The sequence below is a fragment of the Kocuria oceani genome (assembly GCF_029524215.1).
GTDB classification, from domain to species: Bacteria; Actinomycetota; Actinomycetes; order Actinomycetales; family Micrococcaceae; genus Kocuria; species Kocuria oceani.
Window position 1 is genome coordinate 57,672 of sequence record NZ_JARAMH010000016.1, and the last position, 41,452, is coordinate 99,123.

Consider the following 41,452-nt stretch of genomic DNA (forward strand, 5'->3'; position numbering starts at 1 on the left):
GGGGCGGTCGCCCTGATCGCCGCGTGCCACCTCGCGGCACTCGTGCTGCTGCTGCGCCTGCACGTGCCCGAGCGGGAGGCGCTGCCCGTGACGGGCCCGGCGGCCCGGGCGCCGCTCGCGGACCCGGCCGTGGCCTCGGCGGCGGAGCCGGTCGTGGCCTCGGCGGCGGAGCCGGTCGTGGCATCGGGTGCGGAGTCGGCGGCGGAGCCGGTCGTCGGCTCGGCGCCGGACGCGCAGGCCTCCGCAGGGGCGGCGGAGCCGTCCGGGGGCGTGTTCGCGTCCGTGCGGCGCGACCTCATGGAGGGCGTGCGCTACACCGTGCACACGCCGTGGCTGCTGTGGACCCTGCTGTGGGCGGTGTGCGCGGTCTTCCTGCTGCTGGGGCCCCTGGAGGTGCTCGTCCCCTTCCTCGTGCGGGACCGGCTGGGCGGGGACGCCGCCACCTTCGGCTACCTCCTGGCGTGCTACGGCGGGGCCAGCGCGCTGGCCTCGCTGGTGGTGGCCTCGTTGCCCCTGCCCCGGCGCTACCTCAGCTGGATGATCGGGCTCTGGGGGCTCGGGACGCTGCCGTTCGGCCTGGTGGCTACCACGGAGTCGTTCTGGGTCATGGCGCTGTGCCTCGCGTGCGTCGGCGCCGGGGACGGCGCGGGCATGGTGCTGTGGGGGACGCTCCTGCAGCGCCGGGTTCCGCGGCACATGCTCGGGCGGGTCTCGAGCCTCGACTTCTTCGTCTCCATCGCCCTCATGCCGGTGTCGATGGCGATCGCGGGGCCCGTCGCGCAGGTCGTGCCGCTGCCGGTGATCTTCTGGACCGTGGCCGTGCTGACCCCCGTGCTGGGGTTCGTGGCACTGTGGGCCGGCCGGATGCGCCAGGACGAGCTGGCGCATCCCCTGGCGGGCTGAGACGCCCGGGCCGCTGTGGCCGCCGTCGTCGGACCGACCCTCCGCCGCCGGACCGGCTCCGCCCGGGGCGCGGGCGCACCCGCCGGCGCCCCGGGACGACCCGGGCGGGACCGACCCCGCCGGGGCCGGGTCAGTAGGCCTTCACGCGCTGCTCGACGAGCAGGTGGATCAGGGCGAAGGTGCCGTCCTCGTCGATCGCCGTCAGGGCGGACTCGAGCGCGCCGGGGATCTCGGCCTCGTGCTCGACGCGCACCCCGTAGCCGCCGAAGGCCTTGGCCATGAGCGCGAAGTCCGGGTTCTTGAGCTGGGTGCCCGAGACCCGGTGCGGGTAGTCGCGCTCCTGGTGGGTGCGGATCGTGCCGTACTCCTGGTTGTCCATCACGATCACCAGCGGGGTGGCCCCGTACTGGGCGGCGGTGGCCAGTTCCTGGCCGTTCATCAGGAACTCCCCGTCCCCGGCGATGGTCACCACCCGCCGGCCGGGGTAGCGCAGCGAGGCGGCCACCGCCGAGGGCACCGAGTAGCCCATCGAGCCGTTGCGCGCGGAGATCATCGAGGCGTACCCGCGGGTGGGGAAGTACCGGTGGGCGAAGTTGGTGTGCTCCCCGGCCCCGAAGGTCACCATCGCATCGGCCGGCAGACCGGTCACCAGGTGGGCCATCAGCGTGTCCATCCGCGCCGGTGCCTGGCCCGGGGTCCGGTCGGTGACCATCGGGGCGGGGGCGGAGAACTCCACCTGCTTGGCCCGCAGCCGGGCCGTCCACTCCTTCCAGACCGGTTTGGCCGGCAGGTCGATGCGCACCAGGTCGCGCACGAACACGTCCGGTTTCGCCACGATCTGGTAGGACACCGGCCCGGAGCGCCCGCGCAGGGACGGGTCGATGGTGACCAGGAAGTTCTTCTTCGCCCAGTCCTGGCGGACCAGGAACCCGTTGGTGATCACATCGCCCGGGACGGTGCCGACGAAGACCAGCAGGTCGGTCTCCTCCAGCATCTCGAAGGTGGCCTGCGGGCGGCCGTAGCCGATCGGGCCCACGTAGGAGGGGGAGTCGAAGCCCACGGTGCCCTCGGTGCGCCACTCGGCCGCGGCCGGCAGGTGGTGCTCCTCCAGCCAGGTGGTCAGGCCCGCCGCGCCGGCGTGGGTCCAGTCGTTGCCGCCGGTGACGAACAGCGGCTTCTCGGCCGCCGAGAGCGCATCACGCAGCGCCTTCCAGTCGTTGACCGTCATCCCGCCGTGGGCCACCGGGATCGGCGGGTGCAGGGTGGGGTCGATCTGCGTGCGGATGATGTCCTCGGGCAGGCCCACCACCACCGGCCCGGGACGGCCCGAGGCGGCGGCGAACATCGCCTCGGCCACGATCTCGGAGGCCCGCTCGGCGTGGTCCAGGACCATCACCCGCTTGGCCCCGGAGTCGAACCAGGCGTGCGGGTCGAACTCCTGGAAGGCCTCCTTGTCCCGGTGCTCGAAGGGGATCAGCCCCACGAACAGCACCATCGGGGTGGAGTCCTGCCAGGAGGTGTGCAGTCCCACGTGGGCGTTGGCCGCCCCGGGCCCGCGGGTCACCATCGCCACCCCCGGCACCGGGTTCATCTTCCCGTCGGCCTCGGCCATGTACGCCGCCCCGCCCTCGTGGCGGCACACCACCGTGGCGATCGGGGAGTCGTGCAGCCCGTCGAGCACGTCGAGATAGGACTCCCCCGGGACCACGTAGGTGCGTTCCACCCCGTGCGCCACGAGCGTGTCCACGATCACGTGGCCCGCCGACTTCCGGGCAGTGGTCTCAGCAGGGGATGCGGGATCCGCAGTGGTCTGGGTCAACGTGGTTCCTTTTCGCCGTTGAAAATGGAGCGGTGCGACTGGGCGGAGCGGGGCCCATTCCGGGGGCCCGGGCCGCACACAGCTGTCCCGAAAATACCCGAAGTCGGCGGCGATTCGTGTCCTGACAGTCACCGAGGGGTAACGAAGAGCGCACGGCCCCGGTCCGGCGCCGTGCGGCGGAAAGCCTCGAGAGGGGCCACGGTCGCCGGGAACGACGGCGGTCCGCCTCCCCGGAAGGGGAGGCGGACCGCCGTCGTCCGCGGAGCTGCGGGGCCGGCTCAGTCCTGCATGTCCTCCAGCTCGATGCCGGTGGTCTCCCGGACCATCTTGAGCGTGAAGAGCAGGGAGACCAGCGCGAAGAACGTGTAGAGCCCGTAGGCGACGCCCAGCGAGAAGGCGGCCAGCGCCGGGAAGGTCACGGTGACCAGCCAGTTGGCGATCCACTGCACGAAGCCGGCCACCGCCAGCGCGGCGCCGCGGATGCGGTTCGGGAACATCTCGCCGAGCAGCACCCACATCATGGGACCCCAGGAGACGCCGAAGAAGATCACGAACAGGTTGGCGGCCACGAGCGCCACCGGGCCCGCGGTGGGGCCGAGCACGGGCGAGCCGTCCACGACGTCGGCGGTGGCGAAGAGCACGGAGAGGGTGCCGAGGGACAGGGCCATTCCGGTCGAGCCGATGAGCAGCAGCCGGCGGCGGCCCACCCGCTCCACGAGGGCGATCGCCACGATGGTGACGGCCACGTTGGTGACCGACGTGATCACCGTGATGGTGAAGGAGTCCGCCTCGGTGAAGCCCACGGACTGCCACAGCACGTTGGAGTAGTAGAAGATCACGTTGATGCCCACGAACTGCTGCAGCGCGGCCAGGCCGATGCCGACCCACACGATGGGCTTCAGACCGGCCATGCGGCCCTTGAGGTCGGACAGCCGCGGCTTGTGCTCGCTGCGGAGGGACTCCTTGATCAGGCGGACGCGCTCGGTCGCCGACGCGGATCCCTGCAGATTGGCCAGCACGGCCTGGGCCTCGTCGGAACGGCCGTCCTCCACCAGGTAGCGGGGGGACTCGGGGATCGTGAACGCGCCGATCAGGTAGGCGAGCGCCGGGACGGCCTCGGCCATGAACATCCAGCGCCAGGCCTCGAGCCCCCACCACAGTTCCTGGGTGGAGCCGCCGGCCAGGGCGGCGAGCCAGGCGTCCACGGCGAGGGAGACGAAGATGCCGAGCACGATGCCCATCTGCTGCAGCGAGCCCAGGCGTCCGCGCACGGCGGCCGGGGCGATCTCGGCGATGTAGGCCGGGGCGATGATGGAGGCCACGCCCACGCCGACACCACCGACGATGCGCCAGAAGATCAGCCAGCCGAAGCTGTCGACCACGCCACAGCCGATCGCGCTGACGAGGAAGAGCACCGCGGCGATCTTCATGACCGGAACACGGCCCAGCTGGTCGGCGATCCGTCCGCCGAAGAAGGCGCCGGCGGCCGCGCCGAGCAGCGCCGAGGCCACGGCGAACCCGAGCGGGCCGGGGCTGACCCCGAACTCCTCCTGGATGGCGGAGACCGCGCCGTTGATGACGGCGGAGTCGTAGCCGAAGAGGAAGCCGCCGAAGGCGGCGATGATGCTGATCCTGAGGACGGCCGAGGTGTTGGGATGCTCCGCCACCGTCGGGGTCGTTGCGTCTTGACTCATCGAACAGCTCCCTTGCTGGTGTGAGATCGGCGGGGTCCGGCGTGCCGGCCGGCCTCCGCGCCCCGGGACGGACGCACCGGCCGACGTCGAGGGGATCTTGTGGTCCGGTCCACAGTAGAACTCGGCGCACTGGATGTCCATTAGTTGAACACGATGGACGCGCCGCCCTCCTCAGCGGGTCGGCCCGGCCCCGGCCGGCAGCTCCGCGTGCTGCAGGGCCAGGATGACGGCGCCCGCCACATGGGCCTGGATGCCGAGCCGGGCGGCCTCGATCCGCAGGTCCTGCACGCTGCCGCGGACCCCGTAGCGGGAGACGATCTCGCGCAGCGGGTCGAGCAGCAGGTCCCCGGCGCGGGAGATCTCCCCGCCGATGACCACCAGCTCCGGGTTGATGATGTTGCACAGGTTGGCCACGCTGGTGCCCAGCATCCGTCCCGTGTCGCCGATGAACCGGGCGCAGCCGACGTCCCCGGCGGCCGCGGCGGCCACGAGGTCGGGGATCGTGAGGTCCGGGCCGTGCGTGTCGGTCAGCAGCCGCGTGGTCTCCTCCGAGGAGACGTAGGTCTCGAGACAGCCACGGTTGCCGCACCGGCACACCCGGCCCCGCTCGTCGACGGTCGAGTGGCCGATCTCGCCCGCCGACCCCGTGGCGCCGCGGAAGAGGGTGCCGTTGAGGATGAGGCCGGAACCCACCCCGTGGCCGATCTTGATGTAGGCCATGTTGCGCGCCCCGCGCCCCGCGCCCCACGCGTGCTCGCCCAGCGCACCCGCGTTCGCGTCGTTCTCGACCACCACGGGCAGGCCGAGCCGCCGGCCGGCCTCCTCGCGCACGTCGATCCCGCTCCAGGCGGGCAGGATCGCGCTCGCGCTGATCAGCCGGCCGTCCAGGTCGACGGGCGCCGGCAGGGTGAGGCCCGCGGCGAGCAGCTCCGGGCGGGCGGTGCCGAGGCCGTCCAGCAGATCGTCGAGGGCTCGCCCCGCGAGCTCCAGGTCGTCGGCGAAGCGGTGCCCTGCGGGCAGGTCGTGGCGCCGCTGGGCGAGGATCCGCTGGTTGAGGTCGGCGACCGCGACGGTGAGGTGCCGGTTCCCCACGTCGATGCCCACCACGTGGCCGGCCGAGCCGCTGAAGCTGATCAGCTGACCGCGGCGGCCCGCGTTGTCGGCCTCCATGACCAGCAGTCCGGCGCCGATCAGCTCGTGCACGATGTTGGAGACCGTCGACGGCGCCAGGGCGGTGCGCCGGGAGATCTGAGCCTGCGTCAGGTGGCCGTTGCGGCGCACGGTGTCGAGCACGCGGCGCTGGTTGGCGTTGCGCAGGGACGTCTGCGAGCCGGGCTTGGCGCGGGGCTCAGCGGACTCGGACATCGTCGTCCTCTTTCGCCGGTGAACATGTGACGATGAGTGATTCTACTCACCATTCATAGGTTGAAGACAGGGGTCGGCCATCGCCCGCGGACCGCACCGGTGGCACTCCGCGGGCCGGTCGCCGGCGGCGGCGCGCCGGGAGCTGCTGCTCAGCGGTCGGCGGAATTCGCGATCAGGGCCCTCGTGAGGGCGACCTGCTCGCGGGACGCCGCCACGAAGTGCTCGTCGCGGGTGACCACCGTGGGCACGGTGGCGTTGCCGTCGTTGAGGGACTCGACGAACGCCTGGGCGTCGCGGTCCTCCCAGATGTTCGTCCACGTGGCGCGGTCGGCGTCCTCCGCGAGACCGCGCTCCAGCATGCTGCAGAACGGGCAGCCGGGCCGCCAGTAGATCGCGACCCCTCCCTCCGCCACGTGCTGCACGGCCTCGGCGTGGGAGACGGCCTGTCGGGCGCGGCGGGACGGGTCCTTCTTGAACACGGGTGCTCCATCGTCGGTCGGGTGGTGCGGGGCCTGGTTGACCGATCAGTCTAGTGCGGCTCCCGCAGCACGTCATTGTCCCCTGAGTGGGGGACGCCCGGGCCGGAACTGATGGCCCGCCCTGCACCGGGGCGCAGTCGACGAAACAACTCACAAGCATTGTTCGGCGTGGGGATTCACCGTCCGTTCCACGTGAAACGAGTGCGCCGCTGCTCCATCACCTCGAGAAGGTTGCGCCGTCCCTGGACGAGCGACGTCCTGACACCTGGCGTCGTGCCGGCGTGCCGGCACCGTTTGTCCCCCGAACAGCTTCATGATTTGTCATTCTCTGGGTCCGGACGGCGAAATCTTTGCGAAGCCCCTGGTCACAGGCCCGCTCGGCCATCGAGCCCACGTGGTGTATGTCATGGTGGGCACCATGGCATTCCCGGCACAGCACTCTTCCCCCCGGCCGGCCCGCTCCACCTGGTCCCTGCCCCAGCTGCACCAGTGGGTGGTCGTCCCCTTCATCGTCGTGCTCGCCACGGCGACGGTGGGACGGCTCCTGGTGTACTCGCCGGGGATTGCGGCTCGGGAGACCGAGGTCCTCCAGCGGCTCGACGTCGCACGCTCCGGCGTGCTCGACCTGGGGGCACTCGCCCTGCACCACGCCTTCTCCACCCCCGGGGCGTTCGCCGTCATCGTCGCCCTCACCGCCTGGCTCGCCCGCAGCCGGCGGCGCCCCTGGGACGCCGCCGGGTTCGCCGTCACCGCGCTCTGCGGCTGGGGCGCGGTCGCCGTGGCCAAGGTGGCGGTCGGGCGGTCCCGCCCGGACGCGGCGACGCTCACCGAGCCGCTCGTCCTGGTGGACGGCATCACGTCCTTCCCCTCGGGGCACACCGGCGCCGCCCTGGCGATCGCGGCGGCCTTCTGCCTCGCGGTGCGCCGGTCCGGGCGGGCACCGGCGGTCCTGGCCACGGGCGTGGGGGTCGCCGCCCTGGTCGGCGTCTCCCGGCTCTACCTGGGCGTGCACTACCCGCTCGACGTCCTCGCCTCGTTCCCCGTGGCGTGGGCCGGGCTCGCCGTGGGCTGCGGGCTGGCCAACCTGCTCGTCCCCGCGCTGGCCTTCGGGTTCGGCTGGCAGCAGGAGGGCGCCGAGTGGGACGCCGTCGAGCAGGCGCCGGAGGAGGAGCCGGCGCCCGAGGAGGAGGCGCGTCCGGTGACGAACCGGATCCCCGTCGTCGCCCGCCGCTCCGGCCACCACGCCGCCTGAGCGGACGACGCGGGGCGCCGCCGGTTCAGGGCTCGATCCGCCGGTGGGCGGGCCACCAGATGGCCCGCCCGATGTCGTAGGTCAGGGCGGGCACCAGCAGCGAGCGGACGACCAGCGCGTCCAGCAGCACTCCGAACGCCACGATGAACGCCAGCTGCACCAGGAACATGATCGGGATGACGGCCAGGGCCGCGAACGTCGCCGCCAGCACGATCCCGGCGGAGGTGATCACCCCGCCCGTGAGGGTCAGTCCCCGCAGGATGCCGGCCCGCGTGCCGTGGGCCAGGGACTCCTCCCGCACCCGGGACATCAGGAAGATGTTGTAGTCGATGCCCAGGGCCACGAGGAACACGAAGCCGAACAGCGGCACCGAGGGGTCGGCGCCGGGCAGCCCCAGGACGTGCTCGAACACCAGCGCGGAGACGCCCAGGGCGGAGAAGAACGAGATCACGGTCGTGAGGATCAGCAGCACGGGCGCAAGGACCGAGCGCAGCAGGAGCATGAGGATCAGGGTGATCACCACGAGGATCACCGGGATGATCAGCGTGCGGTCGGCGATCGAGGTCTCGTTGGTGTCGAGGTTCGTCGCGGTGGTCCCGCCCACCAGGATCTCCTCGTCCACCGCGGAGAGGTTCTCCCGCAGCTCGCGGACGGTCTGCTCGGCGGCAGGGGAGTCGGCGGCGTCGGACAGGGTCGCCTGCAGCTGGTACAGGCCCTCCGCCTCGGTCGGCTGCACGCCGGCGAACGGGCCGGCCGGCGGGGGCGCGTCCTCCCCCAGGGGGAGGATCCCGGAGGGCGAGTCGTTGGCGACGGCGGCCACGTCGGCGACGCCCTCGGTGTCCTCGACCGCCGCGACCGCGGCGTCCAGGGACCCGGTGGGCACCAGCACGACCGCCGGGCTGCCGGAGCCGCCGGGGAAGTGCTCCGCGAGGGCCTCCTGGCCGTCCCGGGCCTGGGACTCCCCGAGCACGAGCTCGCTCTGCTCCACGCCCGTGGCCTGGAACTGGGTGCTGAACCCGGCCAGCACCAGCAGCACCGCCGTGGTCACGACCCAGATCGCCCGCGGGGCGCGGGCCACGAAGCGGGCCACGGACGCCCAGACGCCCCGGCCCTCCACGGTGGGGCGGTGGCCGGTCCCGTGGCCGACCACGCGCACGCGCTCGGTCCCGGAGGCGTCGAAGCGGGGCCGGAACGGCCAGAAGGCGCCGCGGCCGGTGGCGTAGAGCACCGCGGGCAGGAAGCTCAGGGCCGCCAGGATCGACATCACGATGCCGACCGAGGCCACCGGGCCGAGTGCCTGGTTGGAGGCGAGATCGGACAGCAGCAGGCACAGCAGACCGGCGATGACCGTGGCGCCGGAGGCGACGATCGGCTCCACGGACCCCTTGAGCGCCGCCCGCGTCGCCTCGGCCCGGCCGCGGTGGTGCAGCAGGGCGTCGCGGTAGCGGGCCGTGTACAGCAGGGAGTAGTCGGTGGCCGCACCCACCACGAGGATGAACAGGATGCCCTGGACCTGGCCGCTGATGGTCACGAGGTCGTTGGCGGCCAGCCAGTAGACGACCAGGATCGCGGCGCTCAGGGCGAAGACCGACGTCAGGAGGACGAGGACGGGCAGGACCGGGGAGCGGTAGACCACCAGCAGGATCACGAAGACCACGGCCAGCGCCACGCCCAGCAGCAGCCCGTCGATGCCCTCGAAGCCGGCCACGAGGTCCGCGGTGAACCCGGCGGGACCGGTGACGTAGGCCTGCAGCCCCTCCGGGCGGTCCTGCGCGAAACGGTCCGAGAGCGCCTCCACGTCCTTGACCACCTCACCGTCCGGCAGCGGCACCACGACCTGGAGGGCCTCGCCGTCCTCGGACGGAATGGGCGGGGAGAGGCGTCCTTCGACCGGTCCGCCGTCCTGCACGGAGGCGACGGTCTCCTCCGCCCACGCGCGGTCCGCCGGCTCCAGGCCGCCCTCCCGCACGAGGAGAACGATCGCGGGGATCGCGTCCGAGTCCCGGAACTCGCCCTGCAGGTCCGTGACGCGGGTGGACTCGGTGGACTCGGGCAGGAAGCTGGACTGGTCGTTCGTGGAGACCTCGGAGATCTTGCCGAAGTACGGCCCGCCGACGCCGGCCACGGCCAGCCACCCCACGATGAGCAGCGCCGGCAGGAGCACGCGCAGCAGGGTGGTCCAGCGGGAACGACGCGGCGGCCGGGTGTCGCCGGACCAGGGGGCGGGGCGGGGCCTGGTGGGGGCGGTGGAGGGCATGGCGGGCCTTTCGAAAGCGGCTGGAGCGGTCCCGACGTCGGGACGGGCCCGGTCCGGCGGCCGCCGGACCCGGGTCCGGCACCAGCCTAATATTTCGAAAACAGAAATAACACGTGGTGCTCAGTCGTAGACGGCCTTCACGCTCAGCACCGGGCAGGGGCTCTCGAGCAGGACGCGCTGGGCGGTGCTGGCCATGATGATCTTGCCCACGGGGGAGCGGCGGCGGATGCCGAGCACGATCAGCTCGGCCTCCCGCTCCCGGGCGGTGTCGAGGATGACGTCCGCGGGGTCGCTGTCGTGCTCGGGCTCCCGCAGCTCGTAGCGCAGCCCCGAGCGGGTGAGCTTCTCCCGCTCCACGTCGATGTCGGCTCCCACCTCCGGGGTCTGGTGGCGCTTCGGCCGCGGCTGGACCACCACGAGGTCGGTGCCCCGGCGCTCGGCCTCACGGATCGCGGCGTCCAGCGCCGCGTGTCCGGGGGCGGTGGGCATGTATCCGACGACGACGGTCACGGTCTCTCCTCGCGTAGGGCCGCCAGGAACGGCGGACCGGGTCACAGGGTGTGGTGCGGGTCCCCGCCCTCGGGCTCGTCCTCCAGCCGGGCGAGGTCCTCGGGGTTCTCGAACCGTACCTTGCGGCCGAGGAACAGGCGGTCGTAGAGGAAGTTGACGATCCACAGGCCCAGGCCGATCAGCAGCAGGACCACCGCGATCTGGTACTCGATGAGATCCTGCGCCCACGGCCCCACCAGGTAGGCGCAGGTGATCGCGCCCAGGTACGGCAGGACCCGCGGGGCGTGGAAGTAGTCGTGGGTGGGTCCGTGGTCCTTGCGCAGGATGATCGCCGCGATGTTCACGATGGTGAACACCCCGAGGAGCAGGAGTGCGGTGGTGCCGCCGAGGGCGCTCGCCGTCCCGCTGCCGAGGAGGTTGTTGATCACCACGATCAGGCCCATGGCGAGCAGCGTGGTGAACACGATCGCGGACCACGGGGTCCGGCGGCCGTGCAGCACGTGTCCCAGGAAGTCCGGCAGCACCCCCTGCCGCGCCATGCCGTAGAGCAGACGGGAGGCCATGAGCATGTTGATCAGCGCGGTGTTGGCCACGGCGAAGATCGTCAGGAACGGGTAGATGGTGTCGATCGGGATGTTCGGGGCCCCGATCCGGACCATGTCCAGCAGCGGCGTGGTCGACTCCCCGAGCACGCCGATGGGCACGACCGCCACGGTGAAGATCGAGACCAGGATGTAGACCACGCCCGTGAGGCCCAGGCCGAAGAGCATCACGCGCGGGAAGTCGCGGCTGGGGTGCTTGGTCTCCTCGACCATGTTGACGGAGTCCTCGAAGCCCACGAAGGAGAAGAACGCCAGCGAGGTCACGGCGGTCAGCGCCAGGAAGATGCCCTTGTCCTCGGAGGTCTCGAAGACCACGGTCTGGCTGAAGTCGGCGTTGCCCTGGAACGCCGCCCAGAACCCGACGAGGATCACGATGAGCAGTCCGGTGAGCTCGATCGAGGTGAGGACCACGTTGAAGGCCAGCCCCTCGGTCACGCCGCGGATGTTGATCGCGGCCAGGATCGCGATGAAGCTCACGGCGATCACCGTGATCCCGGTGGTGCCCACGTCCAGGCCGAAGCCCCGGGCGAAGTTCGAGGCCACGGCGGAGGCCGCGGTGGACGCGGAGGTCAGCCCCGAGCTCAGCACGGCGAAGGTCACCAGGAACGTGACGAAGTGGATGCCGAACGCCTTGTGCGTGTACAGGGCCGCGCCCGAGGCCCCGGGGTACTTGGTCACCAGTTCCAGGTAGGAGAACGCGGTGATGGTCGCCACGACGAAGGCCACGAGGATCGGGGCCCAGGCGGCGCCGCCGATCTCCCCGGCGATGCTGCCGGTCAGGGCGTACACGCCGGTGCCGAGGATGTCCCCCACGATGAAGAGCAGGAGCAGCCCCGGGCCCATCACGCGTTTGAGCTCCGGCTGCGGGCGGGACCGGGTCTTGGAGTCTGCTGACTGAGCCATCGGATGCCTCGAATCGGTCGTGCCCGGCCCACGCCCGGGCGGACGGTGATCTGGGCACAGCCTATGCCACGGCCGGGGCGCGGTGCAGGGGATGACGCGGACCGTGCGTGTTCCTAGCCTGGGTGTCATGACCAGCATCGCGCCCCGCTTCCGGCTGTCCGATCTCTCCGTGCCGTTCGTGGGCGCCCCGATGGCGGGAGGACCGTCGACTCCCGCGCTGGCGGCGGCGGTCAGCGCCGCCGGCGGTCTGGGGTTCCTCGCCGCCGGGAACCGCTCGGCCGAGGGGGTCCGGGCGGACGTCGAGGAGGTCCGGGCGCTGACGGGCGGTCCGTTCGGGGTGAACGTGTTCGTGCCGCAGGCTGCGAACACCGCCGCGCCGGGCCCCGCCGTGGACCCGGCCGTGCACTTGTCGCTCGCCGCCTACCGGGAGGCGCTGCGAGAGACCGCGCGGGACCACGGGGTCGAGCTGCCCGCCACGGACCCGGCCGACGACGACGGGTGGGCGGCCAAGCTCGAGCTCCTCGAACGGCTGCGGGTGCCGGTGGTCTCGTTCACCTTCGGCCTGCCGGCGGCGTCCGTCCTGGAGCGGCTGGCGGCGGTGGGCAGCACGACGTCCGTCACGGTGACCTCGGTCCCGGAGGCGGAGGCGGCGGCCCGGGCCGGTGCCGGCCTGCTGACCGTGCAGGGCCCGGCCGCCGGCGGCCACCGGGGCACGCACCGCACCGAGGACGTGGCGGGCGAGGAGCCCCTGGCCGAGCTCGTCGCCGCGGTCCGCGCCGCGGTCGACCTCCCGCTCGTGGCGGCCGGGGGCATCGCCTCGCGCGCGGACGCGGAGGCCGCCCGGGCCGCCGGGGCGGACGCGGTCCAGGTCGGCACGCTGCTGCTGCGCACCCACGAGGCCGGGACCTCCGCCGCGTACCGGGAGGCCCTCGGCTCGGGCCGCTACCGGGAGACGGTCGTGACCCGGGCGTTCTCCGGCCGCCTGGCCCGCGGCCTGCGAAACGGGTTCGTCGACCGCTACTCGAATATTGCTCCAGCGGCATATCCGGAGGTCAACCAGTTGACGAAGCCGCTGCGGGCGGCAGCGGCGGCCGCCGGGGACCCCGAGACCATCTCGCTGTGGGCAGGTCCGGCCTTCGCCGCGGCACGGGAGTGCCCCGCGGCGGACGTGGTGGCGCAGATCGTCGGCACCTGAGCGGCAGCCCGTCCTCCGGCGCCGGAGCGCCGGAGGACGGGAGCGGGCGACCGCCCGCAGTGACGCGGGGCCCGGCCGGCACCGCCCCGCGGATCCAGCTCCGGTCAGCGCACCCCGCGCATCCGGCGGCGGATCCAGGGGGAGAGCACCAGCAGGCCCGCGCCGATGACGATCGTCACCGCGCCGAGGACGCCGAAGTAGGCGGCCTCCGACTGCTCGCTGTAGTACCCGGCCAGGGACCCGGACAGGGCCGTGCCCAGGGCCACGGAGAGGTAGAACAGGGAGACCATCAGCACCGGGTAGGCCCGGGGGGCCAGCCGGGTGGACAGGGACAGACCGACCGGGGAGACCAGCAGCTCGCCGAGGGTGGCCACGAGCAGGATCAGCGCCGCCCACAGCACCGGCACGGAGGACACCCCGACCATGGGCAGGAAGATCAGGAACGCCGACCCCATCAGGACGATGCCGAGACCGAACTTGGCGGGAGTCGACGGCTGCCGCTCGCCCAGCCGCGTCCACAGCACCGCGAACACCGGGGCGAGCAGGATGATGAAGAAGGGGTTGAAGGACTGCACCCAGGAGATCGGCATGGTCCAGTCGCCCAGGGTCCGGTCCAGCCGGGTGTCGGAGTAGATGGTGATCACGGTGAACTGCTGCTGGAAGAGCGCCCAGAACGCGGCCGAGCCGATGAACATCGGGATGAACGACCGCACGCGGGAGCGCTCGTCGTCGTCGACCTTCGCGCTGGTGAGCAGGAGCACGAACAGGGCCACGGCCGCCAGCACGGTCACGACCACCACGACGTCCGCCAGGTTGGCCGCGTTGAGCACGCCCGTGAGCACCGCGGCGGCGACCACGGCGAGCGCGGCGAGCGCGACGCCGATCCACCGGCCGTACGCGCTGCGGGGCAGGGGGTTGGGCACGTGGTGGACCTCGCCGGGCAGCCGGCGCCGGCCCAGTGCGTACTGGGTGAGCCCGAACGCCATGCCGATCGCGGCGAGGCCGAAGCCGAGGTGGAAGCCCCAGGTCTGCTGGGCGAGGCCGGTCAGCAGCGGGCCGGTCAGGCCGCCGATGTTGACGCCCATGTAGAAGATCGAGAACCCGGCGTCCCGGCGCGGGTCACGGCGCTCGTAGAGGGAGCCCACGAGGTTGGTGATCGTGGCCTTGAGCCCGCCCGAGCCGACGGCGATGAGGATCAGCCCGATCGCCAGGCCGGCGACCGCGGGGAGGAGGGCCAAGGAGATGTGCCCGGCCATGATGAGCACGCCGCTGACGAACATGGTGCGCTCGGAGCCCAGCAGCCGGTCGGCCACCCACCCGCCGAGGATGGCGAACAGGTAGACGGCGCCGCCGTAGGCGCCCACGATGCCGGCGGCGGTCGACTGGTCGATGCCCAGCCCGCCCTCGGTCGTGGCGAAGTACATGTAGAGCAGGACGATGCCCTGCATGCCGTAGAAGGAGAAGCGCTCCCACAGCTCCACGCTGAACAGGTTCGCCAGCATGCGGGGCTGTCCGAAGAAGGTCTTCCCTTCGGGACGGGGCAGGTCCGCGCCCGGGACGTTGTCGGGGTTGCCGTGCGGGGCGGCGGCGCTGGTGGTGCCGTCGCCCGCCCGGGAAGTGTTGTGTTTCATGACCACCATGGTTCACCCGTCGGCCGGTCCCGCACCAATCGGCGAGCGGGACGGGCCGGCCCCGCCCTGCAACGGTTCTGTCACGGGGCGTCCCGCGGCTCCGCCCCCGGGCTGGCGTGGGGAGCGGTCGGACGAGGGGCCGGAACGAGGAGGCGGGACGTGGGGACGGAGCGCGACGAGGACACCGGACGGGGCAGGTCCGGCTGGGCCGGGCACGTGTACATCGGGCTGAGCGTGGACGGGTACATCGCCCGCCCGGACGGGGACCTGGCCTGGCTCGAGAGCCGCGGGGCCGCCGCCGCGGAGGCGGGGGCCGGGGACCTGGGCTACGAGGCGTTCCTGGCCGGGATCGACGCCGTGGTCCTCGGCCGCGTCACCTACGAGCAGGTCCTGGGCTTCGGCGACTGGCCCTACGGCGAGCGTCCCGTGGTGGTGCTGGGCTCCGGAGGCCCGGGCCCGGGAACGGCTCCTCCGGTGCAGTGGGCGCCGTCCGTGCCCCGGGCGGTCGAGCTGCTCGACGCCGTGGGTGCCCGCCACGTCTACGTGGACGGCCGCGCCACGATCCGCTCCTTCCTCGACGCCGGCCGGATCGACGATCTCGTGCTGACGCGCGTGCCGGTGCTGCTGCGGGAGGGCATCTCCCCGTTCGCCGGGGCGGGCACGGACGTCCCGCTGGAGCTGATGGACGTGCGCTCCTTCCCGGGCGGGCTGGTCCAGGAGGCCTACCGCGTGGCCGATCCGCACCGCGCAGGAGACCGCCCGCACCGGTGAGCACCGGTGCGGGCGGTCGTCAGGGGCGGGGGACCGTCCCCGGACGCCGAGGACTCAGTTGAAGTCCTTCGGGTCCGAGCCGATGCGCCCGCCGTTGTCGAGGCCGCTGATCGCCTCGACGTCCTCGGCGTCGAGCTGCACGTCGAGGGCCGCGAAGTTCTCGCGGATCCGCTCGGGGGTGACGGTCTTGGGGAAGACCACGTTCCCGATCGCCAGGTGCCAGGCGATGATGACCTGGCCGGGGGTCGCGCCGTGCTTGCGGGCGATCGAGGCGATGGCCGGGTCCTTCAGCAGGTCGCCGCCCTGGCCCAGGGGGGACCACGCCTCGGTGAGGATGCCGTGGGAGGCGTTGAAGTCCCGCAGCGCGGCCTGGTTGAAGTAGGGGTGCAGCTCCACCTGGTTGACCACCGGGACCACGCCGGTCTCGTCGATGATCTCCTGCAGCTCCTCCTGCGGGAAGTTGGAGACGCCGATCGAGCGGGCCTTGCCGCTGTCGCGGATCTCCCCGAAGGCCTTCCAGGTCTCCAGGTACTTCCCGCGCTTCGGCGTGGGCCAGTGGATGAGGTACAGGTCCACGTACTCCAGGCCGAGGCGCTCCAGGGAGGCGTCGATCGCCTCGAGGGCGGAGTCGTAGCCCTGGTCCTCGTTCCACAGCTTGGTGGTCACGAAGATCTCGTCGCGCGGGATGCCGCTGTTGGCGATGGCCCGGCCGACGCCCTCCTCGTTGCCGTAGATCATGGCGGTGTCGATGTGCCGGTACCCGGCCTGGAGGGCCTGGCCCACCACGTCCTCGGCGATGTCGGCGTCGACCTGCCAGACACCGTAGCCGAGCTGCGGGATGGTCCTGCCGTCGTGCAGGGGCAGGGTGGGGGACTGCGTCATGGACTGGGTCATGGACCGTGCCTTTCGTGGGGAACCAGCCGGTGGCTGGAAGGGGTGGGCTCCGGAACGGGGCCCCGGAGCTGGTGTCCGTCGTTCAGTCTGTGGCCGCCGGGGGCCCGTGACAAGAAGGACAGGCTGCTTTCTGCTCTCAGCTATCGGCGTCCGACGGCCGGCGCCCGGCCCCCGGTGCTCCGCCGGGGGCGCTCACCGGGACGGCGCGGGACGGTTCCCGTCGGGCCCGAGTCCGGACCGGAGTCCGGGCTGGCGTCAGGGCAGGAGGCGGGGCAGCGCCTCGGCGGAGCGGGCCCGCACGGCCCAGTCCGCGTGCGGGGTGAGGGCCGTGTCCTCGGGATTGACCTCCACGACCGGGATCCCGCGGCCGGCGGCGATGAGCGGGAGGGAGGCCGCGGGCTGCACCAGCCCCGAGGTGCCCACCACGAGCACGAGGTCGGCCTCCGCCACGGCGTCGGCGCCGCGCTCCAGGGCACCCTCGGGCAGCAGCTCCCCGAACCAGACGACGGAGGGGCGGACGGCCCCGCCGCACACCGGGCACATCGGCGGTCGCTCGCGGGTCGGCTCCTCCGGGTCCACCGGGGACAGGCCGGGGACGAGCGCCCCGGGGAAGGGCGCGCCGCAGGCCGAGCAGCGGAAGGCGAACAGGCTGCCGTGCAGATGGGCGAGGACCTCCGACCCGGCCCGCTCGTGCAGGTCGTCCACGTTCTGGGTCACCACCTGCACCCGGGCCCGCCCGGCCCACCGGGCGAGCGCCCGGTGCCCGGCGTTGGGGCGCAGCCGGCGCAGCTGCCGCGCCCGCCACAGGTACCAGGACCACACGAGCTCCGGATCGGCTTCCCAGGCCTCGGGCGTGGCCAGTTCCTCCGGGGACCACCGGGCCCACAGTCCGGTCCCGGCGTCGCGGAACGTGGGCACCCCGCTCTCCGCCGACATCCCGGCGCCGGTGAGCACGGTGACCGTGCGGGCGGACCGGGCGAGGGCGAGCAGCTCGGGATCCAGGTCGTCCATGCCGCCCACGGTATACGCGGAGGGCCGCCGGGGCCACGCTCCGCCGCGCGGCCGGGCGCGAGCCTGGGTGCGGGCCGGGAATTGCGCGGGTGCGTTGGTCGATCCACGCGCGCGCGTGGTGGAATGGAACCCATGAAGTTCAACGTCCAGCGCGTTCTCACTCCGGCCTACCTGACCTCCATCGCTCTCATCGTGATCGGAGTGCTCCTCGGCCTGGCGTGGTACCCCGTCGCGGCGTGGGTGTTCGTGCTCCTCGGTCTCGCGCTCAACGCGATGGCCGTGTCCGTCACCGAGATCCACGACGCCCCGCGCGCGGGCGGTCGGCGCCCCACCCTGCCCGCACGGGTGTCCCGCACCCGGCGCCCCGCCGACGAGCGCGGGGACGGCCCGGAGGCCGACCCGGACACCGATCCGCTCGGAGGGATCTCCGCGGAGCCGTCCCGGGAGGGGCTGCGCCGGGCGACCGTCGAGCCGGAGGCCGAGACGGCCGCGACCCCCACGGTGCCCCACACCGGTTCCCGGGCCCACGGGCCGCGGCGCTGAGCGCTGACACCCGGTCGCCCGTGCTAGATTCGGGCTGATGAGTCCAGCCGTACGGGTCCCCGCGCACCGAGGCCACGATGTGCCCTCGACCTGCGTGCTGCTCCCGGGCGGGCGGAACCTGCCCGTCGGCACCAACGGCTACACCACGTCCTGGGGCCCGTCGCTCTCCGGATACCCCTCCGAACTCTGACACCTCCTGACCGGCCCCGGCTCTCGCAGAGGGATCGGTCCGTCGGCACCCCACCGGACCCTCCTCACCACGACCGGACGGTAATTCAGGCGTGTCCCTCCTTCTCATTCTGGTTCTCACCAACCTCCTGGCCCCGCTGGCCGGACTGCTCGGCCGCCGTGCGGGCCGGGACGCGGGCTGGCCGATCGCCGCGGCCCTGCTGGCGCTCGCCGCGGGCCTCGTCTCGGCCTGGAACGGCCGCACCGACCCGGCAGGGGTGAGCGAGGCGGTCCCGTGGATGCCCACGCTCGGGATCTCCTTCCACCTCCGGCTCGACGGCCTGGGTCTGTTCTTCGGCCTGCTGGTGCTGGTCATCGGCGCGGTGGTCATCGCCTACTCCGCCCGCTACCTCGGCCGGGGCCGCCACGCGGCGTTCTACAGCCTGATGACGTTCTTCGCGGCCGCGATGCTCGGGCTCGTCCTGGCCGACGACGTGGTCCTCCTGTTCGTCATGTGGGAGTTCACCACGCTGTGCTCCTTCCTGCTCATCGCCCGCTCGGGACCGCACGCCCGGGACCCGGCCATCCGGACGTTCCTGGTCACCTTCGCCGGCGGGCTGTGCCTGCTCGCCGCGGCGGTCGCGATGTGGGTGGCGACCGGGACGACGCGCCTCAGCGAGATCCTCGTCGACGACGTGTGGTCCACGTCCCCGGGCCTCGCGGCGTTCGTGGCGGTGCTGATCGCACTGGCGGCCTTCACCAAGTCCGCGCAGTTCCCCTTCCACGCGTGGCTGCCCGATGCCATGGTCGCCATCACTCCCGTGAGCGCCTACCTGCACGCCGCCGCCATGGTGAAGGCGGGCATCTACCTGATGCTGCGCTTCTCCACCGCCCTCAGCGAGGTGCCGGTGTGGAACGTCCTGCTCGTCTCGGTGGGCCTGTTCACCGCCCTGATGGGCGCGGTGTTCGCCCTGCAGCGCCATGACCTCAAGGAGCTGCTCGCCTACTCCACGGTGAGCCAGCTGGGGTTCCTGACCGCGACCATCGGCATCGGCACCTCCTACGCCGTGGTGGGGGCCGTGGTGCACGTGGCCGCCCACGCGCTGTTCAAGTCCGCGCTGTTCATGTCCCTGGGCGTGATCGACCACCAGGCCGGCAGCCGGGACATCCGCAGGCTCTCCGGACTGGCCCGGACGATGCCCGTCACCGCCGTCGTGATGACCCTCGCCGCGGTCTCCATGGCGGGGCTCCCCCCGCTGTTCGGCTTCGTCTCCAAGGAGGCCATGTTCAAGGCCATGGCGGAGAACCCCGGGCCGCCGGCCGCCGTGTGGCTCGTGGGCGCCGTGGCGGTCCTGGCCGCGTCCTTCACCTTCGCCTACTCGGCCCGGATGGTCGTCACGATCTTCCCCGGACGCCCGGCCGAGGACCCGCCGAAGGAGGCCTCCGCCGCCTTCCTGGCCCCGGTGGCGCTGGTCTCCGTGGCCGGTCTGGCACTGGGGCTGGCCGGCGTGCTGGCGGAGCCGCTGCTCGGGGCCGCCTCCGCCGCCGTCGCCGGGCCCGACGCCGAGCCCCACCTGGGCCTGTGGCACGGCGTCGCCCCCGAGCTGTACATGTCCCTGGCGGTGTTCGCCCTCGGCGGCGCACTCGTGCTGGCGCGGAGGAGGATGGACCGGCTCCTGGACCGGGAGCTGTCGCCCGTCACCGGGGTGGGCGCGGTCGAGGCGTTCCGGAACGGCTCCGTCGCCCTGGGCGAGCGGGTCGGGGACCTCACCCGCACCGACGCCCCCTACCGGCACCTGGTCCCGCCCGTGGTCGTGCTGGTGCTGCTGACCGTCGTGGGAGTGGCCACGGTCGACGTCCCGCCGCTGCACGGCAACGTGACGGAGCCGCTGGACTGGATCCTGCTCGGCGTGGTCCTGGTGGGGGTGCTGCTGGCGCTGGGCGTGCGCAGCCGGATCGCCCTCGTGACCATCATCGGGGTGGTGGGCTTCGCCGTGGCGCTGTGGTTCTTCGAGCTCGGCGCGGCCGACGTGGCGCTGACCCAGCTGCTCGTCGAGATCCTGACCGTGGTGGTGATCGTGCTGCTGCTCAACCGCCTGCCGTCCACCTTCCACCGCACGGGCAGACGGCGGACGACCCTCGCGGCCGTCGTCGCGGTCCTCGCGGGCGCCGCCGCCTCCGTGGCCGTGTGGTCGCTCACCGGCCGCCGCGGGCTCTCCGACGCGGGGCAGTACTTCCTCACGGAGGGCGAGGCGGAGACCGGCGGCACGAACGTGGTGAACACGATCCTCGTCGACTTCCGCGCCCTGGACACCCTGGGCGAGCTCACCGTGCTGGGCGTGGCCGGCATCGCGATCGTCGTGGCCCTGGAGTCGCGGGGCCTGCTGCCCAAGCTGCACAGCCCCGTCACGGAGCCGGCGGGCTCCCCGATCAGCGACGCCGAGGACAACACCATGATCCTGCGGGTCGCGGACCGTCTGCTGGGACCGGTGATCGTCGTCCTGTCCCTCTACTTCCTGCTCCGCGGGCACACCCAGCCCGGCGGCGGGTTCATCGCCGCGCTCATCGGCGCGGCCGGCATCGCCCTCGTCTACCTCGCCGCCCAGGACGACCGCGTCAGCCGCCTCGAGCTGCCCTACCTGAAGCTCATCGGCGCGGGGGTCGTCGTCGCGGTGGGCGTGGGCCTCCTCGGCCTGGCCGAGGGCTCGTTCCTCCGCCCGCTGCACTTCTACGTGCTCGACGTCCACATCACCACGGCGCTGATCTTCGACGTCGGCGTGTACCTGGCGGTGGTCGGCGTGATCCTCGCGGCGATCAGCCGCCTGGGGGTGGAGGAGAAGGAGCCGCCGCCCCTCCGGCGGGTGGGCTCCACCGCGGTGCCGGTGCCGGGTCCCCGCCCGACCAGCACCACGGCCGAGCCGCACCACCCCAGCACGGCGCCTCTGGACCGCAGCAGGGTCCGGGTCCTCGAGCGGCAGTCCGGACGCGCGACGGAAACCGCCACAGGGACCGCCGCGGGGACGCCCTCCGGGACCTCCGCCGAGGGCACCGACCGACACCGAGGAGACGATTCCTGATGGCACTCGCACTGACGGTGGGCGTGCTCATCGGGGGCGGCGTGTTCATGATGCTGCGGCGCGGCATGGTCCGGCTGATCATCGGGTTCGCCCTGCTCAGCCACGGCGTGAACCTGCTGATCATGGCGGCCGGCGGCGTGGACCGGCGGGGCGAGCCCCTGGGGGCCTCCCCGGACCCGGCGACCACGGCGGACCCGCTGCCCCAGGCGTTCGTGCTGACGGCGATCGTCATCGCCTTCGCGATCACCATGTACATGCTCGTGCTCGCCGTGACCGGCGACGACGACGACGACACCGACCTCGAGCTCACCGGCCGGGAGATGGAGACCCCTGACCTGATGGACGACCCCGCTGACAGCACCGGGACGCACCGCGACGCACCCGCGGGAACGGGCCCGCTGGGCGTCCGCCGCGAGCGGGGACCGGGGCGGAGTGGTCGCGCATGACCGCGGACCTGATCCCGTTCTTCGTCATCGTCCCCCTGCTGGCCGCCGGCGTGCTGGTGCTGGCCGGGAACTCCCAGCGGATCGGCAAGGCGGGGCTGCTGGCCGTCCTGGGCGCCGACGTCGTGTGGGCGGTGTGGCTGCTGACCACCCTCCTGGACGGCGACACCGTGCTGGCCCACCGCATCGGCCTCTGGCCCACCGGCGTCGCCATCCCGTTCGCCGCCGACCTCTTCACCGCGCTGATGCTCACCGTGACCGGCTTCGTGACCCTGATCACCTGCTGGTTCGGGGTGGTCTCGGGGCAGGCGGAGAAGCGCTACTTCGGCCCGCTGGTGCTCGTGCTCACCGCAGGCTTCAACGGGGCCCTGCTCACGGCGGACCTGTTCAACCTCTTCGTGTTCATCGAGGTCATGCTCCTGCCGTCCTACGCGCTGATCATCCTCGCCCACCGCGGGCGGGGACGACTGATGCAGGTCACGTCCTCGCGGATCTACGTGAGCGTCAACCTGCTCGCCTCCACGATCTTCCTCGCCGGCGTGGGGCTGGTCTACGGCACGGCGGGCACCGTGAACGTGGGCGAGCTGGCCGGCCGGGCGGCGGAGTCCACCGCCGTGGCGGTGTCGGTCGCGGTGGTCCTCTCCGCCCTGGCGGTCAAGGCGGCCGTGGTGCCCGTGCACGGCTGGCTGGCACGCACCTACCCCTTCATGTCGCCCACCGTCACCGCGCTCTTCTCGGGGCTGCACACGAAGGTCGCGGTCTACGCGATCTACCGGATCTACGCCGTGATCTTCGACGGCATGGCGCAGTACCTGTGGATCGGGGTCGTGGTGTTCTCCGCGAGCATGGTGATCGGCGTCCTCGGCGCCGTGGGGGAGCGGGACGCGCGCGCTGTCCTCGCCCACTCCACGGTGAGCCAGATCGGCTACATCCTGCTGGGCGTCGCCCTGTTCGGAGCCGTGGGCCTCACCGCGGGCATCTTCTACCTGCTGCACCACACGGTGGTGAAGGTGTCCCTGTTCCTGTCCACCGGCGCGGTGGAGATCGCCTACGGGCGCCAACCGCTGGGCGAGGTCACGGGACTGCTCCGGCGGGAACCGCTCACCGCGGTGGTGTTCTTCGCCGCGGCCATGTCCCTGACCGGGATCCCGCCGTTCTCGGGGTTCGTGGCCAAGCTCGCGCTGATCCTGGCGGCGTTCGAGGAGCAGCAGGTCGCGGTCGCCCTCGTGGCGGTCGCGGTCAGCCTCTTCACCCTCCTGTACTCGCTCAAGATCTGGGGCCGGATGTTCCTGGGGGAGCCGGAGGACTCGTCGAGCGAGGTGGTCACCGCCGTGGGCACGAAGGAGCGCCGCATCCCGGTGGGCCTCATCGCCCCCGCTCTCGTCCTGGCGGTCGTCACCCTCGCCCTCGGGGTGGGCGGTGAGCTGCTGCTCGGCGTCTCGGCCACGGCCGCGGAGGGACTCGTGGACACCAGCGCGTTCGTGGAGGCGGTGACCTCCTCGTGAAGTGGTTGACCTGGCCGTTCCGGCTGCTCGGCTTCCTGCTCTGGTACGCGTGGGCGCTGGTCCTCTCCAATGTGGCGGTGACCCAGGACGTGTTCACGCCCGGCCACCGGTCCTCGCCCATCGTGGTGCGCTACCGCACCCGGTGCCGCAGCGAGTTCGAGACCGTCCTGCTCAGCGTGCTCATCTCGCTGACGCCGGGCACCCTGACCCTGGCCACCGTGGCCCGGTCCCGTGACGGCGCGGACGGTACGGACGGCGGGGGAGAGGGCCGCACCCAGGAGTACGACCTCTTCGTGCACGCCATGTACTCGGACGGACCGCAGGACGCACGGTCGAGCCTGCAGGAGATGGAGACGCACATGCTGAACGGCATCCGAGTGGACGGGGCGCCCCGATGATCGGCATCCTCTTCGGCGTGCTGGTGCTCGCCGGCTCCGTCCTCGTCGCCGGGGTGCGGATGTTCCGCGGCCCCAACGACGCGAACCGGGCCATCGCCGCCGACCTGCTGTTCTTCGCCGTGGTGGGGCTCATCGCGCTGTTCGGCGTCCTGGCGATGAGCCCGCCGGTCTTCGACCTGGTGCTCGTCGCCACCCTCGTGGGCTTCCTGGCGACCCTGTCGCTCGCCCGTGCGCTGACCAAGGGGAGGCGATGAGTGTGGAGTTCGACCTGATCATGCACGACACCCTGTGGATGAGCATCGTGGGGCAGGCGTTCATCGTCCTGGGCGCCCTGGTCTTCCTCACCGCCACGGTGGGCATCATCACGCTCCCCGACCTCTACACCCGGTCCTCGGCGATCGCCACCGCCGCGGGCATCGGCGTCTCGTTCGTCCTCACCGGGGCGTTCTTCTTCCTGCCCGGCGTGGAGAACGCCGTGAAGCTGCTCGCCGCGGTGGTCCTGCAGCTGCTGACGTCGGCCGTGGGCAGCATGGCGCTGGCCCGCTCCGGGTACCTCATCGGCTCCGCGGTGTACTCCCCGACCCACCACAACGAACTGGACGGGTCCGACGGGGGAGCGAGCGACCACCCGGGGAAGGACGTCCGTCGGTGACCGCCCGCGTCCGCAGCGTCAACGTCGGCCGGGCCGAGGAGAACCCCGCCCGGTCCTCCCTGCCCACGGGCATCCGCAAGCGCCCGGTGGCGGGTCCCGTGGCGATCCGCGACCCCGGACCGCGCAGGGGCGGTCTCGGCTCCGGCGTGGCCGGGGACTTCATCGGCAACAGCACCCACCACGGCGGCACGGACCAGGCGGTCTACGCGTTCGCGCGCGAGGAGCTGGACTTCTGGGCGCACGAGCTGGGCCGGGAGCTGCCCGACGGCTCCTTCGGGGAGAACCTCACGCTCGCCGGCTTCGACGTCGACGACGCCCGGCTGGGCGACGTCTGGCGGATCGGGGACGTGCTGCTGCAGGTGACCGACGCGCGCATCCCCTGCGGCACGTTCCGCGGGGTCATGGAGGTGCGCGGATGGCTGCGGAGGTTCACCGAGCGCGGCCGCTCGGGCGCCTACCTCAAGGTGCTCTCCCCGGGCGCGGTGCGGGCCGGGCAGGCGGTCGACCTGGTCCGCCGGGCCGAGCACGGGGTGGGCGTGACGGACGCCTTCCGCGCGCAGACCACCGAGCGGGACCGCCTGCCGGAGCTGCTGCGGGCGGGGGAGGACCTGTGCGAGCAGCTGCGCCGGCGGATCGAGAAGGAGCGCCGCGCGGAGGCCCGCCGGGCGCAGCGGCGGGGCGTCAGTTGAGGGCGGCGCCCCGGTAGACCTGCTCGACCTGCGCCTCGGAGAGCCGGGTGTCGATCACCGCGGTGCCCTCGGGGTCGTCGCGCAGGAAGCGCACCGGCCCGTGCGAGCCGACCTCCAGGAGCAGGGCCGCGTCGGCGTCGTAGACCGCCTCCACCACCGTGTGGAACCGGGAGCCGCGGACCGGGTTGACGGACAGCTCGAGGCGGGCGCGCACCCGCCCACCGTCCTCGGGCGCCTCCGCCGGGGTGCCGTCCTGCGCCGTGAGGGGCTCCAGGGTCAGCTCCCGGACCACGCCCACCCCGTGGTCGACCACGTGGGCCAGGCGGGTGCCGAGCCGGCCCTGGGCCGCGGTGAAGGCCCGGCGGAGCCGGGCCGTCCACCACAGTGCGGTGGCCACGAGGATCACGGCGATCAGCGCGAGCGGCCACGCGGCCCCGGAGCGGGACCACTGCTGCCACAGCAGGACCACGGCCAGTGCCGTGAGCAGCGGGACCACGAGCAGCATCGAGGTGCCCAGCCGCTCGCCCCACGACGGGCGGTCGGGGGCGCCGTCCGCGCCGTGCACGGTGCGCAGGCGCTTCATCACCTGGACGTCGAAGTCGCGATCGTCCGCGGGAACGGGCCGGGGCCAGGTGCCGAGGGAGTCCATGGCTTCCATTATGGGGCGCGGGCGGTGCGGGACCGGCGGCAGGGTGCCGGCTCGTAGAATCGTGCCCATGACCGAGACCCGATGGCTGTCCCCCGAGGAGCGCGAGGCCTGGTTGGCGCTCGTGTCCATCATGTTCACCCTGCCCGGCAGCATCGAGTCCCAGCTGCAGGCCGAGGCCGACCTCAGCCTCGCCGAGTACCTCGTCCTGGCGATGCTCTCCGAGGCCCCGGACCGGCGGCGGCGGATGTCGGACCTGGCCACGGCCACCAACACCTCGCAGTCCCGGCTGTCGCGGATCGTGGCGCGGCTCGAGCGCGACGACCTCGTGGTGCGCACGGGCGACGAGAAGGACAAGCGCGTGGTGCTCGCGGAGATCACCGACCGCGGCATGGAGAAGGTCGAGCAGGTGGCGCCGGGCCACGTCGCCCACGTCCGCCGCACGGTGATCGACCGGCTCACCCCCGTCCAGGTCCAGCAGCTCGCCCTGATCGGGCGCCTGGTCGAGGACGACGCCCAGGGCCCCACCGCCCGCGGGATGGCCGCCGACCAGCTGTGACCCCGTAAGCATGCGTCAGCAAATGTTGTAAGGGAAAGTATATAGGGCTAGGGTCGTGCCATGTCCACGACGCCCGCGCCCGAGCGCGCCACCGCCTCCCGTCCCTCCGTTCCCGCCACGGCCGCCGCGAGCGCCGGCCCCACTCTCGGCCTGACCGTGCTGCGGGCCGTCCTCGGCCTCACGTTCCTGCTCCACGGCTGGCAGAAGGTCGGCGAGTGGACCCTCGCCGGCACCCAGGCCTCGTTCGCGCAGATGGGCGTGCCGCTGGCCGAGGTCGCCGCGCCGGCCGTCGCCGTGCTCGAGCTCGTCGGCGGCGCGCTGCTGGTCGTCGGTCTGGGCACCCGCGTGGTCGCCGCGCTCCTGGCCCTCACCATGCTCGGAGCCCTCGTCCTGGTGCACCTGCCCGCCGGGTTCTTCGCGGCCGACGGCGGGTTCGAGCTCGTCCTGCTGCTCGCCGCGGGCACGCTGTTCCTCGCTCTGGCCGGTGCCGGCCGCTGGTCCGTGGACCACGTGCTCGCCGGCAGGCGCCGGGCCGCCGCCCGCGCCTGATCCCACGGCGCCCGCCCCGCTCCTCGTCCGGACGGATCCACGGCCCCCGTGCTGCTGCGTGCCGCGGCACGGGGCCGTCCTCGGCCGTCCGCCGCGCCCCCGGCCCCCCACCACCGGCGTCGGCACGGGGGCGTAAAATCGGTCCGGCGCGGCGCGCACCACCACGGCGCCGGGCCGGTTCCAGCGCGGGCGACCCCCGCAGATCGGGGGCTCACCCATGAGCATGCAGAACTCGCCGTACATGGTCCTGTGGCGGACCGTCCAGGGCCAGGAGGTCAAGAACCGCCGCATCGACCGGGCGACCCTGCGGCGGATCGTGGTCTTCGCCCGGCCGCACCGCAAGCAGCTCACCGTGTTCCTGGTGATCTCGGTGCTCACGGCCCTGCTGGGCGTGGTCACGCCCGTCCTGGCCGGTGACGTGGTCAACGCCATCACCGGGGGAGACGACGTCTCCGTGGTGGTCTGGCTGGCCGTGGCCATCGCCGTCGTCGCGGTGCTCGACGCCGCGCTGGGCATCGTCAACCGGTGGCTGTCCTCCCAGATCGGGGAGGGGCTGATCGTGGACCTGCGCACGGCCGTCTACGAGCACGTGCAGCGGATGCCGATCGCCTTCTTCACCCGCACCCGCACCGGGGCCCTCGTCTCCCGGCTCAACAACGACGTGATCGGCGCGCAGCGGGCGTTCTCCAACACCCTCTCGGGCGTGGTCAGCAACATCGTCTCGCTGCTGCTCACCGTCGTCGTCATGGTCACGATCTCGTGGCAGGTCACGGCCCTGTCCATGCTGCTGCTGCCGATCTTCCTGGTCCCGGCCCGCGCCATGGGCGGGCGCCTGGCCCGGCTCCAGCGGGAGGCGGCCCAGCACAACGCGTCCATGTCCACGCAGATGACCGAGCGGTTCTCCGCCGGCGGCGCCACCCTCGTCAAGCTCTTCGGCCGGCCCGAGACCGAGTCGGCCGAGTTCGCCCGCCGGGCCGGCCGCGTGCGGGACATCGGCGTGCGGGTGGCGATGCTGCAGACCGTCTTCGTCACCGCGCTCACCCTGGTCTCCGCGCTGGCCCTCGCGCTGGTCTACGGGCTGGGCGGCGCGCAGGCGATCCTCGGGAACCTGGACGCCGGCGACGTCGTGACCCTCGCCCTGCTCCTCACCCGGCTCTACACCCCGCTGACCATGCTCGCCAACGCCCGGATGGACATCATGAGCGCCGTGGTCAGCTTCGAGCGCGTCTTCGAGATCCTGGACCTCGTGCCCCTGATCCAGGAGCGGCCCGGAGCCCGGGCCCTGCCCCCCGGCCCGGCGTCGGTGGAGTTCGACGACGTCCGCTTCGCCTACCCCTCCGCCGAGGAGGTCTCCCTGGCCTCGCTCGAGGACGTCGCGGTGCTCGACACCCGGGGCGGCGAGGAGGTGCTGCACGGGGTGAGCTTCACGGTGCTGCCCGGGCAGACCGTCGCCCTCGTGGGCTCCTCCGGCGCGGGCAAGTCCACCATCGCCCAGCTCGTGGCCCGGCTCTACGACGTCACCTCCGGGGCCGTGCGGATCGGCGGCACGGACGTGCGGGAGGCGACCTTCGCCTCGCTGCGGGAGACCATCGGGATGGTCACCCAGGACGGGCACCTGTTCCACGAGTCGATCCGGGAGAACCTCGCCCTCGTGCGCCCCGAGGCCACGGACGAGCAGCTGTGGGACGCCCTGGCCCGGGCCCGGATGGAGCACGTGATCCGGGCCCTGCCGGACGGGCTGGACACCGTGGTCGGCGAGCGCGGCTACCGGCTCTCCGGCGGTGAGCGCCAGCGGCTGACGATCGCCCGCCTGCTGCTGGCCGCCCCGCGCGTGGTCATCCTCGACGAGGCGACCTCCGCGCTGGACTCCACCAACGAGGCCTACGTCCAGGCCGCGCTGGGCGAGGCGATGGAGGGGCGCACCGCCCTGGTGATCGCCCACCGGCTCTCGACCATCCGCTCCGCCGACCAGATCCTGGTGGTGGAGGGCGGCCGGATCGTGGAGCGCGGCCGGCACGCGGAGCTGCTGGCCTCCGGCGGGCGCTACGCCGAGCTGTACGAGACCCAGTTCGCCGACCAGGAGGTCTGACCCGTGCTCGACGACGTCCTGGCGCGCCTCGGAGTGGATGCCGCGGGCGCGCTCGCGGTGGTGCTCTCGGCGGTGGGCATCTATCTGGCGTTCCTGCTCATGGTGCGCCTGCTCGGGCAGCGCGTGCTCTCCCGGCTGTCCACCTTCGACGCGGTCGTGGCGGTGATGCTCGGGGCCGTGGCCGGGCGCGCGGTGCTCGGGGACACGCCCACCCTCGCCGCCGGTGTGCTCGGGCTCGGCACGCTCTTCGCCCTGGAGGCCGCGTTCGGCCGGCTCCGCTCCGGGATCCGGGTGTCCGCGCTGATGAACAACCGGGCCGTGCTGCTGATGGCCGGCGACCGGGTGCTGGAGGCCAACCTGCGCCGGGTGCACGTGGTGGAGGCCGAGCTCCACGGAGCCCTGCGGAAGGCGGGGGTGCGCAACCTCGGGGAGATCGCCTGCGTGGTCTTCGAGGCCTCGGGCACGATCAGCGTGCTCCGGCGCGGCACGCCGGTGGACCCGCGGCTGCTGGCGGGCGTGCGGGACGGGGACCTGGTGCCGCGGGAGCTGCTGACGGTCACTCCTCCGGACTCCACTCCTCCCCGTCCGCCAGGGCGTTGAGCTCGTAGGCGGTCCTGCCGTCGATGCTCTCGCGCAGGATGTCCGCGTGCCCGGCGTGCCGGGCGTTCTCCTCGACCATGTGCAGCGCCACCCACCGGGCGGGCCAGGTCTCCAGGTCGGGCGGGAACCAGGGCGCCTCCGGGACGGGGATCCGCATCTCGGGATCCGCGGTGCGCAGAGCGGCCTCGACCCGGTCGGCCAGCGCGAGCAGGGCCGCGCGCAGGGACTCTGCGGTGTCCGCCGGGCGCACGGCCTCGGGCAGGACCGCGCCGGCCGCCCAGTCCGTGCCGTCCTGCGGCTGCTCCGGCGTCCGGCCGGGATCCAGCAGCTCGGCGAACGCGCCGTGCTCGCCGATGAACAGGACGTGGCGGGCCAGCGCGCCCAGGCTCATGGCGCTGGCAGAGGGCGTCGCGCGCAGCTGCTGGGCGTCGAGCCCCTGGAGCGTGGCTGCGATCTGCCGGATCTGCTGGGCGGCGAAGGCCGCGAGGGCGTCGCGCTCGTCGGTGACGGTGCGGGTGAGGAACGGCATGGTCGTCTCCTGGTGTCCGGGGAGGTGGGTCAGCGGGTGTGGGCGTACAGGTCGCGCAGCAGGGCGAGCTCCGCGCCGTGGTGGATCAGCTCGCGGTTGATGTGCAGCACCAACGCGAGCATCGGCAGCTCCGCGTAGGGGCCCTCCACCGGTCCGCACGGGCGCGCCAGGTCCGATTCCGACAGGGAGCGCACCCCGGCCGTCCAGCGTGCGTACTCGCGGTCCAGCTGGTCCAGGGCCTCGTCGGCGGTGCCGGCGTAGGCCCAGTCCTGGTAGGAGGCCTCCGGGCCGCCGAAGTGCCCGTGGCTGCGCACCGCGAGGATCCCGACGACGACGTGGGCCATCCGCCAGGCGATGGTCGTGAACGGCGCGGGCACCGGCTCGGGGAAGGCGAAGTCCACCACGAACTCCCCGCCGCCCGCCTGCATCGGCGTGCGCTGCTCGCCCCGGGGATGGACCGTCCACGCGGACCCGCCCGTGGGGTCGAAGTGGTACTCCTCATCGGTCAGGCCCGCGAGGCGGGGCCGCAGCTGATGGGTCCAGTGCCACTCGATCTGGTCGGTGGCGCAGGCGGCGACGTCGAGGTCGGGCATGGCGGTTCCCTCCTGTTCGGGGCCCTGGGCGGGTGCGGGGCCGTGCAGCCAGTGTCCGCGCAGGAGCGGACAGATCCTGTCCGCTGGTGCGAGGACACTGGTGCCATGACCGATCCGACCCGTCGCGTCCTGCGCCTGCTCTCCCTGCTGCAGTCCCGCCCGGTGTGGACCGGGCCCGAGCTGGCCGCGGAGCTGGGCGTCACGGTCCGCTCCGTGCGCCGGGACGTCGACCGGCTGCGGGAGCTGGGCTATCCCGTGCCGGCGGACCGGGGGCACGGCGGCGGCTACCGCCTGGGGCGGGGCCGCCGGCTGCCGCCCCTGCTGCTCCAGCCGGAGGAGGCGGTGGCCGCGGCCGTGGGACTGCGGCTGGCGGCGGCCTCCGGGATCGACGGGCTGGGCGAGGCCGCGCTGCGGACGCTGACGACCCTGGACCAGCTGATGCCGCCGGGTCTGCGCGAGGAGGTCTCGGCCGTGGCCGGAGCGGTCGACGCCGTCGTCCCGCCCGGGCCGAGCGTGGACGCGGACGTCCTGGTCCTGCTGGCCCGGGCCGTGCGGACCCGGGTGCTGGTGCGGCTGGACTACGAGACCCGGGACGGCCGGCGCGCCGAGCGGCGGATCGAGCCGTACCGGGTGCTGTCCCTGGGCCGGCGCTGGTACCTGTTCGCCTGGGACGCGGACCGGGACGACTGGCGCACGTTCCGGCTGGACCGGATCCACGGCGCGCGCACCACCACGTTCCGGTTCGTCCCGCGCCCGGTGCCAGACGTGGAGGAGCACGTGCGCCGGTCGGTCACCACCTGGGCCTACGCGCACACCGTGCGGGTGCGCCTGCTCGTGCCGCTGGAGCGCGCCGGGGAGGTCGTCCCGCCGCAGGCGGGACGGCTCACGGCCGACGGCCCGGGCGCGTGCGTGCTCGAGGCGGGCGGGGACGACCTGGCCGGGATCGCCCTCCACCTGGTGCGGACCGGCTTCGAGCTGGAGGTCCTGGACCCTCCGGAGCTCACCGCGGTCCTGCAGGAGATGGGGCGGCGGATGCTGCGGGCGGTCCCGGGACCCGGGTGAGGGCCCCGGGGGTCAGCCCTTGACGGACCAGAAGCGGCGGTCCCGGTCCCACTGCACCGTGCCGCCGTGGGCCTTGCGGAACTCCGCGAGGACCTCCTTGCTGATCGCGGTGTGCCCGTTCTCCAGGGTGCGGACCCACTCGGGCCCGAAGGTCTCCGGGATCTCCTGCACGGCCTGCTCCTGGGACAGCCGTCCCTCGGTGCGGATCCGGTCGACCATCCAGCCGGCGATGTCCTGTGCGCTCGTCATGCCTCGAGCCTACGCGGCTCCGGCGCCCCAGCCGCACCGGGGCTGCAGCGGATCCGGGGCCGCAGCAGCTCCGGGCCGCAGGACCCGGCCAGGGCCGGTCAGGCCAGCCGGACCACCGTGCGGGCGTCCGAGTCCCAGCGGCGCAGGGAGACCGCCCGCAGCGGCGCGGGGTGCGGCTCGAGGACGCCGAGGGCCACGGCCACCTGGTCCGGGCGCATCCGGCGGGCCAGGGTGATGTGCGGGGTCCAGGCCCCGGGGAAGGAGGTGCGGGCCTGCCCGGGCACGGTGCCGACGGCGTCGCAGACCCGCCGGTGGAGCTCGAGCAGCTCCGGGGTGGTCACCACCTGGCGGACCACCACGTAGCCGCCCCGCCCGGGACCGAACAGCAGCACCCCGGCGCTGGCCAGCGGCAGGTCGACGAACCCGGCGGCGGCGGCGACCCGCTCGTCGATCCCCGGGACCGTCTCCGGGGCCAGCGAGGGCGCGGCCACCACGGTGATGTGCGGGCGGTTGGACGGGGAGCGGTGCCGGCCGGAGCTGGGCAGGCCCGCCTCGATCAACCGGTCCCAGTCGGCGCGCACGGACGCCTCGGCGTCCTCGCCGAGCAGCAGTTCCAGGCTGTGCACCGCCCACCTCCTCCGGGCGCGGACGGCCCGCTCCGGTGGACGCGAGTCTAGTCCGGTGCCGCAGCTCCCTGCCTATACTGGCGGCACGGCAACGGGAGGATCTCCATGACCGACATCGCCATCCGTTTCGAGGGTGCCGGCAAGACCTACCCGGACGGGACGACCGCCGTCGAGGCCCTCGACCTCGAGATCCCGCGGGGGTCGCTGACCGTCTTCGTGGGGCCGTCCGGCTGCGGGAAGACCACGTCCCTGCGGATGATCAACCGCATGGTGGAGCCCACTTCCGGCACCGTCACCGTGGAGGGCCGCGACATCACCTCCGTGCCGGCCCACGAGCTGCGCCGCTCCATGGGCTACGTCATGCAGCAGTCGGGCCTGATGCCGCACCGCACCGTGGTCGACAACATCGCGACCGTCCCCCGGCTCAACGGTGTGCCGAGGAAGCAGGCGCGCGAGCGGGCCCGGGAGCTGCTGACCACGGTCGGCCTCGACGCGGGGCTGGGCTCCCGCTATCCGTCCCAGCTCTCCGGCGGGCAGCAGCAGCGGGTGGGCGTCGCCCGGGCGCTCGCCGCCGATCCGCCGATCCTGCTCATGGACGAGCCGTTCTCCGCCGTGGACCCCGTGGTGCGCCAGGACCTGCAGCGGGAGCTGCTCGACCTCCAGCGCCGGCTGCACCGCACGGTCGTGTTCGTCACCCACGACATCGACGAGGCGGTCCTGCTCGGCAACAAGGTGGCCGTCTTCGCCACGGGCGGGCGCCTGGCCCAGTACGCCACCCCGGAGGAGCTGCTGCGGGCGCCGGCCGACGACTTCGTGGCCGACTTCGTGGGCCGCGACCGCGGCTTCCGCTCCCTCACCTTCGACTCGGCCCACGACATCCCGGTCCGCTCCGTGGCGGTCCTCCGCCCGGACGGCACCCCGGGCGTCGTCGGACCCGGCGACGGTCCTTTCCCCGGGGGGTGGACCCTGCGGGTCGACGACCACGGCGCCCCGCGCGGCTGGGTGCGCACCGGGGCCGAGGCCGACCCCGTGGTCGGGGGCACCCTGCACCGGCCCGGCGGCTCCCTGCGCAGCGCCCTGGACGCCGCCCTGTCCTCGCCCTCGGGGCTGGCCGTGGTGGTCGACGACGACGGGCGGGCGATCGGGGTCATGGAGCCCGGCGAGATCGTCGCCGCCGTCCAGGACGCCCGGCTCGGCGGGAGGACCCCGCGGTGAACTGGACGGCCCGGAACTGGCCCTACGTCCTGGAGCTCACGGGCGCGCACCTCGTCCAGTCGGTGCTCCCGCTGCTCCTCGGCGCCCTGATCGCGATCCCGGTGGCCCGGCTGGCCGCCCGCAACCGCACGCTGCGCCCGGTCTTCGTCACGGGCTCGTCCTTGCTCTACACGATCCCGTCCCTGACCCTGTTCGTGGTCCTGCCCCTGCTGCTGGGCACGCAGATCACCTCGGTGACGAACGTGATCGTGGCCCTGACGGTCTACGTGGTGGCCATCCTCGTCCGCTCCTCCGTGGACGCCTTCGAGTCCGTGGACCGGGACGTCCTGCAGGCCTCCACCGCCATGGGCTACCGCCCGCTGCGCCGGTTCTTCGCGGTGGAGCTGCCGCTCGCGGTGCCCGTCCTGATCGCCGGGCTGCGGGTCGCCTCCGTCAGCAACATCTCCATGGTCAGCGTGGGCGCGGTGATCGGCGTGCAGTCCCTCGGCACCCTGTTCACCGACGGGCTGCGCCGCTCCATCCTCGAGGAGATCGTGGTCGGCATCGCCCTCACCGTGCTCCTGGCCGTGCTCCTCGACCTGGTGCTGCGCGGGACCGGGCACGCCCTGACCCGGTGGCAGCGGGCGGGCCGGGCCCGCACGCGCGTGCCGCGCGTGCGGAGAGGAGCCGTCGCATGAGCCTCTTCGGCACCGCCCTGTCCTGGCTGACGGACCCCGAGAACTGGTCCGGGGCCGCCGGCATCCCGGCCCGGCTGCTCGAGCACCTCGCCTACAGCGGCATCACCCTGGCCGTGGCCCTGGCCGTGGCGGTGCCGCTCGGTCTGTGGGTGGGCCACACCGGACGCGGCTCGGGCCTGGTCGTGGGTCTGACCGGTGCCCTGCGCGCCCTGCCCACCCTCGGACTGCTGACCCTGTTCACCCTGCTGCTGGGCCTCGGGCTCGTGCCGCCGATCATCGCGCTGGTGCTGCTGGCGATCCCCCCGATCCTGTCGGGCACCTACGCCGGCATCGCGAACGTCTCCCCGGCCCTCAAGGACGCCGGGACGGCCATGGGCATGACCGGGGGGCAGGTGCTGACCCGCGTGGAGCTGCCCAACGCGCTGCCGGTGATCCTGGGCGGGATCCGCAACGCCGCCCTGCAGGTCGTGGCGACGGTGACCGTGGTCGCCTACATCAACCTCGGCGGGCTCGGCCGCTACCTCATCGACGGGCTCGCGGTGCGCGACTACTCGCGGATGCTGGGGTCCGTGGTGCTCGTGGCGGTCCTCGCGCTCGCCGTGGACGCCGCGCTCGCCGCGGCCCAGCGGCTGTCCACCTCACCGGGCCTTCGCCTGGCCTCTCCCTGACCGCCCGCCGTCCTCCGCCCGCACCGCCTGCACCGACCGTCCGACGACCGGCGGCATCCACCGCCTGCACCGACCACCTGCACCGACCGACAGGAGAACCACCATGACCACTGCTCCCGCTTCCCTCCGCCGCGCCGCCGGGCCGGCCCTGGGCGCCGCCCTGCTGCTGGGTCTGACGGCCTGCGGCTCCGGCGGCGATCCGCTCGCCGGGGGCGAGGAGACCTCCGCGGGGTCCTCGGAGACCGTAACCGTGGGCTCCGCCGACTTCCCGGAGAGCGAGATCGTGGCCGAGCTCTACGCCGGCGCCCTCGAGTCCGCCGGGGTCCAGACGGAGACGTCCCTGGGGATCGGGGCCCGCGAGGCGTACGTCGGGGCCGTCCAGGACGGGTCCGTGGACGTCGTCCCGGACTACTCGGGCAACCTCCTGCTCTTCGCCGACCCCGAGGCCACCGCGAGCTCCGCCGAGGAGATCATGGAGGCCCTGCCGGGCGCCCTCCCCGAGGGGCTCACCGTGCTGGAGCCCTCCGAGGCGCAGAACAAGGACGCGATGGTCGTCACGCCCGAGACCGCGGAGCAGTACGGCCTCACGAGCATCGCCGACATGGCGCAGGTGTGCGGCCAGCTGGTGATCGCCGGTCCGCCCGAGTTCGCCGAGCGCGCCTACGGCCTGGACGGCCTCGAGGAGAAGTACGGCTGCGTGCCCCAGTCGTTCGAGCCGATCAACGACGGCGGAGGGCCCCTCACCGTCGAGGCCCTGCTCAACGGTGACGTGGACGTCGCCGACATCTTCACGACCACACCGGCGATCGCCGACAACGACCTCGTGGTGCTGGAGGACCCGGAGAACAACTTCATCGCCCAGCAGGTCCTTCCGCTGGCTGCGGCCGACCGGCTGCCCCAGGAGGCCGTGGACGCCCTGAACGAGCTCTCCGGCAAGCTCACCACGGAGGACCTCATCGACCTGAACCGCAAGGTCAGCGGCGACCAGCCGATCAGCCCGGCGGACGCGGCCCAGGAGTGGCTCTCCGCCAACGGCTACTGAGCCCGGCCGCGGCGGAACCACGTCTCCGCACAGCGGTGCGGGTGCCCGGTGGACACGCCGGTGCCCCGGGGGCGGGAACGCCCCCGGGGCACCGGCGTGTCCACCGCCGTGGTCCCGGTGCCGGCGAGGGCGGGTGCCGCCGCACCGCCACCCGCCCTGCACAGGGTTCTCCACATGCGCGTCCCCCGGCCCGGCACCGCCGGATCCGCCGTCCGCCAGGGCGGACACGGCGGCAGCGGCCGGTTTTCCCCGCTGTCCCCAGAGTCCGTCCACACCTGTGGACAACTCTGTGCACAGGGATGTGGAGGGGTGTGCCGGTCATCCGCTGAAAACCCGGGAGCGCATCAGTATGCTGAGGTGCGGGCCGCCCCCTGCCGACGCGCGCGGGATGTGCCCGTGACCATCCGAGGGCTCGTCGTCAAGGAGGATCTCGAGTTCGGAGACCGCCCCGCCCAGGAGTGGACGACCGAAGGAGCAGTGTGCCGAACACCAGTCCGCCCGGGATCCCGGGTCTCTCGCACGAGAACCAGGCCCGTGTGATCACCGAGTGCGTGCGCCAGCAGGTGCGCGAACGCCGTCCGGCCGACCTGCCGGAGACCGGCTGGAAGGACTTCGACCGACGGTTCGACGAGCACTTCCCCCGGCTGACGCTGCTCTTCGCCGAGGTCTACGGCCACCGCGAGGACTTCCTGGAGCAGCTCACCGAGCTCGGCCTGCAGCTGGCGTGCTCCTGGGCCGAGCGCCCCGACGACCTCAAGGCCCTGGACGCACGCCGGGAGCAGGACCCGGCGTGGTTCGGCTCGCGGCAGATGCTCGGCGGCGTCTGCTACGTCGACCGGTACGCCGGGAACCTGCGGGGGATCCGCGAGCAGATCCCGTACTTCCAGGAACTGGGCCTGACCTACCTCCACCTGATGCCCCTGTTCGAGGCCCCGGAGGGCAACTCGGACGGCGGCTACGCGGTGTCGTCCTACCGCCGTGTGGACCCCCGCCTGGGGACCATGGAGGAGCTCGCCGAGCTGAGCCGGGAACTGCGCCGCCACGGCATCAGCCTGGTCCTCGACTTCGTCTTCAACCACACCTCCGACGAGCACGAGTGGGCCCGCCGGGCCGCGGCGGGGGAGACGGAGTACGAGGACTACTACTGGATCTTCCCGGACCGCACCGTCCCGGAGCAGTTCGAGCGCACCACCCGTGAGATCTTCCCGGACGACCATCCCGGCTCCTTCACCCGGGTCCGCGCCACCGAGGAGGACCCCCGGTGGGTGTGGAGCACGTTCTACTCCTTCCAGTGGGACCTCAACTACACCAACCCCGCGGTGTTCCGCGCCATGGCCGCGGAGATGCTCTTCCTCGCCGCCCAGGGCGTGGAGGTGCTGCGGATGGACGCGGTGGCGTTCATCTGGAAGCAGCTGGGCACCGCGTGCGAGTCCCTGCCGCAGGCCCACGTGCTGCTGCGCGCCTACAACGCGCTGTGCCGCATCGCCGCGCCGTCGGTGCTGTTCAAGTCCGAGGCGATCGTCCACCCGGACGAGGTGATCCGGTACGTCGAGCCCGGCCAGTGCCAGCTCTCCTACAACCCCCTGCAGATGGCCCTGACCTGGGAGGCGATGGCCACCCGCGAGCCCAAGCTGCTGGCCCAGGCCCTCGAGGAGCGCCACGCCCTGCCGCCGGGCACCGCGTGGGTGGACTACGTGCGGGGCCACGACGACATCGGGTGGACGTTCTCCGACGAGGACGCGGCCCGGCTCGGTGTCGACGGCCACGACCACCGCCGGTTCCTCAACGCCTTCTACACCGGCCGGCACCCCGGCAGCTTCGCCGACGGGGTGCCGTTCCAGGAGAATCCGCGCACCGGCGACTGCCGCGTGTGCGGGACCACCGCGTCCCTGCTCGGTCTCGCGGAGGACCCCGGTGCCGCGGTGGACCGGATCCTGCTCGCGCACTCCGTCGCGATGAGCACCGGCGGCGTCCCGCTGCTGTACCTGGGCGACGAGGTCGGCCAGCTCAACGACCCCGCGTGGGCCGAGGACCCGGCCCACGCGGGTGACGCCCGATGGGTGCACCGGCCGCCGCGGCCCGTCCGGGACTACGAGCGGCGCCACGAGCTCTTCTCCGTGCAGGGCCGGATCTTCGGCGGCATCCGCCGGATGGTCGAGCTGCGCCGCGGCGCCCCGGAGTTCGACGGCAACGCCCTCATCCCCTTCGACACGCGCAACCCGCACGTGCTGGGCTACCAGCGCCCGGGCGGCAACACGATGATCCTGTGCCTGGCCAACTTCTCCGACTGGTCCCAGTTCGTCACGGGCGAGACCCTCTCCGGGTTCCTGCACCAGGCCGTGGAGCTGCACGGCAACACCGAGCTCGACCTGCGCCACGGCCTCCTGATCGACGCTCACGGGTTCCTCTGGATCCGTGTGGTCCCGAAGCGCTGACCCGTGGGGGCCTGGGTCGTGCTCGTCCTCTCGGGGGTCCTGGAGGCGGTGTGGGCCTCCGCGCTCGCCGCCTCGGACGGCTTCCGCCGCCCGGTCCCGGTCGCGGTGTTCGTGGTGACGGCGGCCCTGAGCCTGTTCGGTCTCGCCCACGCCATGACGAGTCTGCCCACGGGCACGGCCTACGCGGTGTGGGTGGGCATCGGCGGAGCCCTCACCGTGGCCTGGTCCATGCTCACCGGCCGGAAGGCCGCCACCGCCTTCAAGGTCCTGCTCGTGCTCGGGATCATCGGCTGCGTGATCGGACTGCGGCTTGTCGCCTGAACCTCCGCTGACCGGCCGCACGTCGTCGCCCGCCCCGTCCCCGCGCTCTCCCGCGGCGTCGCCGGACGCGGCGGCGCGGCGGTCCCGGGCGTGGGCGCTGCTGCTCCTGAGCGGGGTCCTGGAGGCCGTCTGGGCCACGGCCCTGGGCGCCGCGGAGGGTCTCACCCGCCTCGGCCCCACCGTGCTCTTCGCGGTGGCGCTGGTGCTGAGCATGATCACCCTGGCCCGCGCCGCCCGGGTCGTGCCGATGGGCACCGCCTACGCGGTGTGGACCGGGATCGGCGCCGTGCTCACGGTCGCGTGGGCGGCCGGCACCGGGCAGGAGCAGATGTCCTGGCTCAAGGCCCTCTTCCTGGCCGGCATCGTCGCGTGCGTGGCCGGGCTGCACGCCGCCGACCGGCCGCGCAGGGGGCGCGCCCGGTGACCCCGCCGGGGGAGCGGGCCCCGGGGCCGAACCTCATGCTCGTGCTCACGGCCACGATGGCGGTGGGCCCGCTGCTGACGCACAGCCTCTCCGCGATGAGCCCCCTGGTGATCCAGGACCTCCGGCTCACGGAGGCGCAGTTCGGGCTGCTCGCCACCGTGACCTTCTTCGTCGCTGCCGTCACCGCCGTGCGGACCGGCCGATGGGCGGACCGGCTGGGCGCGCGCACCCTGCTGGCCGTGATGTTCGGCGGGGCCGTCCTGGCCATGCTCCTCGCCGCCGTCGCACCGGACTACACCGTGCTGCTGCTGGCCATGGTGCTCTCCGGCCTCGGCCAGGTCATGGCCAATCCGGCCACCAACCGGCTCATCCGCCTGCACGTGCCCGCCCACCGGCGTGCGAGCTGGCTCGGGGTCAAGCAGGCCGGGGTGCAGGCCGCCCAGCTGGTGGCCGGGCTGACCTTTCCCGCGCTCGGACTGCTCCTGGGCTGGCGCACCGCCGTGGCCGTGGCCGCCGGAGCCGTCCTGCTCCTGCTCGTGCACGGGTGGTGCACCGTCCCGGAGAACCACGCCGGTGACAGACCGGCCCCGGTGTCCCGGCCAGGGCTGTCGTCCCCCCACCCGCCGGGACGGACCGGGGGCCGCCCGCCGATGCCCGGCGTCGTGCGCGCGTACGCGGCCGCGGCGGCGCTGACCGGCCTGGGGGCGCAGGCGGCCAACGTCTACCTTCCGCTCTACGCCCACCGGGAACTGGGCCTCGACGTCGTCGCGGCCGGGGCCACGGTCTCGGTCGCCGCGCTGGTGGGCATCGCCTCGCGCGTGCTGTGGGCGCGGGTGATGGACCGGCCGGGCGCCGACGGATTCGTCCTGCTCGCCGGCATGGCCCTGGGGGCGGCCGTGAGCGCGGGCCTGCTGGTGCTGGCTCCCCTGCATCCGGCACTGGCGTGGGCGGTGTGGCCGGCCGCGGTGCTGCACGGCGGGGCGGCACTCGCGGTCAGCGTGATCGTCATGTCCGGGGCGATGCGAGCCGTGCCGGCGGAACGGGTGGGTGCCTCCACCGGTGTGGTCACCATGGGTCTCTACGCCGGGTTCTGCTCCGGACCGCTGGTCATGGGCGTGCTGCTGCAGTTCACCGGCTCCTTCGCCGTGGGCTGGGCGCTGGTGCTCGTCTGCTACCTCGCCTGTGGACTGCTCTCCGTGCTCGTCCGCCGACGCTCCCGGTCGCGGGCCGGGTCGGCCGCCGGGACCCCGCGCCTGGGTCCCCGCCGCTGACCGCGGCTGCTCCCGCCGCTCCGCCCCGACGCCGGGACACCGGGACGCCGGGACGCCCGGATCCGGGAAGGAGGCCGGCGTCCCGGTCCGGGCGGACCGAAAAGACGCTGTACGACCCTCCATGACCTCCGGAGTCCGGGGTTCTCAACATCTTCTCCACAGGCGTTGTCCACAGCGTGGATAACTTCCACCGGTGGAATTACGCGTGGGGAGCGTCCAAGGGCCCTGCTCCGACGTGCATTTCCACTCCCGGACGAGGAGCAGGCGTACGCGTGTTCGAATTTTGCACACGCTCGTCCACACCTGTGGACAAGTTTCTCCACCGGGTGTGCACGCAGAACTGGCCCCACCGTCCGACCCATCGCTAAAGTAAATGTCTGTGCATGGATGGAGGCTCCCGCCCATGCCTCCGGGCCCGCACGGCGGCGTTCCGGGCCCTGGGACCGGCATGGAGGTTGGAATGGCACTCGGCCCGGCATCGTTCCGCGTGGACGCCCAGGCGGTGATCGGCGTCGACCCCTGTGTGGTGGAGCGCTTCCTGCTCGACAGCGGCTGCTTCCCTCTGTGGCACCGGGGTGTGGCCGGGGTGCCCACCATCAGCACACCGGTGCTGCAGACCGGGACCTCCGTGGAGTTCTTCGGCCGTGTCGGCCCGCTCCGCTTCCCCTACGTCACGATCGTCTCCGCACAGGAACCGGGGCGGAAGCTGGCGCTCCGGACCACCCGGGGGATCGTGGATCTCCTGGCGGTCACCACGTGGGCGGCGGTGGACGGGGGCACCGAGGTGCGGACCACCGTCGACGGCCGGCTCACCGCGGCGAGGGCCGGCCTCGCCGCGTGGGCCGAGCGGATCGTGCGCCGCAACCTGGGCGCCGAGCTCGGGGACCTCAAACGGCTGCTGGAGACGGGGCAGTTCGAGTTCACCGTGCCGTCCCAGCTCACGGCGCACCCGCCCCGCTGCACGCTCGAGACCCCACCCGACTTCTTCTGAGCCCCGGCACGGCGCGCCCGCGGGCACCGTACGCTGGTGGCGGAACCTCCTTGACCCCTGCGCGCGCGCGGGACGAGTGTGGAACCACACGACAGCTATCGAAAGGATTCTCCTATGGCCGAGAAGTACACCCTTCCCGATCTCC

General features: G+C 73.0%; 42 protein-coding genes (1 of these 42 running past the window's edge). 27 read left to right on the top strand and 15 right to left on the bottom strand.

What is annotated here, in order from left to right; genetic code table 11:
- A protein-coding gene (locus tag PU704_RS15670) for an MFS transporter (RefSeq protein WP_277551960.1) crosses the window boundary here: on the top strand, positions 1-903 show its 3' portion. It extends 519 nt beyond the left edge of the window; only the last 903 of its 1,422 coding nucleotides appear in the window; its start codon lies off the left edge, out of view; it ends in the stop codon at positions 901-903.
- 130 nt (positions 904-1,033) lie between these two features.
- On the opposite strand, the gene PU704_RS15675 is transcribed toward PU704_RS15670, so the two are convergent.
- From PU704_RS15675 to PU704_RS15690, 4 genes are all read right to left on the bottom strand, one after another.
- A complete protein-coding gene (locus tag PU704_RS15675; RefSeq protein ID WP_277551961.1) occupies positions 1,034-2,722 on the bottom strand; it encodes a thiamine pyrophosphate-dependent enzyme in 1,689 nt (562 codons plus the stop codon).
- Positions 2,723-3,000: 278 nt separating this feature from the next.
- A complete protein-coding gene (locus PU704_RS15680; RefSeq protein ID WP_075871229.1) occupies positions 3,001-4,416 on the bottom strand; it encodes a sugar porter family MFS transporter in 1,416 nt (471 codons plus the stop codon).
- A 171-nt stretch (positions 4,417-4,587) separates the two neighbouring features.
- On the bottom strand, positions 4,588-5,781 hold the full coding sequence (locus PU704_RS15685) for an ROK family transcriptional regulator (RefSeq protein ID WP_277551962.1): 1,194 nt from the start codon (positions 5,779-5,781) through the stop codon (positions 4,588-4,590).
- Between the two features lie 149 nt (positions 5,782-5,930).
- On the bottom strand, positions 5,931-6,260 hold the full coding sequence (locus PU704_RS15690; protein WP_047805073.1) for a glutaredoxin domain-containing protein: 330 nt from the start codon (positions 6,258-6,260) through the stop codon (positions 5,931-5,933).
- A gap of 418 nt (positions 6,261-6,678) precedes the next feature.
- On the opposite strand from PU704_RS15690, the gene PU704_RS15695 reads away from it, so the two are divergent.
- Entirely contained in the window at positions 6,679-7,512 is an 834-nt protein-coding gene (locus tag PU704_RS15695) for a phosphatase PAP2 family protein (RefSeq protein WP_255396113.1), read from the top strand.
- A gap of 25 nt (positions 7,513-7,537) precedes the next feature.
- Here the strand turns inward: PU704_RS15695 and PU704_RS15700 are convergent, their stop codons facing one another.
- The 3 genes from PU704_RS15700 to PU704_RS15710 form a co-directional block, all read right to left on the bottom strand.
- Positions 7,538-9,769 carry an MMPL family transporter gene (locus PU704_RS15700; protein ID WP_277551963.1) on the bottom strand — a complete coding sequence of 744 codons (2,232 nt, stop codon included), beginning with the start codon at positions 9,767-9,769 and terminating at the stop codon, positions 7,538-7,540.
- 120 nt (positions 9,770-9,889) lie between these two features.
- Complete coding sequence (locus tag PU704_RS15705) at positions 9,890-10,279, bottom strand: universal stress protein (RefSeq protein ID WP_047805071.1); 390 nt, start codon at positions 10,277-10,279, stop codon at positions 9,890-9,892.
- A 41-nt stretch (positions 10,280-10,320) separates the two neighbouring features.
- Positions 10,321-11,784 carry an APC family permease gene (locus PU704_RS15710; protein ID WP_277551964.1) on the bottom strand — a complete coding sequence of 488 codons (1,464 nt, stop codon included), beginning with the start codon at positions 11,782-11,784 and terminating at the stop codon, positions 10,321-10,323.
- Positions 11,785-11,911: 127 nt separating this feature from the next.
- Here PU704_RS15710 and PU704_RS15715 point away from each other — a divergent pair, with 127 nt between their 5' ends.
- A complete protein-coding gene (locus PU704_RS15715) occupies positions 11,912-12,979 on the top strand; it encodes a nitronate monooxygenase (protein WP_277551965.1) in 1,068 nt (355 codons plus the stop codon).
- Between the two features lie 104 nt (positions 12,980-13,083).
- Here PU704_RS15715 and PU704_RS15720 read toward each other — a convergent pair whose 3' ends face one another.
- Positions 13,084-14,610 (bottom strand): peptide MFS transporter, encoded by a 1,527-nt coding sequence (locus PU704_RS15720; protein WP_277551966.1) that lies wholly within the window; start codon positions 14,608-14,610, stop codon positions 13,084-13,086.
- 159 nt (positions 14,611-14,769) lie between these two features.
- Between PU704_RS15720 and PU704_RS15725 the strand changes: the two genes are divergently transcribed.
- On the top strand, positions 14,770-15,381 hold the full coding sequence (locus PU704_RS15725; RefSeq protein WP_277551967.1) for a dihydrofolate reductase family protein: 612 nt from the start codon (positions 14,770-14,772) through the stop codon (positions 15,379-15,381).
- Between the two features lie 54 nt (positions 15,382-15,435).
- Here PU704_RS15725 and PU704_RS15730 read toward each other — a convergent pair whose 3' ends face one another.
- Both PU704_RS15730 and PU704_RS15735 read right to left on the bottom strand, forming a co-directional pair.
- Positions 15,436-16,263 carry an aldo/keto reductase gene (locus tag PU704_RS15730; RefSeq protein WP_277551981.1) on the bottom strand — a complete coding sequence of 276 codons (828 nt, stop codon included), beginning with the start codon at positions 16,261-16,263 and terminating at the stop codon, positions 15,436-15,438.
- 267 nt (positions 16,264-16,530) lie between these two features.
- On the bottom strand, positions 16,531-17,286 hold the full coding sequence (locus PU704_RS15735) for an SIR2 family NAD-dependent protein deacylase (protein WP_277551968.1): 756 nt from the start codon (positions 17,284-17,286) through the stop codon (positions 16,531-16,533).
- 132 nt (positions 17,287-17,418) lie between these two features.
- Between PU704_RS15735 and PU704_RS15740 the strand changes: the two genes are divergently transcribed.
- The 9 genes from PU704_RS15740 to PU704_RS15780 all read left to right on the top strand — a co-directional run bounded on the left by PU704_RS15740 (position 17,419) and on the right by PU704_RS15780 (position 24,761).
- On the top strand, positions 17,419-17,829 hold the full coding sequence (locus tag PU704_RS15740; RefSeq protein ID WP_075871888.1) for a hypothetical protein: 411 nt from the start codon (positions 17,419-17,421) through the stop codon (positions 17,827-17,829).
- Between the two features lie 37 nt (positions 17,830-17,866).
- Positions 17,867-18,019 carry a hypothetical protein gene (locus PU704_RS15745; RefSeq protein ID WP_158041214.1) on the top strand — a complete coding sequence of 51 codons (153 nt, stop codon included), beginning with the start codon at positions 17,867-17,869 and terminating at the stop codon, positions 18,017-18,019.
- Positions 18,020-18,110: 91 nt separating this feature from the next.
- Positions 18,111-21,074, top strand: a complete 2,964-nt coding sequence (locus PU704_RS15750) for a DUF4040 family protein (protein WP_277551969.1) — start codon at positions 18,111-18,113, stop codon at positions 21,072-21,074.
- Entirely contained in the window at positions 21,074-21,520 is a 447-nt protein-coding gene (locus PU704_RS15755; protein ID WP_075871885.1) for a sodium:proton antiporter, read from the top strand. Before PU704_RS15750 ends, PU704_RS15755 begins: the two co-directional genes overlap by 1 nt.
- Positions 21,517-23,022: a monovalent cation/H+ antiporter subunit D family protein gene (locus tag PU704_RS15760; protein WP_075871884.1), complete on the top strand. Its 1,506-nt coding sequence runs from the start codon at positions 21,517-21,519 to the stop codon at positions 23,020-23,022. The genes PU704_RS15755 and PU704_RS15760 overlap by 4 nt, the downstream gene beginning before the upstream one ends.
- Positions 23,019-23,420 carry a Na+/H+ antiporter subunit E gene (locus PU704_RS15765; RefSeq protein WP_075871883.1) on the top strand — a complete coding sequence of 134 codons (402 nt, stop codon included), beginning with the start codon at positions 23,019-23,021 and terminating at the stop codon, positions 23,418-23,420. Before PU704_RS15760 ends, PU704_RS15765 begins: the two co-directional genes overlap by 4 nt.
- Positions 23,417-23,674 carry a monovalent cation/H+ antiporter complex subunit F gene (locus PU704_RS15770; RefSeq protein WP_047805062.1) on the top strand — a complete coding sequence of 86 codons (258 nt, stop codon included), beginning with the start codon at positions 23,417-23,419 and terminating at the stop codon, positions 23,672-23,674. Before PU704_RS15765 ends, PU704_RS15770 begins: the two co-directional genes overlap by 4 nt.
- Entirely contained in the window at positions 23,671-24,072 is a 402-nt protein-coding gene (locus PU704_RS15775) for a cation:proton antiporter (RefSeq protein ID WP_053005195.1), read from the top strand. The genes PU704_RS15770 and PU704_RS15775 overlap by 4 nt, the downstream gene beginning before the upstream one ends.
- Entirely contained in the window at positions 24,069-24,761 is a 693-nt protein-coding gene (locus PU704_RS15780) for an MOSC domain-containing protein (RefSeq protein WP_277551970.1), read from the top strand. Before PU704_RS15775 ends, PU704_RS15780 begins: the two co-directional genes overlap by 4 nt.
- Here the strand turns inward: PU704_RS15780 and PU704_RS15785 are convergent.
- A complete protein-coding gene (locus PU704_RS15785; protein WP_277551971.1) occupies positions 24,754-25,410 on the bottom strand; it encodes a hypothetical protein in 657 nt (218 codons plus the stop codon). The genes PU704_RS15780 and PU704_RS15785 overlap by 8 nt on opposite strands.
- Positions 25,411-25,477: 67 nt before the next feature.
- Between PU704_RS15785 and PU704_RS15790 the strand changes: the two genes are divergently transcribed.
- From PU704_RS15790 to PU704_RS15805, 4 genes are all read left to right on the top strand, one after another.
- Positions 25,478-25,966: a MarR family winged helix-turn-helix transcriptional regulator gene (locus tag PU704_RS15790; protein ID WP_047805059.1), complete on the top strand. Its 489-nt coding sequence runs from the start codon at positions 25,478-25,480 to the stop codon at positions 25,964-25,966.
- 60 nt (positions 25,967-26,026) lie between these two features.
- A complete protein-coding gene (locus tag PU704_RS15795; RefSeq protein ID WP_277551972.1) occupies positions 26,027-26,515 on the top strand; it encodes a DoxX family protein in 489 nt (162 codons plus the stop codon).
- 217 nt (positions 26,516-26,732) lie between these two features.
- Positions 26,733-28,604, top strand: coding sequence for an ABC transporter ATP-binding protein (locus PU704_RS15800; protein WP_075871880.1), 1,872 nt, complete (start codon positions 26,733-26,735; stop codon positions 28,602-28,604).
- A 3-nt stretch (positions 28,605-28,607) separates the two neighbouring features.
- Positions 28,608-29,204 (top strand): DUF421 domain-containing protein, encoded by a 597-nt coding sequence (locus PU704_RS15805; protein WP_047805057.1) that lies wholly within the window; start codon positions 28,608-28,610, stop codon positions 29,202-29,204.
- Here the strand turns inward: PU704_RS15805 and PU704_RS15810 are convergent.
- Both PU704_RS15810 and PU704_RS15815 read right to left on the bottom strand, forming a co-directional pair.
- Positions 29,161-29,733, bottom strand: a complete 573-nt coding sequence (locus PU704_RS15810) for a mycothiol transferase (RefSeq protein WP_047805056.1) — start codon at positions 29,731-29,733, stop codon at positions 29,161-29,163. The genes PU704_RS15805 and PU704_RS15810 overlap by 44 nt on opposite strands.
- 29 nt (positions 29,734-29,762) lie before the next feature.
- A complete protein-coding gene (locus PU704_RS15815) occupies positions 29,763-30,326 on the bottom strand; it encodes a DinB family protein (RefSeq protein ID WP_047805055.1) in 564 nt (187 codons plus the stop codon).
- 105 nt (positions 30,327-30,431) lie between these two features.
- On the opposite strand from PU704_RS15815, the gene PU704_RS15820 reads away from it, so the two are divergent.
- Positions 30,432-31,388, top strand: a complete 957-nt coding sequence (locus PU704_RS15820; RefSeq protein WP_277551973.1) for a helix-turn-helix transcriptional regulator — start codon at positions 30,432-30,434, stop codon at positions 31,386-31,388.
- A gap of 12 nt (positions 31,389-31,400) precedes the next feature.
- Here the strand turns inward: PU704_RS15820 and PU704_RS15825 are convergent, their stop codons facing one another.
- Together PU704_RS15825 and PU704_RS15830 are read right to left on the bottom strand one after the other, a co-directional pair.
- Positions 31,401-31,637: a DUF6953 family protein gene (locus PU704_RS15825; protein WP_047805053.1), complete on the bottom strand. Its 237-nt coding sequence runs from the start codon at positions 31,635-31,637 to the stop codon at positions 31,401-31,403.
- A 98-nt stretch (positions 31,638-31,735) separates the two neighbouring features.
- Positions 31,736-32,263 (bottom strand): 2'-5' RNA ligase family protein, encoded by a 528-nt coding sequence (locus PU704_RS15830; RefSeq protein WP_047805052.1) that lies wholly within the window; start codon positions 32,261-32,263, stop codon positions 31,736-31,738.
- 105 nt (positions 32,264-32,368) lie between these two features.
- Between PU704_RS15830 and PU704_RS15835 the strand changes: the two genes are divergently transcribed.
- The 9 genes from PU704_RS15835 (at position 32,369) to PU704_RS15875 (ending at position 41,307) form a co-directional block, all read left to right on the top strand.
- Entirely contained in the window at positions 32,369-33,478 is a 1,110-nt protein-coding gene (locus tag PU704_RS15835) for an ABC transporter ATP-binding protein (RefSeq protein ID WP_075871879.1), read from the top strand.
- The gene (locus PU704_RS15840) at positions 33,475-34,155 is read left to right on the top strand and encodes an ABC transporter permease (protein ID WP_047805050.1); all 681 of its coding nucleotides are present in this window, start codon (positions 33,475-33,477) and stop codon (positions 34,153-34,155) included. Before PU704_RS15835 ends, PU704_RS15840 begins: the two co-directional genes overlap by 4 nt.
- Positions 34,152-34,823, top strand: a complete 672-nt coding sequence (locus PU704_RS15845; protein ID WP_047805049.1) for an ABC transporter permease — start codon at positions 34,152-34,154, stop codon at positions 34,821-34,823. Before PU704_RS15840 ends, PU704_RS15845 begins: the two co-directional genes overlap by 4 nt.
- Before the next feature lie 103 nt (positions 34,824-34,926).
- A complete protein-coding gene (locus tag PU704_RS15850) occupies positions 34,927-35,865 on the top strand; it encodes an ABC transporter substrate-binding protein (protein ID WP_277551974.1) in 939 nt (312 codons plus the stop codon).
- A 563-nt stretch (positions 35,866-36,428) separates the two neighbouring features.
- A complete protein-coding gene (locus PU704_RS15855; protein WP_277551982.1) occupies positions 36,429-38,300 on the top strand; it encodes an amylosucrase in 1,872 nt (623 codons plus the stop codon).
- Between the two features lie 3 nt (positions 38,301-38,303).
- A complete protein-coding gene (locus PU704_RS15860) occupies positions 38,304-38,621 on the top strand; it encodes a DMT family transporter (RefSeq protein ID WP_277551975.1) in 318 nt (105 codons plus the stop codon).
- Positions 38,622-38,718: 97 nt separating this feature from the next.
- Positions 38,719-39,045, top strand: a complete 327-nt coding sequence (locus PU704_RS15865; protein ID WP_047802379.1) for a DMT family transporter — start codon at positions 38,719-38,721, stop codon at positions 39,043-39,045.
- A complete protein-coding gene (locus PU704_RS15870) occupies positions 39,042-40,316 on the top strand; it encodes an MFS transporter (protein WP_277551976.1) in 1,275 nt (424 codons plus the stop codon). The genes PU704_RS15865 and PU704_RS15870 overlap by 4 nt, the downstream gene beginning before the upstream one ends.
- Positions 40,317-40,776: 460 nt before the next feature.
- Positions 40,777-41,307 carry an SRPBCC family protein gene (locus PU704_RS15875; protein WP_277551977.1) on the top strand — a complete coding sequence of 177 codons (531 nt, stop codon included), beginning with the start codon at positions 40,777-40,779 and terminating at the stop codon, positions 41,305-41,307.
- Positions 41,308-41,452: the final 145 nt, after the last annotated feature.

What these genes read in the sequence shown, in the direction of transcription:
- PU704_RS15680 (WP_075871229.1), bottom strand. Translation starts at nt 4,416, where the DNA reads ATGAGTCAAGACGCAACGACCCCGACGGTGGCGGAGCATCCCAACACC.
- PU704_RS15685 (WP_277551962.1), bottom strand. Translation starts at nt 5,781, where the DNA reads ATGTCCGAGTCCGCTGAGCCCCGCGCCAAGCCCGGCTCGCAGACGTCC.
- PU704_RS15695 (WP_255396113.1), top strand. Translation starts at nt 6,679, where the DNA reads ATGGCATTCCCGGCACAGCACTCTTCCCCCCGGCCGGCCCGCTCCACC.
- PU704_RS15700 (WP_277551963.1), bottom strand. Translation starts at nt 9,769, where the DNA reads ATGCCCTCCACCGCCCCCACCAGGCCCCGCCCCGCCCCCTGGTCCGGC.
- PU704_RS15710 (WP_277551964.1), bottom strand. Translation starts at nt 11,784, where the DNA reads ATGGCTCAGTCAGCAGACTCCAAGACCCGGTCCCGCCCGCAGCCGGAG.
- PU704_RS15715 (WP_277551965.1), top strand. Translation starts at nt 11,912, where the DNA reads ATGACCAGCATCGCGCCCCGCTTCCGGCTGTCCGATCTCTCCGTGCCG.
- PU704_RS15720 (WP_277551966.1), bottom strand. Translation starts at nt 14,610, where the DNA reads ATGAAACACAACACTTCCCGGGCGGGCGACGGCACCACCAGCGCCGCC.
- PU704_RS15730 (WP_277551981.1), bottom strand. Translation starts at nt 16,263, where the DNA reads ATGACGCAGTCCCCCACCCTGCCCCTGCACGACGGCAGGACCATCCCG.
- PU704_RS15735 (WP_277551968.1), bottom strand. Translation starts at nt 17,286, where the DNA reads ATGGACGACCTGGATCCCGAGCTGCTCGCCCTCGCCCGGTCCGCCCGC.
- PU704_RS15740 (WP_075871888.1), top strand. Translation starts at nt 17,419, where the DNA reads ATGAAGTTCAACGTCCAGCGCGTTCTCACTCCGGCCTACCTGACCTCC.
- PU704_RS15745 (WP_158041214.1), top strand. Translation starts at nt 17,867, where the DNA reads ATGAGTCCAGCCGTACGGGTCCCCGCGCACCGAGGCCACGATGTGCCC.
- PU704_RS15755 (WP_075871885.1), top strand. Translation starts at nt 21,074, where the DNA reads ATGGCACTCGCACTGACGGTGGGCGTGCTCATCGGGGGCGGCGTGTTC.
- PU704_RS15760 (WP_075871884.1), top strand. Translation starts at nt 21,517, where the DNA reads ATGACCGCGGACCTGATCCCGTTCTTCGTCATCGTCCCCCTGCTGGCC.
- PU704_RS15770 (WP_047805062.1), top strand. Translation starts at nt 23,417, where the DNA reads ATGATCGGCATCCTCTTCGGCGTGCTGGTGCTCGCCGGCTCCGTCCTC.
- PU704_RS15775 (WP_053005195.1), top strand. Translation starts at nt 23,671, where the DNA reads ATGAGTGTGGAGTTCGACCTGATCATGCACGACACCCTGTGGATGAGC.
- PU704_RS15785 (WP_277551971.1), bottom strand. Translation starts at nt 25,410, where the DNA reads ATGGACTCCCTCGGCACCTGGCCCCGGCCCGTTCCCGCGGACGATCGC.
- PU704_RS15790 (WP_047805059.1), top strand. Translation starts at nt 25,478, where the DNA reads ATGACCGAGACCCGATGGCTGTCCCCCGAGGAGCGCGAGGCCTGGTTG.
- PU704_RS15795 (WP_277551972.1), top strand. Translation starts at nt 26,027, where the DNA reads ATGTCCACGACGCCCGCGCCCGAGCGCGCCACCGCCTCCCGTCCCTCC.
- PU704_RS15800 (WP_075871880.1), top strand. Translation starts at nt 26,733, where the DNA reads ATGAGCATGCAGAACTCGCCGTACATGGTCCTGTGGCGGACCGTCCAG.
- PU704_RS15810 (WP_047805056.1), bottom strand. Translation starts at nt 29,733, where the DNA reads ATGCCGTTCCTCACCCGCACCGTCACCGACGAGCGCGACGCCCTCGCG.
- PU704_RS15815 (WP_047805055.1), bottom strand. Translation starts at nt 30,326, where the DNA reads ATGCCCGACCTCGACGTCGCCGCCTGCGCCACCGACCAGATCGAGTGG.
- PU704_RS15820 (WP_277551973.1), top strand. Translation starts at nt 30,432, where the DNA reads ATGACCGATCCGACCCGTCGCGTCCTGCGCCTGCTCTCCCTGCTGCAG.
- PU704_RS15825 (WP_047805053.1), bottom strand. Translation starts at nt 31,637, where the DNA reads ATGACGAGCGCACAGGACATCGCCGGCTGGATGGTCGACCGGATCCGC.
- PU704_RS15835 (WP_075871879.1), top strand. Translation starts at nt 32,369, where the DNA reads ATGACCGACATCGCCATCCGTTTCGAGGGTGCCGGCAAGACCTACCCG.
- PU704_RS15845 (WP_047805049.1), top strand. Translation starts at nt 34,152, where the DNA reads ATGAGCCTCTTCGGCACCGCCCTGTCCTGGCTGACGGACCCCGAGAAC.
- PU704_RS15850 (WP_277551974.1), top strand. Translation starts at nt 34,927, where the DNA reads ATGACCACTGCTCCCGCTTCCCTCCGCCGCGCCGCCGGGCCGGCCCTG.
- PU704_RS15875 (WP_277551977.1), top strand. Translation starts at nt 40,777, where the DNA reads ATGGCACTCGGCCCGGCATCGTTCCGCGTGGACGCCCAGGCGGTGATC.